Origin of the sequence: Rhodococcus sp. SGAir0479 (assembly GCF_005484805.1) — a bacterium.
In the GTDB taxonomy this organism is placed as follows: domain Bacteria; phylum Actinomycetota; class Actinomycetes; order Mycobacteriales; family Mycobacteriaceae; genus Prescottella.
This window is the reverse complement of the sequence record NZ_CP039432.1, coordinates 1,313,964-1,371,634: the sequence shown is the minus strand read 5'-3', so window position 1 is coordinate 1,371,634 and position 57,671 is coordinate 1,313,964. Positions and strand designations below refer to the sequence as shown.

The 57,671-nt window shown below is 70.3% G+C and carries 52 protein-coding genes and 6 tRNA genes (2 of these 58 cut by a window edge); 19 read left to right on the top strand and 39 right to left on the bottom strand.

The window, feature by feature from the left end; genetic code table 11:
* Window positions 1-63, bottom strand: the 5' end (the start) of a protein-coding gene (gene aspS, locus E7742_RS06430; protein ID WP_137798197.1) for an aspartate--tRNA ligase. It extends 1,719 nt beyond the left edge of the window; 63 of the gene's 1,782 nt are visible here — the first part of the coding sequence; the start codon lies at window positions 61-63; the stop codon falls past the left edge of the window.
* Between the two features lie 167 nt (window positions 64-230).
* On the opposite strand from aspS, the gene ypfJ reads away from it, so the two are divergent.
* Window positions 231-1,169, top strand: a complete 939-nt coding sequence (ypfJ, locus tag E7742_RS06425; protein ID WP_137801062.1) for a KPN_02809 family neutral zinc metallopeptidase — start codon at window positions 231-233, stop codon at window positions 1,167-1,169.
* Between the two features lie 59 nt (window positions 1,170-1,228).
* Window positions 1,229-2,848 (top strand): AMP-binding protein, encoded by a 1,620-nt coding sequence (locus E7742_RS06420; RefSeq protein WP_137798196.1) that lies wholly within the window; start codon window positions 1,229-1,231, stop codon window positions 2,846-2,848.
* Here the strand turns inward: E7742_RS06420 and E7742_RS06415 are convergent.
* Window positions 2,758-3,927 (bottom strand): AI-2E family transporter, encoded by a 1,170-nt coding sequence (locus E7742_RS06415; protein WP_137798195.1) that lies wholly within the window; start codon window positions 3,925-3,927, stop codon window positions 2,758-2,760. The genes E7742_RS06420 and E7742_RS06415 overlap by 91 nt on opposite strands.
* 167 nt (window positions 3,928-4,094) lie before the next feature.
* Between E7742_RS06415 and E7742_RS06410 the strand changes: the two genes are divergently transcribed.
* A complete protein-coding gene (locus tag E7742_RS06410; protein WP_137798194.1) occupies window positions 4,095-5,246 on the top strand; it encodes an acetyl-CoA C-acetyltransferase in 1,152 nt (383 codons plus the stop codon).
* 18 nt (window positions 5,247-5,264) lie between these two features.
* On the opposite strand, the gene E7742_RS06405 is transcribed toward E7742_RS06410, so the two are convergent.
* On the bottom strand, window positions 5,265-6,287 hold the full coding sequence (locus E7742_RS06405; RefSeq protein WP_137798193.1) for an Rv2578c family radical SAM protein: 1,023 nt from the start codon (window positions 6,285-6,287) through the stop codon (window positions 5,265-5,267).
* 107 nt (window positions 6,288-6,394) lie between these two features.
* Here E7742_RS06405 and E7742_RS06400 point away from each other — a divergent pair, with 107 nt between their 5' ends.
* Window positions 6,395-6,760 carry a RidA family protein gene (locus E7742_RS06400; protein WP_137798192.1) on the top strand — a complete coding sequence of 122 codons (366 nt, stop codon included), beginning with the start codon at window positions 6,395-6,397 and terminating at the stop codon, window positions 6,758-6,760.
* 75 nt (window positions 6,761-6,835) lie between these two features.
* On the opposite strand, the gene E7742_RS23855 is transcribed toward E7742_RS06400, so the two are convergent.
* From E7742_RS23855 to E7742_RS06365, 7 genes are all read right to left on the bottom strand, one after another.
* Complete coding sequence (locus E7742_RS23855; RefSeq protein WP_137798191.1) at window positions 6,836-7,483, bottom strand: M23 family metallopeptidase; 648 nt, start codon at window positions 7,481-7,483, stop codon at window positions 6,836-6,838.
* Between the two features lie 245 nt (window positions 7,484-7,728).
* Entirely contained in the window at window positions 7,729-8,286 is a 558-nt protein-coding gene (locus tag E7742_RS06390; protein WP_254699176.1) for a TetR/AcrR family transcriptional regulator, read from the bottom strand.
* Between the two features lie 14 nt (window positions 8,287-8,300).
* Window positions 8,301-9,785, bottom strand: coding sequence for an MFS transporter (locus tag E7742_RS06385; protein ID WP_254699175.1), 1,485 nt, complete (start codon window positions 9,783-9,785; stop codon window positions 8,301-8,303).
* Window positions 9,786-9,927: 142 nt separating this feature from the next.
* Complete coding sequence (locus E7742_RS06380) at window positions 9,928-11,913, bottom strand: 5-oxoprolinase/urea amidolyase family protein (RefSeq protein ID WP_137798189.1); 1,986 nt, start codon at window positions 11,911-11,913, stop codon at window positions 9,928-9,930.
* Complete coding sequence (locus E7742_RS06375; RefSeq protein WP_137798188.1) at window positions 11,910-12,575, bottom strand: urea amidolyase associated protein UAAP2; 666 nt, start codon at window positions 12,573-12,575, stop codon at window positions 11,910-11,912. The genes E7742_RS06380 and E7742_RS06375 overlap by 4 nt, the downstream gene beginning before the upstream one ends.
* Window positions 12,572-13,450: an urea amidolyase associated protein UAAP1 gene (locus tag E7742_RS06370; RefSeq protein ID WP_254699174.1), complete on the bottom strand. Its 879-nt coding sequence runs from the start codon at window positions 13,448-13,450 to the stop codon at window positions 12,572-12,574. Before E7742_RS06370 ends, E7742_RS06375 begins: the two co-directional genes overlap by 4 nt.
* 1 nt (window position 13,451) lies before the next feature.
* Window positions 13,452-14,978, bottom strand: coding sequence for an amino acid permease (locus E7742_RS06365; protein WP_137798187.1), 1,527 nt, complete (start codon window positions 14,976-14,978; stop codon window positions 13,452-13,454).
* A gap of 241 nt (window positions 14,979-15,219) precedes the next feature.
* Here E7742_RS06365 and E7742_RS06360 point away from each other — a divergent pair, with 241 nt between their 5' ends.
* The 3 genes from E7742_RS06360 (at window position 15,220) to E7742_RS06350 (ending at window position 17,609) form a co-directional block, all read left to right on the top strand.
* Window positions 15,220-15,918, top strand: coding sequence for a TetR/AcrR family transcriptional regulator (locus E7742_RS06360; protein WP_137798186.1), 699 nt, complete (start codon window positions 15,220-15,222; stop codon window positions 15,916-15,918).
* 78 nt (window positions 15,919-15,996) lie between these two features.
* Entirely contained in the window at window positions 15,997-16,326 is a 330-nt protein-coding gene (locus E7742_RS06355; protein ID WP_137798185.1) for a type VII secretion target, read from the top strand.
* The gene (locus tag E7742_RS06350) at window positions 16,323-17,609 is read left to right on the top strand and encodes a hypothetical protein (RefSeq protein ID WP_137798184.1); all 1,287 of its coding nucleotides are present in this window, start codon (window positions 16,323-16,325) and stop codon (window positions 17,607-17,609) included. Before E7742_RS06355 ends, E7742_RS06350 begins: the two co-directional genes overlap by 4 nt.
* Before the next feature lie 25 nt (window positions 17,610-17,634).
* Here the strand turns inward: E7742_RS06350 and E7742_RS06345 are convergent, their stop codons facing one another.
* From E7742_RS06345 to E7742_RS06325, 5 genes are all read right to left on the bottom strand, one after another.
* A complete protein-coding gene (locus E7742_RS06345) occupies window positions 17,635-18,639 on the bottom strand; it encodes a malate dehydrogenase (RefSeq protein ID WP_137798183.1) in 1,005 nt (334 codons plus the stop codon).
* A 100-nt stretch (window positions 18,640-18,739) separates the two neighbouring features.
* The gene (locus E7742_RS06340) at window positions 18,740-21,343 is read right to left on the bottom strand and encodes a helix-turn-helix transcriptional regulator (protein WP_137798182.1); all 2,604 of its coding nucleotides are present in this window, start codon (window positions 21,341-21,343) and stop codon (window positions 18,740-18,742) included.
* 95 nt (window positions 21,344-21,438) lie between these two features.
* On the bottom strand, window positions 21,439-22,020 hold the full coding sequence (locus E7742_RS06335) for a hypothetical protein (protein ID WP_137801059.1): 582 nt from the start codon (window positions 22,018-22,020) through the stop codon (window positions 21,439-21,441).
* A 46-nt stretch (window positions 22,021-22,066) separates the two neighbouring features.
* Complete coding sequence (gene hisS / locus E7742_RS06330) at window positions 22,067-23,347, bottom strand: histidine--tRNA ligase (RefSeq protein ID WP_137798181.1); 1,281 nt, start codon at window positions 23,345-23,347, stop codon at window positions 22,067-22,069.
* 15 nt (window positions 23,348-23,362) lie between these two features.
* Window positions 23,363-24,043 (bottom strand): MBL fold metallo-hydrolase, encoded by a 681-nt coding sequence (locus tag E7742_RS06325; protein ID WP_137798180.1) that lies wholly within the window; start codon window positions 24,041-24,043, stop codon window positions 23,363-23,365.
* Window positions 24,044-24,238: 195 nt separating this feature from the next.
* Here E7742_RS06325 and E7742_RS06320 point away from each other — a divergent pair, with 195 nt between their 5' ends.
* Both E7742_RS06320 and E7742_RS06315 read left to right on the top strand, forming a co-directional pair.
* The gene (locus E7742_RS06320) at window positions 24,239-25,093 is read left to right on the top strand and encodes a peptidylprolyl isomerase (protein WP_137798179.1); all 855 of its coding nucleotides are present in this window, start codon (window positions 24,239-24,241) and stop codon (window positions 25,091-25,093) included.
* Entirely contained in the window at window positions 25,093-25,881 is a 789-nt protein-coding gene (locus E7742_RS06315; protein WP_137798178.1) for a peptidylprolyl isomerase, read from the top strand. The genes E7742_RS06320 and E7742_RS06315 overlap by 1 nt, the downstream gene beginning before the upstream one ends.
* Before the next feature lie 199 nt (window positions 25,882-26,080).
* Here E7742_RS06315 and E7742_RS06305 read toward each other — a convergent pair whose 3' ends face one another.
* The 11 genes from E7742_RS06305 to E7742_RS06255 all read right to left on the bottom strand — a co-directional run bounded on the left by E7742_RS06305 (window position 26,081) and on the right by E7742_RS06255 (window position 39,442).
* Window positions 26,081-28,429 (bottom strand): RelA/SpoT family protein, encoded by a 2,349-nt coding sequence (locus tag E7742_RS06305; RefSeq protein ID WP_137798177.1) that lies wholly within the window; start codon window positions 28,427-28,429, stop codon window positions 26,081-26,083.
* Window positions 28,430-28,511: 82 nt separating this feature from the next.
* Entirely contained in the window at window positions 28,512-29,078 is a 567-nt protein-coding gene (locus tag E7742_RS06300; RefSeq protein ID WP_137801058.1) for an adenine phosphoribosyltransferase, read from the bottom strand.
* Between the two features lie 8 nt (window positions 29,079-29,086).
* Window positions 29,087-30,823 carry an ABC transporter substrate-binding protein gene (locus E7742_RS06295; protein ID WP_137798176.1) on the bottom strand — a complete coding sequence of 579 codons (1,737 nt, stop codon included), beginning with the start codon at window positions 30,821-30,823 and terminating at the stop codon, window positions 29,087-29,089.
* A gap of 3 nt (window positions 30,824-30,826) precedes the next feature.
* Window positions 30,827-32,014: a protein translocase subunit SecF gene (secF, locus tag E7742_RS06290; protein WP_137798175.1), complete on the bottom strand. Its 1,188-nt coding sequence runs from the start codon at window positions 32,012-32,014 to the stop codon at window positions 30,827-30,829.
* A gap of 4 nt (window positions 32,015-32,018) precedes the next feature.
* A complete protein-coding gene (gene secD / locus E7742_RS06285) occupies window positions 32,019-33,737 on the bottom strand; it encodes a protein translocase subunit SecD (RefSeq protein WP_137798174.1) in 1,719 nt (572 codons plus the stop codon).
* Between the two features lie 120 nt (window positions 33,738-33,857).
* On the bottom strand, window positions 33,858-34,184 hold the full coding sequence (gene yajC / locus E7742_RS06280) for a preprotein translocase subunit YajC (protein WP_137798173.1): 327 nt from the start codon (window positions 34,182-34,184) through the stop codon (window positions 33,858-33,860).
* A 170-nt stretch (window positions 34,185-34,354) separates the two neighbouring features.
* Window positions 34,355-35,485 carry a Holliday junction branch migration DNA helicase RuvB gene (ruvB, locus tag E7742_RS06275; RefSeq protein ID WP_137798172.1) on the bottom strand — a complete coding sequence of 377 codons (1,131 nt, stop codon included), beginning with the start codon at window positions 35,483-35,485 and terminating at the stop codon, window positions 34,355-34,357.
* Window positions 35,482-36,084: a Holliday junction branch migration protein RuvA gene (gene ruvA, locus E7742_RS06270; protein ID WP_137798171.1), complete on the bottom strand. Its 603-nt coding sequence runs from the start codon at window positions 36,082-36,084 to the stop codon at window positions 35,482-35,484. Before ruvA ends, ruvB begins: the two co-directional genes overlap by 4 nt.
* A complete protein-coding gene (gene ruvC / locus E7742_RS06265; RefSeq protein WP_137798170.1) occupies window positions 36,081-36,680 on the bottom strand; it encodes a crossover junction endodeoxyribonuclease RuvC in 600 nt (199 codons plus the stop codon). The genes ruvA and ruvC overlap by 4 nt, the downstream gene beginning before the upstream one ends.
* Window positions 36,681-36,780: 100 nt before the next feature.
* Window positions 36,781-38,481, bottom strand: a complete 1,701-nt coding sequence (locus E7742_RS06260; RefSeq protein ID WP_254699173.1) for a 3-ketosteroid-delta-1-dehydrogenase — start codon at window positions 38,479-38,481, stop codon at window positions 36,781-36,783.
* A gap of 208 nt (window positions 38,482-38,689) precedes the next feature.
* Window positions 38,690-39,442: a YebC/PmpR family DNA-binding transcriptional regulator gene (locus tag E7742_RS06255; protein ID WP_137798168.1), complete on the bottom strand. Its 753-nt coding sequence runs from the start codon at window positions 39,440-39,442 to the stop codon at window positions 38,690-38,692.
* Window positions 39,443-39,738: 296 nt separating this feature from the next.
* On the opposite strand from E7742_RS06255, the gene E7742_RS06250 reads away from it, so the two are divergent.
* Window positions 39,739-40,719, top strand: coding sequence for an alpha/beta hydrolase (locus E7742_RS06250; RefSeq protein ID WP_137798167.1), 981 nt, complete (start codon window positions 39,739-39,741; stop codon window positions 40,717-40,719).
* Between the two features lie 24 nt (window positions 40,720-40,743).
* Here the strand turns inward: E7742_RS06250 and pdxT are convergent, their stop codons facing one another.
* The 10 genes from pdxT to E7742_RS06200 all read right to left on the bottom strand — a co-directional run bounded on the left by pdxT (window position 40,744) and on the right by E7742_RS06200 (window position 50,565).
* Window positions 40,744-41,349 carry a pyridoxal 5'-phosphate synthase glutaminase subunit PdxT gene (gene pdxT / locus E7742_RS06245; RefSeq protein WP_137798166.1) on the bottom strand — a complete coding sequence of 202 codons (606 nt, stop codon included), beginning with the start codon at window positions 41,347-41,349 and terminating at the stop codon, window positions 40,744-40,746.
* 180 nt (window positions 41,350-41,529) lie between these two features.
* Entirely contained in the window at window positions 41,530-42,351 is an 822-nt protein-coding gene (locus E7742_RS06240) for an acyl-CoA thioesterase (RefSeq protein ID WP_137798165.1), read from the bottom strand.
* A 125-nt stretch (window positions 42,352-42,476) separates the two neighbouring features.
* Window positions 42,477-43,379 carry a pyridoxal 5'-phosphate synthase lyase subunit PdxS gene (gene pdxS / locus E7742_RS06235; protein WP_137797738.1) on the bottom strand — a complete coding sequence of 301 codons (903 nt, stop codon included), beginning with the start codon at window positions 43,377-43,379 and terminating at the stop codon, window positions 42,477-42,479.
* A gap of 147 nt (window positions 43,380-43,526) precedes the next feature.
* A complete protein-coding gene (locus E7742_RS06230; RefSeq protein WP_137798164.1) occupies window positions 43,527-44,546 on the bottom strand; it encodes an NUDIX hydrolase in 1,020 nt (339 codons plus the stop codon).
* Window positions 44,543-45,670 (bottom strand): glycosyltransferase family 4 protein, encoded by a 1,128-nt coding sequence (locus E7742_RS06225; protein ID WP_137798163.1) that lies wholly within the window; start codon window positions 45,668-45,670, stop codon window positions 44,543-44,545. The genes E7742_RS06230 and E7742_RS06225 overlap by 4 nt, the downstream gene beginning before the upstream one ends.
* Entirely contained in the window at window positions 45,667-46,572 is a 906-nt protein-coding gene (locus tag E7742_RS06220; protein WP_137798162.1) for a phosphatidylinositol mannoside acyltransferase, read from the bottom strand. The genes E7742_RS06225 and E7742_RS06220 overlap by 4 nt, the downstream gene beginning before the upstream one ends.
* Window positions 46,569-47,255, bottom strand: a complete 687-nt coding sequence (gene pgsA, locus E7742_RS06215; protein WP_137798161.1) for a phosphatidylinositol phosphate synthase — start codon at window positions 47,253-47,255, stop codon at window positions 46,569-46,571. The genes E7742_RS06220 and pgsA overlap by 4 nt, the downstream gene beginning before the upstream one ends.
* A gap of 91 nt (window positions 47,256-47,346) precedes the next feature.
* The gene (locus tag E7742_RS06210; protein ID WP_137798160.1) at window positions 47,347-47,907 is read right to left on the bottom strand and encodes an HIT family protein; all 561 of its coding nucleotides are present in this window, start codon (window positions 47,905-47,907) and stop codon (window positions 47,347-47,349) included.
* Window positions 47,904-49,964, bottom strand: coding sequence for a threonine--tRNA ligase (thrS, locus tag E7742_RS06205; protein WP_137798159.1), 2,061 nt, complete (start codon window positions 49,962-49,964; stop codon window positions 47,904-47,906). The genes E7742_RS06210 and thrS overlap by 4 nt, the downstream gene beginning before the upstream one ends.
* A 109-nt stretch (window positions 49,965-50,073) precedes the next feature.
* The gene (locus tag E7742_RS06200) at window positions 50,074-50,565 is read right to left on the bottom strand and encodes a TIGR02611 family protein (RefSeq protein WP_137798158.1); all 492 of its coding nucleotides are present in this window, start codon (window positions 50,563-50,565) and stop codon (window positions 50,074-50,076) included.
* Between the two features lie 315 nt (window positions 50,566-50,880).
* Here E7742_RS06200 and E7742_RS06195 point away from each other — a divergent pair, with 315 nt between their 5' ends.
* Complete coding sequence (locus tag E7742_RS06195) at window positions 50,881-51,732, top strand: hypothetical protein (protein WP_137798157.1); 852 nt, start codon at window positions 50,881-50,883, stop codon at window positions 51,730-51,732.
* Window positions 51,733-51,820: 88 nt separating this feature from the next.
* On the opposite strand, the gene E7742_RS06190 is transcribed toward E7742_RS06195, so the two are convergent.
* Window positions 51,821-51,892: transfer RNA gene (locus tag E7742_RS06190), tRNA-Val, on the bottom strand.
* Window positions 51,893-52,287: 395 nt separating this feature from the next.
* On the opposite strand from E7742_RS06190, the gene E7742_RS06185 reads away from it, so the two are divergent.
* The 5 genes from E7742_RS06185 to E7742_RS06165 all read left to right on the top strand — a co-directional run bounded on the left by E7742_RS06185 (window position 52,288) and on the right by E7742_RS06165 (window position 52,787).
* Window positions 52,288-52,360: transfer RNA gene (locus E7742_RS06185), tRNA-Gly, on the top strand.
* A gap of 25 nt (window positions 52,361-52,385) precedes the next feature.
* A tRNA-Cys gene (locus E7742_RS06180) sits at window positions 52,386-52,456 on the top strand.
* Between the two features lies 1 nt (window position 52,457).
* Window positions 52,458-52,532 (top strand) — tRNA-Val (locus E7742_RS06175).
* Between the two features lie 40 nt (window positions 52,533-52,572).
* A tRNA-Gly gene (locus E7742_RS06170) sits at window positions 52,573-52,648 on the top strand.
* Between the two features lie 64 nt (window positions 52,649-52,712).
* Window positions 52,713-52,787, top strand: a tRNA-Val gene (locus E7742_RS06165).
* A 163-nt stretch (window positions 52,788-52,950) separates the two neighbouring features.
* Here the strand turns inward: E7742_RS06165 and E7742_RS06160 are convergent.
* The gene (locus E7742_RS06160; RefSeq protein ID WP_137798156.1) at window positions 52,951-54,366 is read right to left on the bottom strand and encodes a GH1 family beta-glucosidase; all 1,416 of its coding nucleotides are present in this window, start codon (window positions 54,364-54,366) and stop codon (window positions 52,951-52,953) included.
* A 58-nt stretch (window positions 54,367-54,424) separates the two neighbouring features.
* Between E7742_RS06160 and E7742_RS06155 the strand changes: the two genes are divergently transcribed.
* Together E7742_RS06155 and E7742_RS06150 are read left to right on the top strand one after the other, a co-directional pair.
* On the top strand, window positions 54,425-55,627 hold the full coding sequence (locus E7742_RS06155; protein ID WP_254699172.1) for an MFS transporter: 1,203 nt from the start codon (window positions 54,425-54,427) through the stop codon (window positions 55,625-55,627).
* Window positions 55,628-55,692: 65 nt separating this feature from the next.
* Window positions 55,693-56,223 carry a GNAT family N-acetyltransferase gene (locus E7742_RS06150; protein WP_137798154.1) on the top strand — a complete coding sequence of 177 codons (531 nt, stop codon included), beginning with the start codon at window positions 55,693-55,695 and terminating at the stop codon, window positions 56,221-56,223.
* A 39-nt stretch (window positions 56,224-56,262) separates the two neighbouring features.
* Here the strand turns inward: E7742_RS06150 and zapE are convergent, their stop codons facing one another.
* Window positions 56,263-57,276, bottom strand: a complete 1,014-nt coding sequence (zapE, locus tag E7742_RS06145; RefSeq protein ID WP_137798153.1) for a cell division protein ZapE — start codon at window positions 57,274-57,276, stop codon at window positions 56,263-56,265.
* Window positions 57,277-57,310: 34 nt separating this feature from the next.
* Here zapE and E7742_RS06140 point away from each other — a divergent pair, with 34 nt between their 5' ends.
* On the top strand, window positions 57,311-57,671 hold the beginning of the coding sequence (locus E7742_RS06140) for a pyrimidine reductase family protein (protein WP_441346912.1). 425 nt of this gene lie beyond the right edge of the window; the window shows 361 of its 786 coding nt (coding positions 1-361); the start codon lies at window positions 57,311-57,313; the stop codon falls past the right edge of the window.

Here is a 57,671-nt window from a genome sequence, read left to right as displayed (position 1 = left end):
GAGGGTGACGGTCTGCTCAGCGTGCTCGGGTCGTAGCGAGCCTGCCAGGTGGGTGCGCAGCACGGGATTCCTTTCACAAACTTCCAGCACAAAGGTCGGTCCGTGCCTGCAGCACGGTGTTCTGTTGCTGCGATCCTACGGAGGCGCCCGGGGCAATCGGAAACGCACGCCCGGATTGCTGGAATGCTCATACGGGCAGTGCACGCCGTTTCGTACAGGGAGTGATCGACTTGACGTTCAACGACGACGTCCGCATCAACGCCGACCGCGTCACCGTCGGTGGCGGCGGGGGCGGTGGCGGCCGCGGCAAGTTCGTGCTCGGCGGCGGCGCCGGCGGCCTGATCGTCCTGGTGCTGGCCCTGCTGCTCGGCGGCGATCCCGGGTCGATCCACGGCGGTCTGGGCGGCGCGGACACGCAGTACGACCCCGGTTCCAGTGCGATCAGCGGCGCGCGGCTCGAGAACTGCGAGTTCGGTGTCGACGCGAACCGGGACGTCGGCTGCCGGATCGCCGGTACCGCCGAGAGCCTCGACGCCGTGTGGGGTGCCCAGCTGCCCGCTCAGGCGGGTGTCGACTATGCCGCGCCGCAGGTCAGTCTGTTCTCGGGCGCGGTGAGCACCGGTTGCGGCAACGCCACCAGCGACGTCGGGCCGTTCTACTGCCCGGCGGACTCGACGGCCTACTTCGACACCAGCTTCTTCCAGCTCCTCGTCGACCAGTTCGGCGCCAACGCCGGGCCGCTGGCGCAGGAGTACGTCGTCGCCCACGAGTTCGGGCACCACATCCAGAACCAGCTCGGCGACATCGGGCGTGCCCAGCAGGATCCCCGCGGCGCCACGTCGCAGGCGGTGCGCACGGAGCTGCAGGCCGACTGCTACGCCGGCCTGTGGGCGCACTACGCGTCGACCCAGCCGGGGCCCGGCGGCCCGCAGCCGTTCCTGAAGCCGCTCACCGGCGCGGACGTCGCCGACGCGCTGTCGGCCGCGTCCGCCGTCGGCGACGACCGGATCCAGCGGTCCGCGGGCGCCCGAGTGAACCCGGAGGGGTGGACGCACGGGTCGTCGGAGCAGCGACAGAACTGGTTCCGCGCGGGCTACGACACCGGCCGGGCCAGTGCGTGCGACACCTACTCGGCCCGCGACCTGAACGCACCGCCCGCGCTGCGGTGAGCCACGCCGCCTAGCCTGTCCGGGACCGCAGTCCGACGACCGTTCCAGGAGGCCCACCGGTGGCAACCGTGCATCGTGAGCGCGCGCTCGCAGCGCCCGGCGAGGTCGCGCTGCGCGACTCCCGCACCGAACTGTCGTGGACCGACGTCGATCGGGTGGTCAATCGGGTCGCGGACGGGTTGCACGGCCTCGATCTCGGTCCGGATCGCCGCGTCGCGGTGTTCGCGCGCAATTCGGTCGAGACGGTGCTGGCGCACGTGGGCATCGTTCACGCCGGCTGCTCCCCCGTGCCCACCAGCTTTCATCTCACGGCCCCGGAGCTGGCGTACATCCTCACGGACTCCCGGGCCGCGGCGCTGTTCGTCGGACCCGAGAACGCCGCCGTCGGGTACGAGGCGGCGCGCCGGGCCGGGGTGCCGGTGGTGGTCGGCTGGCGGTGCCCCGACGGGGACGGCGACGTCGTCCCGTGGGACCGCTGGCTCGCCGCCGCGTCCGACGACGACCCGCCCGCGGACGTGCCCGCGCTGCCGTTCCTGTCGTACACCTCCGGCACCACCGGCACCCCCAAGGGCGTCAACGCGCTCGCGGGCAGCCCGGTCCCGGGAACGACGGTGGACGAGTACGTGCGCTCGCTGCGCACGCTCCCGCTCGCGCAGTGGCCGGGCCATCTGGTCGTCGGCCCGCTGCACCACACCGGTCCCCTCGCCGGCGTGCGACTGGTGGCGTGCGGGCTCCCGGTGACCGTCCTCGAGAAGTTCGACGCCGAAGCCGTCCTCGCGACCGTCGCCCGGTACCGGATCGCGACGACGCTCATGGTGCCGACGCACTTCCACCGGCTGCTCGCGCTCCCCGGTGACGTCCGCGCGCGCTACGACGTCGGCTCGCTCCGCCTCGTGACGCACACCGGCGCGACGTGCCCGCCCGACGTCAAGCGCGCGATGATCGACTGGTTCGGCCCGGTGCTCTTCGACTCCTACGGCGGCAGCGAATCCGGTCCGCTGTGCGGGATCTCCACCGAGGACTGGCTCGAGCGGCCGGGCAGCGTCGGACGGGTGCGCCCGCCGTTCGTGCGGGCGGTCGCGGTGGCTGCCGACGGCACCGAACTGCCGCCCGGCGCCGTGGGGCGGCTGGCGTTCGAGGAACGCGACGGCCGCTCCGTCGCGTACCTGAACGCCGAGCAGAAGACCTCCGAGGCGCTGATCCGCCCGGGCCTGTTCACCCTCGGCGACATCGGGTACGTCGACGCCGACGGGTTCGTGTTCATCACCGATCGTGCGACCGACATGATCATCTCGGGTGGGGTGAACATCTATCCCGCCGAGATCGAGCACGTCCTGCTCGCCCATCCCGACGTCGCGGACGTGGCGGTGATCGGCGTACCGGACCCGGAGATGGGCGAATCGGTGCTGGCCGTCGTGGTTCCCCGCGGCGGGGCACCGACGGCCGCCGACCTCGTCGCGCACTGCCGCACCGCGCTGGCCGGGTACAAGGTGCCGCGCGCGTTCGAGTTCCGCGACGATCTCGGGCGTACTGCGATGGGCAAGCTCGCCAAACGGCTTCTGCGGGAGCCGTACTGGACGGCGCGGGCTCAGCCGTCGCCGTCGTCCCCGCCGCTCTCCTCGCCGGCGGACTCGCCCGCGACGGCCGTGCCCTCGTCGACCTCCTGGACGAGTTCGTAACGGCGACCGTAGGTTTCGACGATCGCCTGGATCACCGCGACCACCGGCACCGACACCAGCGCCCCGATCGCGCCGAACAGCGACGCCCCGACGATGACCGACCCGAACGCGACCGCGGGATGGATCGACACCGTACGGGAGGTGACGCGGGGGTGGAGGATGTAGTTCTCGATCTGCTGGTACACGGTGCCGAACAGCACCACCCACACCGCGTCGAGGGGTTGCGCGGCCGCCGCGATGATCGCGGGCAACCCGATCGCCAGATAGGTTCCGAGCGTGGGGATGAACTGCGAGACCACACCCGTCCAGATCGCGAGTGGCAGCCAGTACGGCACGCCGATCACCAGGAAGAACAGCCCGGTGGCGACCGCACTGAACGCGGCCAGGATCAGCCGCGACACCACGTAGCCGCCGGCCTTGTCGACCGAGATCTCCCACACCGACGCGATGACCTTCTGCTGACGGGCCGGGAACCAGCTCGCGATGGTGCGGCGCAGCTGCGGGCCCTGCGCCGACATGTAGAACACGAACAGCAGCACGGTGGCGGCCTGGAAGACCACGCCCACCAACGTGGAGACGATCCCCAGCACGCCGGGGGTGTACTTCTCGGCCAGGTCTCGCACCGTCTCCGGCGTGACGTTGATCAGGTCCTTGCCCGTCGCGAAGTCGGTGCCGAACGTGCGATTGGCCCACTCGGTGACCCGGGTGAGGGCGTCGGGCAGCGCCCCGAGCAGCTGCGCGAGCTGCTCCGCGAGCAGAGCACCGAAGATCGCGACGAACCCGATCCCGAAGAGAATGGTCCCGAACAGCACCAGCCCGGTCCCGGCCCCCCGCCGTAGCCCCAGGCGTTCGAGTCGATCGACGACCGGCTCGATCGTCACGCTCGCGAGCCATGCGAGGAAGAGCATCCCGAGGAAGCCCCGGACGTGGTGGAACAGCCAACCGGACATCTGATAGGCGGCGACGGCGAGCAGGATGTAGACGATCGCCACCCGCAGCGAACGCAGATTCGCCTTCCGGCCGTCGTCCCCGTCCGACGCCGGTCGGTCCGTGCCGGCCCGCGAGTCGTCGCCGCTCATCGCGCCCTCCGCCCGTGCCGTCTGCTGCCCTCCCGCCGGAACCTACCCGCCGCAGCGTGTTTCGGCGGCGCTTCCCGGGCCGGACACACCGCAGGCCCGGCCTGGACGTCCGACCGAGAAGAGCGTATAGATCAAATATCTAACTGTTTAGCGAAGGAGTATCGCTCATGAGCGAGGCGTACATCATCGACGCGGTCCGCACGTCGGTCGGCAGGAGGAACGGCGCCCTCGCGTCGATCCACCCGATCGATCTGGGCGCCACGCTGATCCGTTCCGCGATGGCCCGCACGGACCTCGACCCGGCGGCCGTGGACGACGTCGTCCTCGGGTGCGTCGACGCGATCGGCGGACAGGCCGGCAACATCGCGCGCAGCGCCTGGCTCGCGGCGGGGATGCCCGAGGAGGTGCCGGGGACGACCGTCGACCGGCAGTGCGGATCGAGCCAGCAGGCACTGCATTTCGCGGCCCAGGCGGTGATGAGCGGGACGGCCGACCTCATCCTGGCCGGCGGCGTGCAGAGCATGAGCAGGATTCCGATCTCGGCGGCGATGACGGCCGGGCGCGAATTCGGCTTCGAGGACCCGTTCTCGGGATCGATCGGGTGGCGCCGGCGCTACGGCGACGAGGAGGTGTCGCAGTTCCACGGCGCCGAACTGATCGCCGAGAAGTGGGGCATCAGCCGCGAGGACATGGAGCGATGGGCGCTGCGCAGCCACGAACGGGCCCACACCGCCGCCGCGGAGGGCCGGTTCGCCCGCGAGATCGTGGCGGTCGGCGACGTCACGACCGACGAGTGCCCCCGCGAGACGAGCCTCGACGCGATGGCCCGGCTGCAGCCACTCCGGCCGGGCGGCCGACTGACGGCCGCGCTCGCGAGCCAGATCTCCGACGGCGCCAGCGGGGTGCTCGTCGCCTCGGGAGCGGCGGTCCGGGCGCACGGGCTGGTCCCGCGGGCCCGCATCCATCACATGAGCGTGCGCGGCGCCGACCCGATCCTCATGCTCAGCGCGCCCATCCCGGCGACCGAGTACGCACTGCGCAAAACCGGTATGAGCATCGACGACTTCGACGCCGTCGAGATCAACGAGGCGTTCGCGTCCGTGGTGCTGTCGTGGCTCGCCGAGACGGGCGCCGACCCGGCGCGGGTCAACGTCAACGGCGGCGGCATCGCGCTCGGTCACCCTCTCGGCGCGACCGGCACCAAACTGTTCGCGACCCTGCTCAACGAACTCGAGCGCGTCGGCGGGCGGTACGGCCTGCAGACCATGTGCGAGGGCGGCGGGACCGCGAACGTGCTCATCGTCGAGCGTCTGGGCTGAACGCCGGCGGCAGCGGACTCAGAACAGCGTCGGGTCCGGGGCCGCCCCGGCCCCGACGAGTTCGCGCTCCCCCGCGGCCGTCCGCCGATGTTCCGATCGCCCGCCCAGGCCGTACTTCTCGACCATCGGGTCGACGCGGGCCTTCAGCCAGGTCTTGTACTCGGGGGTGACGTACGCGCCACGGCCGTAGAGCTGCCGGTAGCGGCGTACCAGCGCCGGATGCTCGGACGCCAGCCAGTTGAGGAACCACCCGCGGGTGCTGCCCCGCAGGTGCATCGGCATGATGGTCACACCGGTGGCGCCGGCGTCGGCGATCGCCGACAGCAGCCCGTCGAGGTGCGCCGTCGAATCGGTCAGGTACGGCATCACGGGCGCCACCATGACGTTGCACGGCAGCCCGGCGTCGGTGACCGCCCGGATGAGGTCCAGGCGGGCCCGGGGCGTCGGGGTCCCCGGCTCAACGGCCTTCTGCAGCTCGGCGTCGTGGATCGCGAGCGAGATCCCGATCCCGACGGGCACCCGCTCCGCGGCCTGCCGCAGGATCGGCAGGTCCCGGTGCAGCAGCGTGCCCTTGGTCAGGATCGAGAACGGCGTCCGCGACTCGGTGAGGGCGCCGATGATGGCCGGCATCAGCCGGTAGCGACCCTCGGCACGCTGATACGGGTCGGTGTTGGTGCCGAGCGCGACGTGCTCCCGCTTCCACGACCGGCGCGCGAGCTCCTTGCGCAGCACGGCGGCGACGTTCATCTTGACGACCACCTGGGTGTCGAAGTCCCGGCCCGAGTCGAGGTCCAGGTACTCGTGCGTGGGCCGGGCGAAACAGTACCGGCAGGCGTGGGTGCAGCCGCGGTACGCGTTCACGGTGAACCGGAACGGCATCGCCGATTCTTCCAGGACCTTGTTGAGGGCGCTCTTGCACAGCACCTCGTGGAACGTCACCCCGTCGAACTCGGGAGTCCGGACGCTGCGCATCAGCCCCGCCCGTTCGAGCCCGGGGAGCGCGCCGTCGTTGGCCTCGAGCGTCTGTCCCTGCCACCTCATGCAGGTCAGTCGAACACGCGTGCGAACGCATGTCAACAACTCGATCGAAATCGTGTTCGAACGGTGCGGCGGCGACTCCCCCGGATCCGCCTGACAGAATCTGCGGAATGACCCGAAAGAACATCTCGTCCGGCTCCGAGTGGGAGCCCCGGATCGGCTACTCGCGCGCCGTCCGGATCGGCAACCAGATCGCCGTGTCCGGCACCACCGCGCCCGGGGCGACCCTCGAGGAGCAGACGCGCGGCGCCCTGACGACGATCGCCGCGTCGCTGAGCGAGGCGGGCGCCTCCCTCTCCGACGTCATCCGCACGCGGATGTACCTGCGCGACATGTCGAAGTGGGAGGAGGCAGCCCTCGCTCACGGTGAGGTGTTCGGGGAGATCCGTCCCGCCACCACGATTCTCGAGGTGAGCGCGCTCATCGACTCCGAACTGTTGATCGAGATCGAGGCCGACGCCGTCGTCACCGACTGAGTACGCCGTGCCGCGGGCCGTTCCCCGAGCACCACTCGGGGCCGGCCCGCGCCGTGGACGGCGTGGTCGCCCGGATCAGAACATGAACACGCCGCGCGCGGCGAGCCACGGAATGGGGTCGGCCTTGATGCCGCCGGGCAGGTCCACCTCGAAGTGCAGGTGCGGGCCGGTGGAGTTGCCGCGGTTACCGACGTTGCCGATCCGCTGACCCACCGACACCCGCTGACCGACGGAGACGAAGTTGACGTCGTTGTGCCCGTAGGTGGTGACGGTGCCGTCGTTGTGCCGGATCCGGATCCACAACCCGAACCCGGATGCCGGCCCGGAGTTGATCACGACACCGTCGGCGGCGGCGAGGATCGGAGCGCCCATCGGTGCGGCGATGTCGATGCCGTAGTGGCCGCCCCCGAAGTGCTGCGACACCGGACCGGCCGCCGGCCGCCCGACACCGCCGAGGCCGAGGCTGCCGAGCGGCAGACCCGAGCTGGAGCCGAAGTCCATGCTCTGGAAGCTCTGGATCGCACCGGCGACGTTTCCGACGACCGAGGTCGCCTGGTTGAGGAAGTCCGTGACCTCGGCCGACCCGATCGGCAACGGCGGAAGCGCGGGCTGCGCCGACGCCGTCGGACCGGTCGCGATCGCCAGGCCGGCCGTCAACCCGGCCGCTGCCACGACGCCGGCCACCATGCGCCGAACACCGCCACGCCATCTCGAACCCGCCATCCCACACCCTCTCGTCAAACGTCAGATCAAAATCGGAAATAGCCGCGACCGATACAACTTCCACATTCCGGGCATGCGCGCAACTCGAACGCGACGTTCCGGCCTCTCCGGGTACCGGTCCGGCGGCCGGGGCAGGCCTTCGGGACGAACCCGACGTCGTGCCCTGGGAGAGGACGATATCGGCACACCCCGGTACTTGTTCGCAGTTTGGGCGAGCTGGGCGAGACGGGCGTGGAGCCGCGCGGCTACGGCGCGACCGCCCCGTCGATGATCGCCTGCACCACGGCGCCGTAGCGGCGGATCAGCTCCTCCGAGTCGATCGCGTCGGTCGGCAGCAATCCGACCGTGCGAATCCCGCCGGCGAGTCCGAGGAGTGCCGCCACCACCATCTGCGTGGGCAGCTTGTCCGCCGACGTGTCGCCGATCTTGGCGGAGATTCCGCGGATGTAGCGGTCGCGCGCGTCGGCCTCGGCGGACGCGCGGTCCGGCGCCTCGTGGATCAGCAGCGGCATCATCACCCACGGCTCGGACTCGTCGCCGTCGCGGCGCTGCACGATGTTGCGCACCAACCGGTATCCGGGCGCCTCGTCCTCGTGGAAGTGCGGGTCGTCCGCGGCCGACGGCAGTGTGGGCGCGGCCGCCTTGTAGAGCTCGGCCTTGCTGCCCATCATCTTCATCACCATCGCGGGCGAGCAGCCCGCCAGTTCGGCGACGTCCTTGATCGTGGTCGCCGTGTAACCCCGCTCGGCGAACAACCGGCGGGCCGCCGCGAGGACGTTGTCACGCGTGGACGTTCCACTCATCGATCCGGCTCCGCTCACGACGCCGTCTCGGCCTGCGCCCCGGCGGACGCCTCGACGACGGTGGCCGTCCGGACGGTCCGCGGCATGCGGGGAATGAACCACGCCACCGCCGCGGCGAGCAGCGCCATGCACCCGGCGACCGCGAACACCGCGCGGAACGCGTCGAGCGTCGGCAGGTGGACGCCGGCGATGTCCACCGTCATCGCGGTCAACAGCGCCGTGACCACCGCACTGGAGGTGGACGTGCCGATCGAGCGCAGGAGCGAGTTGAGCCCGTTGGAGGCCGCGGTCTCGGTGACGGGCACGGACTGCATGATGAGAATCGGCATGGCCGAGTACGTGATCGCGGTTCCGATGTTCACCACCATCGCACCCAGCACGATGAGCGCGATCGATCCGTTGAAGGTGAAGCGCACGACGTAGGCCACGGCGAGGATGAGCGCGCCGGTGATGAGCGTGACCCGCGCGCCGAAGCGCGTGGTGATCTTCGCGGAGAGCGGCGAGAAGACCACCATCGACAGGCCTGCCGGGACCATGCACAGCCCGGCGGTCAGCACGCTGAGCCCGAACCCGTAGCCCGTCCCCTCCGGCATCTGTAACTGCTGGGTGGTGGCGAGCATGTTCGCGAACATCGCGAAACCGACGATCATCGACGCCGTGTTGGTGAGCAGGACGGGGCGCCGCGCCGAGGTCCGCAGGTTGACCATGGGATCGGTCACGCGCAGCTGGTAGGGAACCCAGATCGCGAGCACCACCGCCGCGAGCACGAAGCAGCCGAGGGTGCGGCCGCTGCTCCACCCCCACGCGCCGCCCTTGGAGATGCCCAGGAGCAGGCCGGTCAGTGCGATCGACAGGATGAGCGCACCGAGGATGTCGAAGCGTCCCGGCGAGCGCACCTCGGATTCGGGCACCACCACCGCGACCGCGGTGAGCATGACGGCACCGGCGGCCGCCGAGATCCAGAACACCGCGTGCCATCCCAGGTGCGGATAGATGACGCCGGCGAGCGGCAGCCCCAACGCGCTGCCCATGCCGAGCGTCGCGCTCATCAGCGCCGTGGCCGCGGGCACCTTCTCCCGCGGCAACTCGTCCCGCAGGATTCCGATGCCGACCGCGATGAGCGACGACGCGAAGCCCTGCATGCCGCGCCCGACGAGCACCGTGACGAACGTGCCCCCCACCGCGGCCAGCAGCGAGCCGCTGACCATGGTCGTCATCGCCACGAGCATCATTCGCTTCTTGCCGACCATGTCGGCCAGGCGCGAGACGATCGGAGTGGCCACCGCGGCCGTCAGGAGCGTCACGGTGACCAGCCAGAACGCATTGTCGGCGCTCACGCCCAGGATGTGCCGCAGATCCGGGAGCAACGGCACCACGAGTGTCTGCTGCAGCGACACCAGGGTTCCGCAGAGACAGAGCACCGCGGTGATCAGCGCACTCGACCGGCGCGGCGTGGCCTGCGCCGGTCGAGGCGGAGCGGTGACGGGTCGTGCTGCCAATGGATCATCTCCGAACGGGCGGAAGCGTCGGCGGCCACGGGGACCACCGGGACAACCTCGGTGAATGGACGTTCACCACCGAGTGAACACCCATTCACCCCCGGCTGGCAAATCTCCCTCCCGGCCACAGGGAGGCCCGACGTCAGCGGCGCGCGAATTCGCCCGCGGCGGCCCACCGGTGGCGCTCGTCGGCGAACGCGACCGCCTGCGTCGCGCGGAAGGCCTCGATCGGCGCAGCGTTGTCGGCGAGGAAGCGCTGGTGCTGGGCCAGCGAGAAACTCCCGTCCACGATCTCGATGCCGCCCGGTCCCCGCCCGGCGGCCAGGTCGGCCCGCAGGTCCAGCAACTCGTCCGGATCCACGGGGTACCAGGAGATCCGGTCGAAGAAGCGCAGCAGCCACGGCGTCCCCTCCTCGAACGGGGCCGCCGAGCCCGGGTGCCGGTGGTTCCACACCTGCGTGGTGCGCCCGACGAACTGGTAACCGCCCGGGCCTTCCATGCCGTAGATGCACAGGTAGGCGCCGCCGATGCCGACCGCGTTCTCCGGAGTCCAGGTCCGGGCCGGGTTGTACTTGGTGGTGACCAGTCGGTGTCGCGGATCGAGCGGAGTCGCCACCGGCGCCCCGAGGTACACGTCGCCCAGCCCGAGCACCATGTACTCGGCGCCGAACACGGTGTCGAAGACGTCGTTCACCGAATCGAGGCCGTTCATCCGGCGGATGAACTCGATGTTCCACGGGCACCACGGCGCGTCCGCGCGCACGCCGTGCATGTACCGGGCGATGGCCTCGCGGGTGGCCGGGTCGTCCCACGACAACGGCATCCGCACGGTCCGGCTCGGCACCACCAGTTCGTTCGCGGCGGGGATCTGCTCCTCGGCCTCCGCGAGCAGCCCCAGCAGCGCCGGCACCGGCAGGACATCGGGGTCGACGCGGACCTGCAGCGACCGGATCCCCGGCGTGAGGTCCAGCAGCCCGGCGGGGCGGTGGGCGTCGAGGTGCTGGTGCAGCGCGTGCACCCGGGCGCGCAGACCCAGATCGAGGGTCATCTCGCCGTACTCGACCAGGACGTTGTCGTCACCCGAGCGGCGGTACGTCACCGCCGTGTCGCCGTCGCGCCGGGCCAGCACGCCGTCATCGCCGTCGCCGCCGGTCGAGAGCACGGCGGGCAGCGCTGCGCGTCGGCCCGGGCCCAGCTCCCGCCGGGACGCCGCGTGCGTGGATCGCACCGGCACGAACCGCACCGTGTTGCCGGGCGCGAGCTGTCCGAGCTTCCACCGGTCGGCCGCCACGACCGTCACCGGGCACACGAAGCCGCCCAGGCTGGGGCCGTCGGGGCCCAGCAGGATCGGGGTGTCACCGGTGAAGTCCAGGGCACCGATCGAATACGCGTTGTCGTGGATGTTCGACGGATGCAGGCCCGCCTCCCCGCCGTCCGGTCGCGCCCAGTCCGGCTGGGGGCCGATCAACCGCACGCCCGTCCGGTCGGAGTTGAAGTGCACCTCGTAGTCGGTGCGATACAGCGTGTCGATGTCTTCGCGGGTGAAGAACTCGGGGGCACCGTGCGGGCCCTCGGTGACCGCGAGCTCCCAGCGCTCCGACAGGGCCGGGACGGCGTCGGACGGGACGGCGACCGGCGCGGACGTCGGCGCGTCCCCGAGCGCCAGGACGTCGCCCTCGCGTAGCGTCCGCCCGTCCAGGCCGCCGAACCGGCCGAGCGTGAACGTCGCTGCGGCCCCGAGGAATTCGGGGACGTCGATCCCGCCGGCGATCAGGACGTAGACACGCAGCCCCGGCCCGGCGACAGTGCCGACGTCCAGCACTCCCCCGGCGGGCACGAGCACCGGCCGCCACTGCGGTACCACCGCGCCGTCGACCGTGACGCGTGTCGGAGCGCCGGTGACGCACACGTGGGTGGGCTCGTCGAACCGGAGTGCCGGCCCGCCCATCAGCGCCTCGAAACCGGGTGCGCCCTCCGAGTTTCCGACGGCGAGGTTGCCGAGCCGCAGCGACAGGTCGTCCATCGGGCCGGACGGCGGCACCCCGATCTGCCAGTAGCCCGTGCGGCCCGGGTAGTCCTGGACCGTGGTGGCCATCCCGGGCCGCAGCACCGTGCACTTGGCGGTCATGCGCGCACCTCCTGCGGCCGGGTCACGATCATGCGGACCGCGGTCGGGTCGAACCCGTTGCACGGGTTGTTGATCTGTGGGCAGTTGGAGACGAGGACGAGCGCGTCGACTTCGGCGCGCAGGGCCAGGCGCTTGCCGGGCGCGGACAGGCCGTCGACGATGCCGAGCGCACCGTCGGGGTCCACCGGGACGTTCATGAAGAAGTTGATGTTGGAGACCAGGTCGCGTTTGCCCAGCCCCCACCGGGCGCCCTCGACGAGGAAGTTCTCGACGCACGCGTGCTGGTGCTTGGTGTGGTGCCCGTAGCGCAGGGTGTTCGACTCCTGCGAGCACGCACCGCCGACGGTGTCGTGATTGCCGACCTCGTCGGCGACGATCGTCATCAGCGGGGTCCCGTCGTCGGCGCGCAGGACGCTGCCGGCGGTGAGGAAGAGGTTGCGCTGCGCGACGACCGTGGCCGCCGCCGAGTAGCGCCGGGAGTGGTCGGAGGCGGCGTAGATCAGGGTGTCGACCGCCTGGTTACCGTGCAGGTCGACGACGGTCAGGACGTCGCCGGCGGCCACGACTGCGGACCACGGTCCGCGGGGGGCGACGGTCTCGTCGAGCAGGATCTCTCCCGGGATCAGGGCGAGGTCGTGGGGTGCGGGCAGCAGGGCGGTCATCGTGCATCCTTTCCGTCGAGCGGTGCGGCGCCGCGGCGCGCGGTCCAGGCGTCCTCGGTGTTGAGTACGGCGCGGCGGTATTCGGGGTCGTCGTTCGGGAGGGCGTCGAGGTCCTCGGGGGCGGACCAGGCGAGGATCTCGAGCGCGGTCGTCGCGAACTCCGGGGACGGGTCGAGCGGGTGGGCGGTGTTGGCGATCGACACGATCACCGGCAGGTGCAGCAGCAGGTCGACGTACGTGTCCGCGCCGGCGGTCCCGGTGGAGACGAGCGCGCCGTCCGGAGCGACGCGCACGCCGTGGAAGAACGACAGCGACGGCGGTAGGTCGCGCGGCCCCAGCCCGTGTTTGGCCGCGGCGACCGTGAACAGCTCGCGCCCGGCGGGCGAGGACGAATGCAGCTCGCCCGCACCGTACTTCGCGCCGTTCATGGACGCGGAGGTGGTGCCGCACAGCGCGTCGTGGTGCCCGGAGGTGTCGGCGACGACGGTGGCGAGTACCCGCCCCGCATCCGACAGCAGCGGGTGACCCGCACCGACGTACGCCTGCCACGGGACCTTCACGGTGTCGGCGACGTTCAGCCGCTCCCACGGCGCGTCGGCGCGGTGCAACAGCACGTGTGCGCACGCGCGGCCATCGAGGTCACGCAGGCGCACGCGGGTTCCGCGGCCCAGCACCTTGGTCGCGTACCGCCCCCCGGGCACCGTCTCGGCCCACACGAGGCGATCGGCGGCGACGCCCTCGGGCGGAGCGGGCCAGGCGGCGGCGGGGACCACCGGCATCGCGGCGGCGATCGTCCCCTCCTGGGCCCGAGCGTGCGCGCGGGCGCTGGCCGTGGTGGACGTGGCGGTCGGACGGTCGTGGTCGATGGTGGTCACTTCAGGCTCCGATCGGGACGGGACGGGAAACGGTTGCGCGGGCGGCGCCGCGCGGGGAACAACAGGCGGCGCCGACGAGCACCACGGCGAGCACCGCGAGCGGCGCGGCCCACCGGAGGATCGGGTACTCCCCCGTGGGATCGAAGATCTCGGCGCGCGGCCAGGACAGGTTGACGACCATGAGCGCGCCGTAGGCGACCGCGGCCACGTTGACCGGTATCCCGAAGACGCCGAGCGAGAACAGCTTTCGGCCGTCGGTGTCCACCTCCGGGCCACCGAGCGGCCGGCCGGACAGGCGCCGGACGAGCATCGGGACGGTCACCATGAGGTACGCGAGGTAGATCAGCACGATGCATACGCTCGAGAGCGTCGCGAAGATCGCGGAGTTGCCGACGTTGACGGCCAGCACCGCGATGCACAGCACTCCGACGAGGACGCTGGGCGCGATCGGCGTGCCGGTGCGGGGGTTGACCCGGGCGAGCACGGCACTGGCCGGCAACCGGCCGTCACGCGCCATCGAGAACATCAGCCGCGACGCCGCGGTCTGGATCGCGAGCGTGCACACGAACACCGCGATCGCCACGTCGACCAGCAGCAACGTCCCCCACGGCGAGCTGAGGATCGAGGTCAGCACGTACGGCAGGCCCTCGGTGGCCAGTCGCCCGTCGGTGAGACTCGGGGCCGCCATGAGCGCTCCGACGATCATCAGTCCGCCGCCGAGCGCGGACACCGACAGCGCCAGTCGGATGGTGCGCGGTGCGACCCGGCGCGGGTTGTGCGTCTCCTCGGCCAGCTCACCGGCCGAACCGAAGCCGACCATGACGTACGCGGCCATCAGGCCCGACACGATCCAGGCCCAGCCGTACCCCGACTGCGCGCCGCCGGTGTCGAACACCACGTCCGGCCCGCGCTGCGCGTGGGTGAGGAACATGCCGATCACCGCGACGACACCGACGATCTCGCAGGTCACACCGATGCTGTTGAGCCGTGACATCCAGTTCACGCCGACGCAGTTGATGATCGTCGTCAGCACCAAAAGGATCGATCCGAGCAGGACCGCGTTGGCGGCACCGCTCGCCGACGTCAGGGCGGGATCGTCCCCGACCACCTGGCACCCGCTCCAGACCGCCGGTAGCACCACCTGCAGTGCGATCGCCGCGGCCGCCGCGGTGACGACCTGCGCGACGATCATGAACCAGCCGGCGAACCACCCGACGATCTCGCCGCCGAGCCGCCGGGACCACTGGTAGATCGCGCCCGAGATCGGGTAGCGGGCGGCCAGTTCCGCGAAACACAGCGCCACCATGAACTGACCGAGGAAGACGACGGGCCAGGTCCAGAAGAAGGCCGGGCCCGCGAATCCGAATCCCAGCCCGAACAATTGGAAGATCGTGGTGAGGATCGAGACGAACGAGAAGCCGGCCGCGAAGGACCCGAACTTGCCGAGGGAACGGTGCAGCTGCTGTTCGTAGCCGAACTCGGCCAGATCACCCCGGTCGTTCGACGCTGCGGCGACGGCGGCTGTCATGAACCCTCCTACGAGAGACGGGGCGTCACCTCCCCGGAAAGCTCCGGGTACCGGTTTCTGTCACTCGACAGTTTTCGGGGCGCGATGACGCGTGCGATGTCGCCGAGGTTGCGATCGTGGGTCCGAACGGCCGGATCCCGTTGCAGACTCGTGTCGACGGTTACGCACACGTGACCGGACGCTCACAGCCCAGGTCGCGACGTCGAAACATGCTGCGCCGCTTTCCTGTAAGGATGGAGGCATGACGACGACCGGCGCCGGCAGACCGCGCCTGAGAACCCGCACCCGGCCGGGGGCGACCGCGCGCGACGAGATTCTCGACGCCGCGGCCGAACTGTTCACCACCCGGGGATTCACCGGCACCTCGACGCGGATGATCGCGGACGCGGTCGGCATCCGGCAGGCATCGATGTACCACCACTTCTCCACCAAGGACGACATCCTGGCCGCACTGCTGCTCGGGACCGTCGCGGGCCCCGTGGAGCAGGCCGGACGGATCCGCGCGCACTGCGGCGATCCCGTCGTGCGGGTGTACGCGCTGGCCCTCTTCGACGCCGGCCAGCTCGCCGGGTCCCGATGGAACCTCGGTGCGCTCTACCTGTTGCCCGAGGTGACCACCGACCGGTTCGCCGAGTTCCGGTCCCTGCGGGACCGGCTGATGGCGACGTACACCGCATTCGCGCGCGATGCGCTGGCGGCGATCGGTGGCCGGGACTGCGGTCCCGGCACCGCCGACCTGCCGTTCCGGCTCGTCGAGGCGACCATCAGTGCGCGGTCCGACGCGGCGGCGCATCGGACCGGGTCCGCCGTCACGCCACACACGGTCGCGACCGCCGCCCTCCGCACCCTCGGGTGGGACGGTCCGGTCGACGCCGTCTCCGCTGCCGCAGACGCCCTCCTGGCCGGGCTCGCCGAGAGTTGTCCACAGGCCGACGACTGAGCCGTGCTCGCCGCGCCGCCCGTCGGTTACAGTGACTCCCGAAATCGGGCATCCGACTTCGACGACTGGGGGGTCATCTTGAACGGGTTTTCTGCTGTACCCGACGAAATTCGGGCATACGGCGACGTCGCGTCCGGGGCCGCGGCGCATATCGCCGCCACCGAGGGGGCGGACATCGCGGCGAACGCCGCCGCGCTGGCGCCGGTGTTCGGCGTGATCGGCGCCGACTTCCTGGCGACGTACGCCACCACGCAGGCCACGCACGCCGCTTCGGTCGCCGCACTGGCGAACGTCTTCGCCGGAACCGGCACCGTCGCGCACGCGATCGCCGCGGCGTACGAGCACGCCGACCAGACCACCGGAACGGTGCTCGGCGCCGCCGGGACGACACTGGGAGACGACGCGTGACGACGGCGAACACGCAGCCCGAGCAGCCGACCGTGCTGGACGTACTGCAGGCGTCCCCGGCGGGCCCGGTCCTGGACATGCCGGTTCCTCGCACTCCGCTGGAGGCGCTCGAGGCGTCGCCGCTGGGCCCGTGGCTGGACACACCGTTCACCGACATGGCCGCCGGTGCCCTGCCGGCGCTGCCGCAGTTGCCCCCTCTGCCCGGGGTGGACGACCTGCTGCGCCCCATCTCGGATCTGGCGGCCGCGTTCGGCACCGGAACGTTCGGGAGTCTCGACCCGACCGCGCTGCTGCGGCAGTCGTCCTCCGTCCTCGACACCGCCCTGTCGATGGGCGCGTCCGGATTGCGCGCGCTCGACGGCGTGTGGGACGGCGGAGCCGCGACCGCTGCCCAGGAGCAGGGTGGCCGGACACAGGCCGCAGGCGAGCAACTCAGCGTGCGCGGCAACGAGATCGCCGCGGTAACGCAGGAGGCCGCCGGCACGGTGGCCCGCGGCAACGCCGAGCTCGTCGCGGTCGCCGAGTCGTTCGTGGCGACCGCGGCCGCGGCCGCACCGGTGGCGCTGACGCCGCCCGGACAGACGATGATCATCGCCGCGGCCGCCGATCACCTGCAGCGCGCACTGTCGGTGGTGGCCGAGACGCGCGCCGAACTCGCGGGGCACCAGGCCGCGATGGCCACACTCGGGACCGCGATCCCGGTGCCCCCGGCCCCGGTGCCGGCGCCGGGTCTGGCTGCCGGCGGCGGCCCGTCACCGATCACGATCGCAGCGTCGCTGCTCGAGGCCGTGGGCCGGCCGTTCACCGAGCCCGGAGCCGGGGACGCGCCCGCCCAGACGCACACCGCCGGGGTGGCGGCGGGACCCGGCAGCGAGTGGTCCACCCGCCCGGCCGCCGCCGGTGCGTCGCCCACGGCGGCATCTGCGGCATCTGCGGCGTCCGCCGGTACCGGCTGGCTCGGCGCGGTCGGCGGTCCCCCCGCGGGCACCCGTGGCACGGGCCCGTCCGCTGCGCAGCTGTCGGCCGACGCGGCCGGGCCCGGGACACAGGGCTCCCGGTCCGCGGGGGGTACCGCCGCGGCGACCCCACCGGGCGGTGGACTCGGGGGGCCCGGGATGATGTCGCCGACGGCCCGGCCCGGCTACGACGACACCGTCGATCGCTCGGCGCCGAGTTTCCTGGTCGACGCCGGGCCGCACAACACGGTGGTCGGCGAACTCCCCCTGGTCGCGCCCGCCGTCCTCGGTGGCGTCGACCCGGACGATCTCGCGTTCGAGGACTGACGCCCGTTCGGGCGCGGGGGCTCGGTCAGATCAGGCCGAGCGCCCGCACCGCCTCACGTTCCTCCGCGAGCTCCGCGACCGACCGGTCGATGCGCGCGCGGGAGAACGCGTCGATGTCGAGATCCGGGACGATGCGGTAGCCCCCGTCGCCGCACGTGACGGGGAACGAGCTGATCAGTCCTTCCGGAACGCCGTAGGAGCCGTCGGAACACACGGCCATCGACACCCAGTCGTTCGCGGGGGTACCACGGACCCAGTCGCGCACGTGGTCGATTGCCGCGCTCGCCGCGGAGGCCGCCGACGACGAGCCGCGGGCCGCGATGATCGCGGTCCCTCGCTGCTGGACAGTGGGAATGAAGTCGGTTTCGATCCACTCCCGATCCGACACCGCGTCCTCGGCCGACTTGTTGCCCACGACCGCGTGGCTCAGATCGGGATATTGCGTGGCGGAGTGGTTGCCCCAGATGGTCATTCGGCTGATGTCGGCGGCGGGCTCGCCGGTCTTGTGGGCGAGCTGCGCGATCGCCCGGTTGTGATCGAGCCGGGTGAGCGCCGAGAACGCCGTCCGCGGGACATCGGGCGCGTTGTTCATCGCGATCAGCGCGTTGGTGTTGGCCGGATTGCCGACGACCAGCACCTTGACGCTCTCCGCGGCACCGGACTGCAGGGCGCGGCCCTGCTCGGAGAAGATGGCGCCGTTCGCCGCCAGCAGGTCCGAGCGTTCCATGCCCTGCGTGCGCGGGCGCGCTCCGACGAGGATCGCGATCTCCGAGCCGGCGAAGCCCACCGCCGGATCGTCGCTGATCTCGATGCCGTCCAGCAGCGGGAACGCACCGTCGTCGAGCTCCATGGCGACTCCCTCCGCGGACCGGACCGCGGACGGAATCTCCAACAGCCGTAACCGAATCGGCGTGTCGGGGCCGAGCATGTCACCCGCCGCGATCCGGAAGAGCAGACCGTAGGCGATCTGACCCGAAGCTCCCGTCACGGTGACCGTGACCGGCGCTCTGTCGACAGCTGCAGTACCCATACCGCCTCCTCGCATCGGGAGTACCCACGGTAGTCACGAAACTCGCGGTGGGAGAAGGAGGTACGTCACACCGCATCCGGACACTTCGACGTGTCGCGCGTCACACCTGCACGAGTTTGGCCAGGTCGCTGCGGTGACTGAGCGCGAGTTTCTCGCACGCCCGGTAGATGTGTCCCTCGACGGTACGCACCGACAGCACGAGCCGGCGGGCGATGTCCTTGTTCGACAGGCCGCGTCCCACCAGCACCGCGACCTCCCGCTCCCGGTCGGTGAGCGGGAGCGGCCGGGCGGCCTTCGCGAGGGCCGGAGTGGTGGCGCCGTCGCACCGCGAGGCCAGCCAGTGCGCGTTCCCGGCCGCCGCGAGCTCGCCGCGCCGGTCGTTGGCGCGGGAGTAGGCGGTCGCGGCCTGCGCGTACATGTCGGCGGCCGCGAGCAGTGCGCCCACGCGTTCGAAGTCGCCGGCCAGTGCCTCGAGCGCCGGACCGTCCGCCTTGGCCAGTGCCCGCGCCCGGGCGGCCGCGACCTTCCCGAACGGGCCGTCGACCACGCTCGCCAGTTCACCGAGCCGGGCGACGGTCGAGTAGTCGCCGAACGTCGTCGCGACATCCAGGGCGAGAACCTCGATCGCGAACTGTCCGGACGCTGCCGCCGCCTCGGCGCCGCGCCGGGCGGCGTGCGCTGCCGCCGACACCTCCCCCTCCGCGCCCGCGACCCAGGCGCGAGCGATGTCGATCAGCGGGTCGAAGAAGGCGAGTTCCGGCCCGGCGTGCCGCTCCGCGATCCCGAGCGCCGCGGCCGCGTCCTCCGGTCGTCCCTGCGCCGCCCGCACCTGGCACAGGCTGACCGCCGCCAACAGCATCCACTCCGACCGCGTCGCACGGTCGAGAACGGCCAGCGCTTCGGTGAGATGCGCGGCGGCCTCGTCGAGCCGCCCGCTCGTCAGTTCCACCACCCCGGAGGCGACGTCCGCGAGGGCCGCGCTGTTGGGTTGTCCGGCAGCGAGTTCCCGGTACCGTGCCGCGGTGGCCCGGGCGGCACCGAGGCGGCCCACCAGCGTGAGCGCCTGCACCTCGAAGTAGCCGATGTGGAAGCGGAGCAGGCCGTCCCCGTGCGAGATCGCCTCCCACGCGGACGAGGCGAGCGCCCCGACCTCGAACCCGCGCCCGGACACGGTGAGGGCCGCGACGCCGGCGAAGACACCGCTCGCCCGCGCCCACGGGTGCGCCTCGGGCGCCGCCTCCACCTCGCGGGCCAGCGCGATCGCCCGTTCGGGCCGGCAGTCGTACAGGTGCAGCACCGCGTCCAGCGCGACCACCGACACCTTCAGGACCGGATCGGTGATGCGACCGCGTTCCTTCTCGAACAACTCGACCGCGTCGCTCGGACGCCCCGCCTCGAGGTACAGACTGGCCACCCGGGTCAGCAACCACCGGGCGACGTCGTACTCGCACAACCGATCGGGGTCGACGGCCGCGAACACCTCCTCGGCCTCGTTTCCCATGCCCTGCCACATCAGCGCCCGACCGAGCGCGAAGGAGGCGTCGAAGCCGGCACCGAGCCGCACCGCCGCAGTCGCGAGCCGGGCGCCCTGCTCGAGGCTGCACATCGCGATCGCATCCTCGGCGCCGCGCACCAGCAACTCCGGGTCCGGCTGGACCCCCGATTCCATCGCCAGTTCCGCGATCCGCATCGACGTCACCACACCCGGATCCGGCGATTCGCGCAGCACCTCGACGAGGCGGCGTTTGATCCGCTGCGCGGCCAGGACGCCGGCGCGGTCGCGGATCACCTCACCGAAGAGCGGATGCGCCAGCCGAACGACGTGGGCGTGCCCCACGTCGCGGACCCGCACCAGGTCCATACGCTCGGCCTCCTCGATGGAGCGGCGGCCCACGAGTTCGCTGAGCACCTCGAGCTCGAGCGGCTCGCAGAAGGCCAGGTAGTCGACGACGTCGAGCGCGTCCTGAGGGGTGCGGGCGAAGCGGGACTCCAGCAACGACGCGAGCGCCGGGGAGACACCGGGCCGACCCCGCAGCTGCCACACGCCACCGGACTTCCGCAGTGTGCCGCCGTCGAGCGCGCTCTCCACCAGGTGCCGCAGGAACAACGGGTTCCCTTCCGACTCCTCCCAGATCGCGTCGGCGCTGAACCGCTCGACGGGAGCACCCAGCACCGTCGCCAGTTCCTGGTCCATCTCCTCGCGCGTGAAGGGCGGGACGACGAACGGCGTGAGCAGGCCGTCCTTCCACAGGGCCTCGATCGCCCCCGGCACCGGGGCGCCGCTGCGCACAGTCACCACCAGTCGGGCGTCGCGCCCGACCGCCAGCTGGTGCACGAGGCCCGCCGAGAACTCGTCGAGCAGGTGCGCGTCGTCGACACCGACGATCCCCACCCCGCCGTCGGGGGCCAGACCGTCCTCGGCGAGCACGTCCCGCACCGCCCGCAGCGCGACGACCGGATCACGCGACGTCGTACGGGCCAGGTGCGGCGCGAAAGCACCGAGCGGGATGTTCTGCGTGGATTCGGTCCCGACGATCCAGCGGGCGTCGCCGGTGAGCGAACCCACCAATTCGCGTGCCGTCGTCGTCTTGCCCACCCCGGCGGTGCCGACCAGCACCACCCCGCACGAGGTGCCGTCGCGGAGCAGTTCCTCTGCGCCCCGGACCACCGAGCGGCGATCGAGGACGGGCCAGAGACCGACCATGCTTCGAACGATAATCCTCTGCGCCGACAGTGCGAAGCGATCAGCCGAACCCGCAGGCCGCGACCGCGCACCACCGACGATCGGGACCGTCGCCGTCAGTCGGCGAGCGTCGCGACCTCCTGGTCGGTGAGCGTGGTCTGCGGAACCCGCCCCGCGTCCCGGATCAGTCCGACAGCCCGGTACAGCGGGCGTTCCTCGAGCCCGGCCCCGCGGGCCTCGGCCCGCAACTGGCCGATCAGCACCGACGCCGCCGCGGCCGCGGGCGCCAGTTCGCTCGACGACAGTGCGTCGGCGAGCTTGCGCAGGGCCAGGACGTCGAGTTCGCGGCCGCCGTCCGCCGCGTAGAGCGCCAGCGGGACGGTCTGCGACGCACGGCCGTCCCCGATCCGGACGGCGACCTGACTGATCCGCGCGTACCGCACGAAGAACTCCACCGTCACCGCCTGCGCCACCTCGACGCGGCGATGGCGCACCCCATTGGAGGCGTGAAGAACGTTGCCGTCCAGCCAGATCCGCCGACGCGTCGCCAACAACGCGGACACCGCGGTGGGCAGGCCGACGACGGCGCCGACCGCCAGGGCGACCAGCGGCGACGCGAACAACGCCACCACGACACCGGCCACGACCCCGATCAGGATCGAGACGACCGCTACTCGCCGCATGCGCGGCGCCAGCATCGACGCCGGGATCAGGTCGAGGGCATACTCCTGGCCGCCCCCGCCGTCAGGCGTCGGCAAGAAGCGAACCCGTCTGCGCGACAACGTCGTCCAGCGACACCGACACCTGGTCGCCGGTACCCAGATTCTTCACGCCGATGGTCCCGGCCTCGAGATCCTGATCGCCCAGCACGAGCGCGAGTCGCGCCCCGGAGCGGTCGGCCGCCTTCATCGAACCCTTGATGCCGCGGTCGCCGTAGACCATGTCGACGCGGATCCCCGCCGCCCGCAGATCGTGCGCGATCTTCACCATTCGGGCCTTCGCCGCGCCGCCGAGCGGAACTCCGAACACCTCGCAGCGAGCGGGCGTGCCGGCGGACTTGCCCTCGGCGGCGAGCGCCAGGATCGTCCGGTCGACACCGAGACCGAATCCGATGCCCGACAGCGGCTGTCCCCCGAGCTGCGCCATGAGGCCGTCGTAGCGACCACCGCCGCCGATGCCGGACTGCGCGCCCAGTCCGTCGTGCACGAACTCGAACGTCGTCTTGGTGTAGTAGTCGAGGCCGCGCACCATGCGCGGATTGATCACGTACGGGACGCCGAGCGCGTCCAGGTGGGCGAGCACCTGGTCGAAGTGCGCCTTCGCGCTCTCGGAGAGGTGATCGAGCATCAGCGGGGCGCCGGCCGTCTTCTCGCGAACGTCCGGCCGCTTGTCGTCGAGCACCCGCAGCGGGTTGATCTCGGCGCGGCGGCGGGTCTCCTCGTCCAGGTCCAGGCCGAACAGGAACTCCTGCAGCCGTTCCCGGTACTGCGGTCGGCAGGTGTCGTCGCCGAGCGAAGTGATCTCGAGGCGGAAGCCGTCGAGACCGAGGCCGCGGAAACCGGCGTCGGCGATCGCGATCACCTCGGCGTCGAGTGCAGGATCGTCCACGCCGATCGCCTCGACACCCACCTGCTGCAGCTGCCGGTAGCGGCCCGCCTGCGGACGTTCGTAGCGGAAGAACGGTCCGGCGTAGCTCAGCTTCACCGGCAGCTGGCCGCGATCGAGCCCGTGCTCGATGACCGCGCGCATCACCCCGGCCGTCCCCTCGGGACGCAGCGTCACCGAACGGTCGCCCCGGTCGGCGAACGTGTACATCTCCTTCGAGACGACGTCGGTGGACTCGCCGACCCCGCGGGCGAACAGTCCGGTGTCCTCGAAGATCGGCAGCTCGATGTGGCCGTAACCCGCCAGCCGCGCCGCCCGGGTCAGTCCGTCGCGCACGGCGACGAACTCCGCGGACTGCGGCGGAACGTAGTCGGGAATGCCCTTGGGGGCCGAGAAGGTACTGGCGCCTGACTTGGTCACGGTGCTTACTTTTCCTTACTGGGAGGCGGTCAGTCCAACGAGGAACGGATTGGCGGCACGCTCCTGGCCGATCGAGCTCGACCCGCCGTGCCCGGGCAGGATCGCGGTGCCGTCGTCCAGCACGAGCAGTTTGCGCGCGATCGACTCCAGCAACTGCTCGTGGTTGCCGCCGGGCAGGTCGCTGCGCCCGATCGACCCCTGGAACAGCGTGTCGCCGGTGAGCGCGACCTGCAACGGTCCACCGTCGGTGGTGATCTCGGTGCGCAGCACCACCGACCCCTGCGTGTGGCCCGGCGTGTGGTCGACGACGAAATCGATTCCGGCAGCGGTGAACTCGTCTCCGTCCGCCAGCTCGATGACCTCGGCGGGCTCACGGAACTCCACGCCCGCGATGAACTGGTTCATACTCGGCCCGATACCGCGGCCCGGATCGGTGAGCATGTAGCGGTCCTCGGGGTGGATGTACGCGGGAATCCCGTAGCGTTCGCACACCGGCGCCACCGACCAGGTGTGGTCCAGGTGGCCGTGCGTGAGCAGCACCGCCTCCGGCGTCAGGTCCTGCTGCTCGAGGAAGCGGAACAACGGCTCGGCGGCATCCTGCCCGGGGTCGACGACGACGCACCTCTTCGCGTCGTCCTGGGCGAGGATGTAACAGTTGGTCTGGAACATCCCGGCCGGGAATCCGGTGACGAGCACGGTGTCAGCTCCTAGAGTACGGGTCGATCGAGGGACCGAAGTCGAATCGTCTACAGCGTAGGCGCTCGCCCCTCCAGGATCTTCTCAGGTTGAGGTGGCAGACTCTGTGCGGCCCGTCGACGGTGGCGCGGGCCACGCGAAGCAACGCCGGAATGTGCACAACACACCGGGACGACGTACGGGAGGACGACTGCAGTGCCGAGCAATCAGCAGCGCCGGGAGGCGGCGAAACGGAAGCTGGAACGCCAGCTCGAACGGCGCGCGGCGCGTGCGCGCAAGCGGAAGCAGCTGACCGTCGCCGGCGCCGTCGTCGGCGCGGTCGTCGTCGTCGCCGTCGGCGCGGTGGTCGTGACGCTGTCGGGCCGGGACGACGACGCGTCGGAGACCACCGCCGCATCCGAGACGTCGAGTGCCGCCGCGATGCCGGCCGGCCGCGCCCAGCCGCTGCCCAACCTCGTGAACTGCGCCTACACCCCCAGCGGTGCTCCCGCGAAGCCGAACAACCCGCCCCGCGCGGAGGGCATCGACACCACCGTCGCGACCGTCAGTGCCAGCATGGAGACCACCCAGGGCAACATCGGGCTCACGCTCGACAACGCCACGTCCCCGTGCACCGTGAACAGCTTCGCGAGCCTCGCGTCGCAGGGGTACTTCGACGCCACCACCTGCCACCGGCTCACCACGAGCGATTCGTTGAAGGTGCTGCAGTGCGGCGACCCCTCCGCGACCGGCGCCGGCGGCCCCGGCTACCAGTTCGCCAACGAGTTCCCCACCGACCAGTACGCCGCCGACGACATCAACGCGCAGATGCCGGTGACGTACTCGCGCGGCACGGTCGCGATGGCCAACGCGGGTCCCGGCACCAACGGCAGCCAGTTCTTCCTCGTCTACGGCGACTCGACGTTGCCGCCGCAGTACACGGTGTTCGGCACCATCGACGAGACCGGACTGGCGACCCTCGACAAGATCGCGGCCGCGGGGGTCGAGGGCGGCGCCGCCGACGGCAAGCCCGCCACCCCCGTCGACATCACGAGCGTGAGGTTGGACTGATGAAGCGCACAGCATTCGTAGCGGCCGGCATCGGCCTGGCCCTGGCCCTGGCGGGGTGTTCCTCGGACGACGACGGCGGTTCCTCCACCGCGGCGAGCTCGTCGAACACCTGGACCACGCCGGCGGCCCCGAGCATCGACATGTCCCGGTTCGCCGCCCTGCCCGCAGTGCCGGCTCCGACGGCGCCCACCGTCGACTGCAGCTACCCGGCCGGCGGCCCCGCCGCCAAGGCCGTCCAGCCGCCGAACGCCACGGGCGTCTCGGACGAGGGCACGGTCTCCGTCGCCCTCACCACGAACGAGGGCCCGATCGGGCTCTCGCTCGACCGCGCGGCCGCCCCGTGCACGGTGAACAGCTTCACCAGCCTCACCGAACAGGGATACTTCGACGACACCCCCTGCCATCGGCTGTCCACGACTCCGGGCCTGCAGATCCTGCAGTGCGGTGACCCCACGGGTAAGGGCACCGGTGGACCCGGATACCAGTTCGCCAACGAGTACCCCACGACCGCGTACGCGGCGAACGATCCGGCCGCCGCGGAAGCGTTGGTGTACCCGCGGGGCACGATCGCGATGGCCAACGCCGGTCCCGACACCAACGGCAGCCAGTTCTTCCTCGTCTACGCCGATTCGCTCCTGCCGCCGCAGTACACGGCGTTCGGCACCATCTCCGACGAGGGACTCGCGACCATCGAGAAGATCGCCGGCGCCGGCGACGACGGCTCGATGTCGGCCGGCGGCGGCGCCCCCAACACGCCCGTCACCATCGAGACCGCCAAGGTCGCCTAGTCAGTCCGCCCCCGCACGAGCCGAAGGGTCCCTTCACGCGCTGTCAGCGTGTGAAGGGACCCTTCGGCCGTTGCGGGACGGAGTACGGCTACCGCCGCGAGCTACGCCGCTGACCCCACGGCGGCTCCGCGAGCTACGCCGCTGACCCCCACGGCGGCTCCGCGAGCTACGCCGCTGACCCCCACGGCGGCTCCGCGAGCTACGCCGCTGAGGTGACGCGGTAGACGTCGTAGACGCCCTCGACGTTGCGGACCACGTTGAGCACGTGCCCCAGATGCTTGGGGTCGCCCATCTCGAACGTGAACTTGCTGACCGCGACCCGGTCGCCCGACGTCGTCACCGACGCCGACAGGATGTTGACCTTCTCGTCGGCCAGGGCCTTCGTGACGTCCGACAGCAGCCGGTGCCGGTCCAGGGCCTCGATCTGGATCGCGACCAGGAACACCGACGAGGGCGACGGCGCCCACTCGACGTCGATGATCCGTTCGGACTGCTGGCGCAGCGACGTCGCGTTGGTGCAGTCGGTGCGGTGCACGCTCACCGCGCCGCCGCGGGTCACGAAGCCCATGATCTCGTCACCCGGCACGGGGGTGCAGCACTTCGCGAGCTTGGCGACCGTGCCCGGTGCGCCCGGCACCAGCACACCCACGTCCCCGGTTCCGGGACGGTTGGTGGGGATGGTCGACGGCGTGGCCCGCTCGGCCAGTTCCTCCTCGACCGCGCCCACCCCGCCGAGGTGCGCGACCAGCCGCTGCACCACGTGCTGCGCGGAGACGTTGTGCTCACCGACCGCGGTGTACAGCGCCGAGACGTCGGTGTAACGCAACTCGTGGGCGATGGCCGCCATGGATTCGGCATTCATCAAGCGCTGCAACGGAAGTCCGCCGCGGCGCACCTCCTTGGCGATCGCGTCCTTGCCGGCCTCGAGCGCCTCCTCGCGGCGTTCCTTGGCGAACCACTGCCGGATCTTGGCCTTCGCGCGCGGCGAGACCACGAATGACTGCCAGTCCCGGCTGGGGCCGGCGTTGGGGGCCTTGGAGGTGAAGACCTCCACCACCTCGCCGTTCTCGAGCGTACGTTCGAGCGCGACGAGACGACCGTTGACGCGGGCACCGATACAGCGGTGCCCCACCTCGGTGTGGACCGCGTAGGCGAAGTCGACGGGCGTCGACCCCGACGGCAAGGTGATCACGTCGCCCTTCGGGGTGAACACGAAGATCTCCTTGACCGCGAGGTCGTAGCGCAGCGACTCGAGGAACTCCCCCGGGTCCGCCGCCTCCCGCTGCCAATCGAGCAACTGGCGCATCCACGCCATGTCGTCGACCTCGGCGACGTCGCCGGAGTGCCGGCCCTTGGTCTCCTTGTACCGCCAGTGCGCCGCGATGCCGAACTCGGCGGTCCGATGCATGTCGCGCGTCCGGATCTGCACCTCGAGCGGCTTGCCCTCGGGACCGATCACGGTGGTGTGCAGCGACTGGTACACCCCGTACCGCGGCTGCGCGATGTAGTCCTTGAACCGCCCGGCCATCGGCTGCCACAGCGAGTGCACGACGCCGACCGCGGCGTAACAGTCGCGGATCTCGTCGCACAGGATCCGCACGCCCACCAGGTCGTGGATGTCGTCGAAGTCGCGGCCCTTGACGATCATCTTCTGGTAGATCGACCAGTAGTGCTTGGGCCGGCCCTCGACGGTCGCGTTGATCCGGGACGTCGAGAGCGTCGCGTTGATCTCCGCGCGCACCTTCGCCAGGTAGGTGTCGCGAGACGGCGCCCGGTCGGCGACCAGACGCACGATCTCCTCGTACTTCTTGGGGTGCAGGATCGCGAACGCGAGGTCCTCGAGCTCCCACTTGACGGTTGCCATACCCAGTCGATGCGCGAGCGGTGCAATGACTTCCAGCGTCTCGCGAGCCTTGCGGGCCTGCTTCTCGGGGGGCAGGAAGCGCATGGTGCGCATGTTGTGCAGCCGGTCGGCCACCTTGATCACCAGTACGCGGGGATCGCGCGCCATCGCGATGATCATCTTGCGGATCGTCTCGCCCTCGGCGGCCGAGCCGAGCACCACCTTGTCGAGCTTGGTGACGCCGTCGACCAGGTGGGCGACCTCGTCGCCGAACTCGGCGGTGAGCTCGTCGAGTGAGTACCCGGTGTCCTCGACGGTGTCGTGCAGCAGTGCGGCCACCAGCGTCGTGGTGTCCATGCCCAGCTCGGCGAGGATGTTCGCGACGGCCAGCGGGTGCGTGATGTACGGGTCGCCGGACTTGCGGAACTGCGTGGCGTGCCGCTGCTCGGCGACGTCGTAGGCGCGCTGGAGCAGTGAGAAGTCCGCCTTGGGATACAGCTCCCGGTGGACGGCGACCAACGGTTCGAGTACCGGACGGACCGGGGCGTTGCGCTGCCCGGTGATCCTGCGGGCCAGACGCGCGCGGACCCGGCGCGACGCGGACGTCGGCACCGGCGCGGCGGATTTGTCGGCCTTCTCGGCAGGCGCCGACGACCCTGTGGACGTCGCACCTGTGTTCTGGGACCGATCAAGATGCTGAGTCATGCCGTCACCTCCTGCCACCGCGCTGCGGGTGGTCCCTCGGGACCCGGCGACGCTGCTACACCGCCAGGCACAACTGTAGTCCTCAGACCCGGACGAGTGAGGTCAGCGGGTACCGGTCGAACCGCGCCCGGCCGCCCAGCTCCGCGAGTTCGAGCACCACGGCGACTCCGACGACGTCCGCCCCGGCGCGGGTGAGCAGATCGGCCGCCGCAAGCAGCGTGCCGCCCGTCGCGAGCACGTCGTCGATGACGAACACCCGACGCCCCGTCAGGTCGGGCGCATCGCACGGGATCTCCAGGGTGGCGGCCCCGTATTCGAGCGAGTAGCTCTCGGCGTACACCGGCGGCGGCAACTTGCCGGCCTTGCGGACCGCGAGCACCCCGCACCCCAACTGCATCGCGACGCCGCCGCCGAGCAGGAACCCGCGTGCGTCGACGCCGGCGACGATGTCGGCGCCGGCACCTGCGGCCGCCAGCCCCTCGACCACCGCGCGGTACCCGGGCCCGTCCGCGAACACGGGCGTGAGGTCGGCGAACCGGACGCCCGGGCTCGGAAAGTCGTCACACCACCGGGTCAGCTGCGTCACCGCGGTCTCGGCGCGCTCGAGAGCGGCGGCCAGGCCGGGAGTGGCGGTGTCGGGGGCGTCCATCGCAGAAATCACCTGAGCAGTATCCACCTGTCCATGTTCCAGCCCGCACCGGACCTCGTCGGGTTCGGCACCACGCCGTGCATTCCGCTCGAATGCGCCGTGGTCCGGGGCTGGTCGAACAGCGGCACGGACGGCATCTCGTCCCACAGGATCGCCTCGGCCTCGCCGGAGAGCGACATCCGGCCCGCGAGTGAACCGTCCACCGCCAGTTGATCGACGATCTCGTCGTACCGCCGGTTGGAGAACCCGCCGGCGTTGTCGCCGTTGCCGGACCGCAACGCGAACGACGCGTCCGTCGGCACACTCGACCCGGCCGCACCGGCCGCCGCCGCGGTACCGGCCAGCACGGCGTCGACATCCCCGGCGCCCAGCGCACCGGGGCGGAAGTCCGGGGAGCCGGCGTCCTCGACGGTGATGCCCGCCGCCTCGCACGACGCCGCGATTTCGCGCACCGTCCGGGCCCGGCGGTCGTCCGGCGCGAGATATCCGACGCGCACGGTCATGCTCGACTCGCCCGCATCCTCCCGGGCGGCCTTCGCGCCGGGGATGTCGGGATCGGTGTAGATCCCGCCCTCGGCGGCCACCGCCGACGGATGGAACAGGGTGTCCGGCGCGGTGATCCGGGAGTCGACGACACCCGAGCCGAGCCCGTCGGTGCGGTCGAACCCGGGGTGCCCCAGCTGGTCGTACAGCGCCTGCCGGGGCAGGCACAGCGCGAACGCCCGGCGGGCGTCGGCCGAGGCGAACACGCCCCGGGTGCCGAGGACCAGTTGCTCGACGCTGCGCGACGGCTCGTCCACGACCTCGAACCCGCCGAGATCGAGCCCGGCCATCGACCCGGACCCGATGTCGACGACCTCGACGTCCCCGTCCGCGAGCTGCGATTGCACGTCCGACCCCTTGGGCCACACCACGATTCGTGACGTCGCGGGTTTGTTGCCCCACCACCGGTCGTTCTCGACCAGCACCAGCCCGCCGTCCTCGGTGTACGAGTCGATCTTGTAGGGCCCCGAGGACGGGAACTTCGCGGTGTCCAGGTCACCGGGGGCCAGTGCCCAGCCGGTGTTCCAGAAGTCCGCGATGCGCCCGACCGCGTCGGCGTCGCCGGAACCGATCGCCCCGACGACGTCCGGCACACCGGCCGCCTGCCCCGCGACGTGGGCCGGCATCAGTTCGGTGGCCCCGAACAGCGACCGCCAGTCCAGGTACGAGCGGCCCCGCTTGAACACCACCAGGGCGTCCTTGGAGCCCGGCTGGCAGTCGATGCGGTCGATGTCCGCGTACCCGGCGCGGGACGTGGCGTCGAACATCGGTTCCGGGCCGCCCTCGCCGGGGCGCGTGAAGCGTCCGCTGCCGGCCGCCCACGCGAGCACGAGGTCGTCGCACGAGACGGGGACGCCGTCCGAGTACACCGACGCCGGATTGAGCCGGTACTGGACGGTGAGCGCATCGCCGGGCAGCACACTGGCCGTCCCGAAGTCGGTGTCCGCCACCGGCGCACCCGACGGCCCGACGTAGTTCATGCCGGTCAGGACCCGGCCGAGCGCAGCGACCGCACCGGTCGCCGCGCCCTCCACCGTGTTGGCGTTGTAGGTCGTCACGACGTTGTCGATCGCGAATCCGAGCGAAGGAACCTGGTCCGCGGGCTCGGAACACGCGGCGACGGACGCCCCCACGGTCGCCGCCGTGGCCAGGACACCGAGCGCCCTGACCACGCGACGACGGGATCGGCGTGGGGTGTTCATGTGTCAGTGCCTCTTCTTGTTGCGCTTCCCCGTGGGCCGGGATCCCGGTCGCGGGGCGGGACCGGCTGCCGGCCGCACCCGCGGCTGCATGGCTGCCGCCTCCGCCGGCTTCCCGCCCGCAGCGCCCGCACGCTTGGCGAGCACCTTCTTGGTGTGCGCGGCCACCGGACCCCAGCGTTCCTTGATCGAGACGAGCAGCGGGGTCGCGTAGAAGATCGACGAGTACGCACCGACGATGATGCCGACGAGCTGCACCAGCGCCAGGTCCTTGAGCGTGCCGACACCGAGCAGCCAGACCGCGACCACCATCAGGCCCAGCACCGGCAGGATCGAGATGACCGTCGTGTTGATCGACCGCATGAGGGTCTGGTTCACCGCGAGGTTGGCCTGCTCGGCGTACGTGCGACGGTTGAGGTGCAGCACGCCGCGCGTGTTCTCCTCCACCTTGTCGTACACGACGACAGTGTCGTACAGCGAGAAGCCGAGAATCGTGAGCAGACCGATGACCGTCGCCGGCGTCACCTCGAAGCCGATCAGCGAGTACACACCGGCGGTGACGATCATGTCGAAGAACAGCGACACGATCGCGGCGATCGCCATGTCCCGCTCGAACCGGATCGCGATGTAGATGCTGACGATCACGAGGAAGACCACCAGCGCGATGAGCGCCTTCTTGGTGATCTGGCCGCCCCACGTCTCGCTGACGTCTGCGACGCTGATCGCGGTCTTGGACACGTTGCCGTTGCTGTCCTTCGGCTGGAAGGTGTCGTACAGCGCGTTCTGCAGCGTGTTGACCTGGCCCGCGTCGAGCGCCTCGGAACGGATCTCCACCGACGAGCTCGACCCGGATCCGACCGTCTGCACCGACACCGGTTCGTCGCCGAGAGCGTCCGAGTACACGGTCTCGACCTGCTCGGTGGTCACCCCCGCAGGTGCGGGGAACTGGATTCGGGTGCCGCCCTCGAACTCGATGCCGAGCGTGAACCCGCGGACGACGATGCTGAGCAACGACAGCGCGACGACCGTGCCGGTGATCCAGTAGTAGAACTTGCGCCGTCCGACGACCTCGAAGCCGCCGGTACCGGTGTACAACCGCTGCAGCCAGCTGTGGTGCGGCAGCAGCGCCTGATCGACGCCGGCGTCGGTCATCGCCCGGTCCTGGTTGGCGGTGGAGGTGTTCGACTCACTCATTGGCTCATGCCTCCTTGTCCGAGGACGCCTGCGGGCCGGGAGCCGACGCCGCGACCATCTTGCGTTCGCGGGCGACCTGCTGGACGGCGCCGAGGCCGTTGATGCTCGGCTTGGACCAGAAACGCGACTTCGACGCCATGTACACCAGCGGCCAGGTCACCAGGAACACCACGACCACGTCGAGGATGGTCGTCAGGCCCAGGGTGAATGCGAAACCGCGGACCTGGCCGACCGCGAGAACGTACAGCACGGCGGCGGCGATGAAGCTCACCGCGTTGCCGGACAGGATCGTGCGACGGGCACGGGTCCAACCGCGGGGCACCGCGGACCGGAAACTGCGGCCCTCGCGCATCTCGTCCTTGATGCGCTCGAAGAACACCACGAACGAGTCCGCCGTCATGCCGATACCGATGATGAGGCCGGCGATGCCTGCGAGGTCGAGGGTGAAGCCGATGTAGCGGCCCAGCAGCACCAGCACCGCGTACACCATCACGCCCGAGAGCAGCAGCGACAGCGCGGTGAGCAGGCCCAGCATGCGGTAGTAGACGAGGCAGTAGAGCAGCACCAGCACGAGACCGACCGCACCGGCGATGAGGCCGGCCTGCAGGGAGGCCAGGCCCAGCGTGGCGGAGACCGTCTCGGCCTCGGACGCCTGGAACGACAGCGGCAGCGAACCGTACTTCAGGGTGTTCGCGAGCTCGCGGGCCTGGGTCTGGGTGAACTGGCCGGAGATCGAGGTCGAGCTACCGACCGGGGTGGCGCCCTGCACGACGGGGGCGCTGACCACCTGCGAGTCGAGCGTGAACGCGGCCTGCTTGCCGATGTTCGACGACGTGAACTGCGCCCACGTCGAGCTGCCGCCCGACTTGAAGCTCAGGCTCACCTCGTACCGCGACTGCTGGCTGTTGAACCCCGACGATGCGTCGGAGATCTCCTGGCCGTCGATGATGCTCGGCGCGAGCACATAGACGGTCGTGCCGTCGCTCGAGCACGCGACCAGCGGCAGCGCCGGGTCGTCGTTGCCCTGCAGCGGGTCCGGCGCCGAGCAGTCGAGCGCGGCCATGGCCTGCTGCTGGACCGCCGGGTCCGAGCTCTGCCGGGTCTCCTTGGCCTTCTGGATCTCCGCCGCGGCGGCCTCGGGCGAACCGGCTGCGGGCGCTTCGGTCGCCGGCGCGGGCGCCTCCGTGGTCGGTGCCGGCGTGTCGGTGGGCTGCGCGGGCTCGGTGGGATTCTGCGCCGGGAAGGGGCGTTCCTGCGGGGTCGGGGCCACCTCGGGGGCGGCAGGCGGCGGGGTCGATGCCGTGGGCGCCTGGGTAGGGGCCGGCTGCGCGCCGGGGGCCGACGCGGCCTGCGAACCGAGGACCGGACGGATGTACAGCCGCGCGGTCTGTCCGAGCGACCGCGCCTGCGAGCTGTCGTCACCGGGAACCGTGATCACGAGGTTGTCGCCGTCGATCACGACCTCCGACCCCGAGACGCCGAGCCCGTTGACGCGGGTCTCGATGATCTGTTGGGCCTGGCGGAGGCTGTCCTGGCTGGGGGTGCTGCCGTCCGGAGTCCGGGCGGTGAGGGTGACGCGTGTCCCACCTTGCAGGTCGATCCCCAACTCCGGGGTCGGGGACTTGTCTCCGGTGAAGAAGACCAGCGCATACAGCGCCGCGACGATCACCGCGAAAACGGTGAGCGCGCGCACTGGGTGCACCGATCCTGTCGAAGGTGCCACGGTCTGTCTGTCTCCTCGATACGTGCGGTTCGGGTATTGGGCGCGATGACGCCCGGATCGAGCGCGAACGCGCCCCCGTCGGCAGGTCCGGGGAGCCTGTCGACGAGGGCGGCTACCGCACTACTCGCCGTCGAGACGACGCTGGGTCTCGTCCGGGGTCTCGTCGAGGGAGTCGAGCGAATCCTCGTCCGAGTGGTCGGTCAGCACTTCACGGACGACCATCCGCGACCACGTGGTGATCACGCCGGGCGCGATCTCGAGGTCGACGGTGTCGTCTCCGATCTGCGCGACGGTGGCGTGCAGCCCGGCCGTCGTCATCACACGGTCACCGACCTGCAGGGAATCCTGGAGGGCGGTCGTCTTCTGCATCTCTTTCTTCTGACGGCGGATGCCGAGGAACATCGGCACGAGCAGAGCAAGGATGAGAAGCGGAAAGAGCAAATCCATCTGGGAGTCAGTCCTCGGGTTTCGTCACGCTGGGCGTTACACACGGCTCTGCACGGCACCGAAGGGTGCCGCGCGCCTCCCAGTGTGCCACTTGCAGGTCGGCAGATCGGTATATCCTCGCCGATCCCGTTCCGCTCATATCGAACACGCGCCGCGCCGGAAGCGGTCGATCACCGCTCCGGGTCGGGGCCGTCCGGCACGCCGTCGGCCGCGTCGAACAGGTCGAGTTGTGGTTCGCGGGCCCGCACATCGATGCCGCCGATCGCGGCGTCCGGCGGCGGGGTGAGTCCGAGCTGTGCCCACGCGGCGGCGGTCGCCACCCGGCCGCGCGGGGTGCGCGCGATCATCCCGGCACGGACCAGGAAGGGCTCGCAGACCTCCTCGACGGTGTTCGGTTCCTCCCCCACCGCGACGGCGAGCGTCGAGACCCCCACCGGGCCGCCGCCGAAGCTGCGCACCAGCGCGCCCAGGACCGCGCGGTCGAGGCGGTCGAGGCCCAGCGGATCCACGTCGTAGACCGCCAGCGCGGCCCGCGCGATGTCGCGGGTCACCACACCGTCGGCCCGGACCTCCGCGTAGTCGCGCACACGGCGCAGCAACCGGTTCGCGATACGCGGGGTGCCGCGGGAGCGGCCGGCGATCTCCGCACTCGCCTCCTCCCCGAGCTCGACCCCGAGGATTCCCGCGGAGCGCAGCAGGATCCGCTGCAACTCGGCCGGCTCGTAGAAGTCCATGTGCGCCGTGAACCCGAACCGGTCCCGCAGGGGCCCGGTGAGCGCGCCGGAACGGGTGGTCGCGCCGACGAGGGTGAACGGCGCGATGTCGAGCGGGATCGACGTCGCACCCGGCCCCTTGCCGACGACGACGTCCACCCGGAAGTCCTCCATGGCCAGGTACAGCATCTCCTCGGCGGGACGCGCCATGCGGTGGATCTCGTCGATGAACAGCACGTCGCCCTCGACCAGGTTGCTCAGCATCGCCGCCAGGTCCCCGGCGCGTTCGAGCGCCGGCCCGGAGGTGAGCCGCAGTGACGTTCCCAGTTCGGTCGCGACGATCATCGCCATGCTGGTCTTGCCGAGTCCGGGCGGACCCGACAGCAGGATGTGGTCGGGCGTGCCGCCGCGCTGCTTCGCGCCGGCGAGCACCAGTTGGAGTTGCTCGAGCACGCGCGGCTGCCCGATGAAGTCGTCGAGGCTCTTCGGCCGCAGGCTCGCCTCGATCTCGCCGTCGGACGGCACGTACTCGGCCGTCACCGCCGACTCGTCGTACGCGCCCTCGTCGGTGGGATCCGTGTCGTTCATCGCGTCTTACCGAGTGTCGCCAGCGCCGATCGGAGGACCGTCGACGTCACGGCATCGGGGTCCTTCGCGAGGACCGAGTCGGTGGCCTTCTCGGCCTGGTCGAGCCGGAACCCGAGACCGGTCAGCGCCTCGACCACCTGCTCGCGGACCGCGCCCGCGGCGCCCGGCACGACACCCGGGACGTCGCCGCTGGTCGCGACCGCTTCGACCTTGTCACGCAGCTCGACGACCATGCGTTCGGCGCCGCGTTTGCCGATGCCCGGCACCCGGGTCAGTGCGGTGACGTTGCCCTCCGCGAGCGCCTTGCGCAGCGCTTCCGGTTCGAGCACCGCCAGGATCGCCATCGCCAGCCGGGGACCGACCCCGGACACGGTCTGCAGCAGCCCGAACAGGTCCCGCGACTCGGTGTCGGCGAACCCGTACAGCGTCATGGAGTCCTCGCGGACGATCATCGCGGTGAGCAGCCGTGACTCCTCGCCCCGGCGGAGCGTCGCGAGTGTTGCCGGCGTGGTGTTGAGGCGGTAGCCCACACCCGTGGCCTCGATCACCGCGTGGTCCAGCCCGATCTCGAGCACCTCACCTCGCACCGAAGCGATCACCGTGTCCCTGCCTTCCCGGCCGGCGTGCCGTTGCGCCGCGCCGCCGCGCTTTCCTTCAGCCGCAACTCGTACCGTCGCTTCTGCTCGACCGCGGCCGCCTCGGCGGCGGCCATCCGGTCGAGCATCGGCGCGCGCCAACAATGGCAGATGGCCAGCGCGAGCGCGTCCGCCGCATCGGCCGGTTTCGGGGCCGTGTCGAGCCCGAGGATTCGGGTCACCATCGCGGTGACCTGCTTCTTGTCGGCGGTGCCGCTGCCGGTCACGGCGGCCTTGACCTGGCTGGGGGTGTGGAAGCACACAGGAATTCCGCGCCGGGCCGCGGCGAGCGCGACGACGCCACCCGCCTGCGCGGTGCCCATCGCGGTCCGCACGTTGTGTTGCGAGAACACCCGCTCGACCGCGACCACGGTCGGCCGGTGGCGGTCGAGCCAGTCATCGGCGGCCTCCGAGATCCGCAGCAGCCGGGAGGCCAGTTCCATGTCCGGCGGGGTCCGCACGACATCGACCGCCACCGGCTTCACCTCACGCCCGCGCCCGGCGTCGACCACGCCGAATCCGCATCGCGTCAGGCCGGGGTCGACACCCAGAACACGCACGCGCCCACCTCTCGCAACACTTTCCGAACAGCTGTTCGAGCATAGCGGGAGGTGGGCGCGGGTGGGCGCACCAACACGCGCGAGGCGCGTGGCCGGGGTGTCAGACGGTGCGCTCGGCGGCGTCGTGTGCCGCGATGTACCCGTACACGAGGCCCTGACCGATCGTCGCGCCGGCGCCCGGGTAGGTGTTACCGAAGGCGTTGGCGGCGGTGTTGCCGATCGCGTACAGGCCGGTGACGGTGCTTCCGTCCTCGCGGAGCACCCGCGCCCGGTCGTCCGCCCGGACACCACCGCACGTGCCGAGATCGCTGAGTGTCATCTTCACCGCGTAGAACGGGCCCTTCGCCAACGGCCGCAGATTGGGGTTGGGCGTGATGGTCGGATCACCGTAGTAACGGTCGTAGGCACTGGCGCCGCGCCCGAACTCGGAGTCGACGCCGGCCGCAGCGGTCTCGTTGAACCGGCGGAACGTCTCCGCGAACGCGTCCTCGGGCAGACCGGCCGAGCGAGCGAGCGCGACGGGATCGGACGACTGGTGCGCGATCCCGGCGTCGTACCACGACTGCGGCAGCGGCTGGCGGGGGAACAAGCCCGCCGCGAAGATGTAGCTGTTGCGGTACGCCTGATCGAAGACGATCCACATGGACTCGACCGGGTCACCGGCCCGCTCGCGTTCGAGGATCCGCTGCCCGAACGACATGTAGTCGGTGGACTCGTTGACGAAGCGTCGACCGGTGTGGTCGACGATGAACGACCCGGGCAGTGACCGCTCGGCCAGCATCACGAGGGGGTCGCGACCGGGCAGTCCGGCGACGGCCGGGAACCACCAGGCCTGGTCCATGAGGTCGATGTCCGCGCCCACCTGCTGCGCGATCCGGATGCCGTCGCCCGTGTTGCCCTCGGCTCCGAAGCTCTCGTGCTCGGCCAGGTTCTCCGACTGGAACTTGTGGCGCATGTCCATGTCGTGGTCGAAGCCGCCGGCGGCGAGCACGACGCCCCGCCGCGCGGTGACGGTGACCTCGCGGCCGTTCTGGACGACGACCGCGCCCGTGACGGCGTCACCGTCGGTGACCAGTTCGACGAGCGACGTCTCGGTCCACACCGGAATCTTGGCGTCGAGCACACCGGCGAAGAGCCCGGCGGCGAGAGCCTGTCCACCGGCCATGTATTCGCGCTTGAGCGCGAGCCCGCCGATGCCCTGGGCCACTCGCTTGAGGATGCGCGGCACGCCCTTGGCGGGCACCCGCGCGACGAGGTTCATCCACTTGTAGTCCGCGCCCGTCGTCGGCATCGGGACCGGTGCCTCCATCACGCCGGGGCGCAGGCGGGGCCGCTCGGCGCCGAGCACCGAGGCGTCGAAGGGAAGGCACTCACAGGTCCGGCCGCGCGCCGAGCCGCCGGGCAGCTCGGGATGGTAGTCGGAGTACTCCTCGGCCCAGAAGAACCGCATCGGCGTGGTTCGGCGCAGCATCTCGACGGTGGCGGCGCCGTGGTCGAGGAACGCGGAACCACGTTCGGCGGGTGCGGAGCCGTCGACCACAGAGCTGACGTAGGTCCGGGCGCGCTCGAGCGTGTCCGCGGCCCCGGATTCCTGCAGCACCGGATTGGCCGGAATCCAGAACGCCCCGCCGGAGCGTGCGGTCGACCCGCCGACGTACTGCGTCTTCTCGACCACCAGCGTCGACAGCCCCAACTCGTCGGCGGCCAGGGCGGCGGCCAAGCCCGTCCCGGCGCCGACGACGAGGAGGTCGACGGTGATGTCACGTGCGGGGGTCGGGGCCAAGGCTCGGGTGTTGCTCACGGGCACTCTCCTGTTCATCGGAATAGTGCCTGAACGCTAGAGCCGGGGCGGCGCGTCGGCCACCGAAGTTCCCGCGAGGCGGGACCGGATGTGATTCCGCGCACGCATGCCGATCCGGCGCGGCGGTGGCCGGAAAGCGGAACTCCCGCCCCGGATACGACCGGCCGACGGCCGGGATCCGGGGCGGGAGTTCGTCGCCCGCGTTCGGTTACGCGTCCAGCTCGGCGAGCACCTCGTCCGAGACGTCGACGTTGGTGTAGACGTTCTGCACGTCGTCCGAGTCCTCGAGGGCGTCGACCAACTTGAAGACCTTGCGCGCGCCCTCGGCGTCCACTGGAACCTCGACCGAGGCGCGGAAGTCCGGGTCGGCCGACTCGTACTCCACGCCGGCGTCGACCAGCGCGGTGCGGACCGGGATGAGGTCACCGGCCTCGCAGACGATTTCGAAGGTGTCGCCGAGGTCGTTGATCTCCTCGGCGCCGGCCTCGAGCACGATCTCCAGCAGATCGTCCTCGGTGCGGCCGTTCTTCTCGAGCACGACGACGCCCTTGCGGGTGAAGAGGTAGGACACCGAGCCCGGGTCGGCCATGTTGCCGCCGTTACGGGTCATCGCGGTGCGCACCTCGCCGGCCGCCCGGTTGCGGTTGTCGGTGAGGCACTCGATCAGCACCGCGACACCGTTGGGACCGTAGCCCTCGTACATGATGGTCTGCCAGTCCGCGCCGCCGGCTTCCTCGCCGCCACCACGCTTGCGTGCCCGCTCGATGTTGTCGTTGGGGACCGAGCTCTTCTTGGCCTTCTGGATCGCATCGAAGAGGGTGGGGTTACCCGACGGATCGCCGCCACCCGTACGAGCTGCCACCTCGATGTTCTTGATCAGCTTCGCGAACATCTTGCCGCGCTTGGCGTCGATCACGGCCTTCTTGTGCTTGGTGGTGGCCCATTTGGAGTGGCCGCTCATTCGTGGGAGCCCCTTCCTGCAGCATGCCGCGGCGGATACGACATATCCCACGGCAATCGACTGCACACTTGTCGGAGGTTCGATGCTACCTGCACATGGAGCCGAGCCGGATACACCGCCTCCCGGTAAGGTCACGATCCGGTAGATGTTGACAATGTTCCGAGGACAGTCGGTCCCCGGCAATGGACCCTTCCAAAGACATCCATGATGTGACATCGAGAACGACGAACGGCGTCTCACGCGCGGGGGCGCGGACGACTGAAGATGCCGACATCGTTGGGGGAAAGGCGAACGAAATGCGCATTCACAGACCGGCTGCGGCCGGCCGACTGAAGAAGCGATTGATCGGGATGGCGGCAGCGGTCCTCATGCTCCCCGCGTTGGCGGCGGTCACCACGACGTCGACCGCGAATGCGGCCCCCCGGGGCGGTTACGAGGAAGTCTTCGTCAACTCCGCGATGGGGCCGATCAAGGTCCAGATCCAGTGGGCGGCACGCGGTGGTAACGCCGCGCTGTACCTGCTCGACGGCCTACGTGCCCGCAACGACCGCAACGCGTGGTCGTTCGAGACGAATGCGCGGGAGCAGTTCCGGAACGACAACATCACGCTCGTGATGCCGGTCGGCGGTGAGTCCAGTTTCTACTCGGACTGGTACGCACCGAGCAACTTCAACGGGCAGAAGGTCACGTACAAGTGGGAGACCTTCCTGACCCAGGATCTGCCCGCCTACCTCGAGACCCGTGGCGTCTCCCGGAGCAACAACGCCGTCACGGGACTGTCGATGGGTGGGTCGGCCGCGCTGACGCTGGCCGCGTACCACCGCGACCAGTTCAAGCACGCGGGCTCGTTCTCCGGGTACCTGAACATCTCGGCGCCGGGCATGCGGGAGGGCATCCGTCTCGCGATGCTCGACGCGGGCGGCTTCAACGTCGACTCGATGTGGGGTCCGCCGTGGAGCCCGGCATGGCTGCGCAACGACCCGTTCGTGTTCGCTCCGCAGCTGCGCGGACTGTCGCTCTACATCTCGTCCGGCAACGGCCTGATCGGCGAGTTCGACCGCCCGGTCGGCTCCGTCGGCTCGTTCAACACCTCCAACGCGATGGGACTCGAGGCACTGGCGCTGGCCAACAGCCGAGCGTTCCAGCTCCGGTTGAACTCCCTCGGGATCCCGGCGACGTTCGATTTCACGACCACCGGGACCCACTCGTGGGCCTACTGGTCCGAGGAGCTGTGGAAGTCCCGCGCGCAGATTCTGGACACCCTCAACGCGTGGTGATCGCGCAGTGACGTGGTGCGGGGGTCAGTTCCCCCGCACCATGTCCACGAACAGTCCGTGCACGCGGCGGTCGCCGGTGACCTCCGGATGGAACGACGTCGCCAGCACGCTCCCCTGCCGGACCGCCACGATGTGGTCGGCCGCGGGGCCCTCCGGCACCCGCGCCAGCACGTCGACGCCGGCGCCCACGCGTTCGACCCACGGCGCCCGAATGAACACGGCCCGCACCGGATCGCCCGCGATCTCGGCGAAGTCGAGGTCGGCCTCGAAGGAGTCGACCTGCCGGCCGAACGCGTTGCGCCGCACCGTGATGTCCAGACCGTTGAGGTGCTCGGCATCCGGACGCGTGTCGAGGATCTCGCTCGCCAGCAGGATCATGCCGGCGCAGGAACCGAACGCCGGCATTCCCGCCTTCAGGCGCGCACGCAGCGGTTCGAGCAACTCGAAGACGGTGAGGAGCCGGCTCATCGTCGTCGACTCACCGCCCGGGATGATCAGCCCGTCCACGGATTCGAGTTCCGAGAGTCGGCGGACGCCGATACCACGCGCCCCACAGGATTCGAGTGCCGCGAGGTGCTCGCGCACGTCGCCCTGCAACGCGAGCACGCCGATGGTCGGTTGATTTGCCACGAGTGAAAGTCCTGCACTGTTCGACGCTGTTGACCCCGAAAACGCTATCAGCCGCGCCCCGGAGCCCGGCCTGCGCACCGCCCCGAACTCCGGCGCCGCACCGGGGTCCGACGTCCGACCGCGCCCCGGACGCGGCCGTGGCGGAATCCGCGAACGAAAGTCCGCTTCCCGCAGGGTCTTTCAGTCGCGACGCAGGAGCCGGGTGAGACCTTCCTGCACCACGGCCGCGACGAGATTGCCGCTGCGGTCGAAGATCCGGCCCTGAGTGAGGGCACGGCCGAAACCCGCGGACGGCGACGTCTGGTCGTAGAGGAGCCAGTCGTCGGCCCGGAACGGCCGCAGGAACCACAGCGCGTGGTCCAGCGACGCGCTCTGGACGGGGGTGTCGGGATGGATCGTGCTGGCCGACGCCAGCAACGTCATGTCGCTCATGTAGGCGAGCGTGCAGATGTGGAACATCGGATCGTCGGGCAGTTCTTCGCGCGAGCGGAACCAGACCTGCTGCTGGACCGGCACCCCGGGCTTGCGGCGAATCCGGTCGGCCGGCACGAACCGCAGGTCCCAGTCGGCCCACTCGCGGAACTCCCAGGACATCTCCTCCGACGTCAGCGACGCCGCGTCGGGCAGTTCGTCCGGGTCCGGCACCGACGGCATCACGTCCTGGTGCTCGATGCCTTCGTCGAGGACGTGGAACGACGCCGACATCGTGAAGATCGCCTGACCGTCCTGCACGGCGGTCACTCGGCGGGTGGTGAACGACCGCCCGTCCCGGATCCGGTCGACGAGGTAGACGATCGGCATCACGGGGTTGCCCGGACGCAGGAAGTAGCCGTGCAGCGAGTGCACGTGGAGATGGTCGTCGACCGTGCGCACCGCGGACACCAGCGCCTGACCGGCGACCTGCCCGCCGAACGTGCGCGGCAAAATCGTCTCGGTGGCAATGCCCCGGAAGATGTCCTTCTCGAGCCGCTCGAGCTCCAGGATCTGCTCGATCTTCGCCATGGCCGGCTTCCTTCCGCTGGGTGCCCGCTCAGGCTAGCAACGCACACACGCGAACGCGGTGGGGACCTCCGGGGTCCCCACCGCGTTCACGACGTTCTTTCGGCTCCGAGTGATCGGGGCTCAGGTCACCAGCCGCGCTCGGCGAGGCGGTGCGGCTGGGGGATCTCGTCGACGTTGATGCCGACCATGGCCTCGCCCAGGCCGCGGGAGACCTTGGCCAGGACGTCCGGATCGTCGTGGAAGGTGGTGGCCTTGACGATCGCGGCGGCCCGCTCGGCCGGGTTGCCGGACTTGAAGATACCCGAGCCGACGAACACACCCTCGGCGCCGAGCTGCATCATCATCGCCGCGTCGGCCGGGGTGGCGATACCGCCGGCGGTGAACAGGGTGACCGGCAGCTTGCCGGCCTTCGCGACCTCGACGACCAGATCGTACGGCGCCTGCAGCTCCTTCGCCGCGACGTACAGCTCGTCCTCCGGCAGGGAGGTCAGGCGGCGGATCTCCTGACGGATCCGGCGCATGTGGGTGGTGGCGTTGGAGACGTCTCCGGTGCCGGCCTCACCCTTGGAGCGGATCATCGCCGCACCCTCGTTGATCCGGCGCAAAGCCTCACCGAGGTTGGTGGCACCACACACGAACGGGACCGTGAACGCGAACTTGTCGATGTGGTTCTCGTAGTCCGCGGGAGTCAGGACCTCGGACTCGTCGACGTAGTCGACACCCAACGACTGCAGGATCTGGGCCTCGACGAAGTGACCGATACGGGCCTTGGCCATCACCGGGATCGACACCGCGGAGATGATGCCGTCGATCATGTCCGGATCCGACATGCGCGAGACGCCGCCCTGGGCGCGGATGTCGGCGGGCACCCGCTCGAGCGCCATGACCGCGACGGCACCGGCATCCTCGGCGATCTTGGCCTGCTCGGCGGTGACCACGTCCATGATGACGCCGCCCTTGAGCATCTCGGCCATGCCCCGCTTCACGCGCGCCGTGCCGGTAGTGGGGGTGGTGTCGGGGGTGCTCACAGCAAACTCCTGGGTTCTCGCCGGCTTCGGATGATCTGACACATACGGCCCCGGGGGGCACCGCAGCGCATCCGCAATTCTAGGACGACGGCGCCCGGGCCCCGATAGCCAGTGCCCGATAGCTGGCCTGCTGTGGCCCGCGTCATATCAGCGGATCGCGCGGACCGCCGGCTCGTCGGCCCGCACGACGGCCATGTTCGCCTCGTCCAACAGGGCCGCCAGGTCCTGCGGATACACCGGCTCCCCGCCCTGTTGGATGGTCCGGATGTCCGCCGCCGTACACCACCGGTGCTCGGTGATGGTGCGCTGTTCGAGTTCGGTGAAACCCCCGGAATGCGGAACGAATTCGTCGGTCCGCAGGGCGAAGAACAGCTCCTCGGAGCGGATCAGTTCACCGGCGAACGGGAAGATCGCCACCCGCCGCCACAGCGGTCCCCGCAGCGCGTCCGGATCCGCCGTGAGGCCCGTCTCCTCGGAGATCTCCCGGACCGCCGCCGCACGCAGCGTCTCCCCGCTCTCGACGGCGCCGCCCACGGTGAACCAGAACGACGACTCGGGGGTCGCGGGATCGTGCCCACGCATGAGCAGCACCCGTCCGCGGTCGTCGAGCAGCACGACCCGCGCGGACGTGCGGACGTCGTCGAGTTGCAACGCCGACGACGATTCCGGCCGCTCCGCGATCTCGAAGTACGTGGGCAGCGGCGCCGTGCCACCCAGATGCAGCCAGCGGACCGGCCGTCGGGTGCGCAGCGCGAGGGTGTCGCGCACCGCGTCGTTGTGGAACCGCCGGGCGATGAGCACCCGGGCCTCGGCATCGGCGAGCTCGGCGACCAACTGCGGTGGGAGAGAATGGGTGTCGAGGGTGGCCAGCGCTCCCGAGAGCGCGTTCTCGGCGGGCTCGCGCTGCGCACGCTCGGCGCGCTCGGCCTGACCGGCGAGCATCGACAGCCGCCGGCCCTCCCCCGACGTGGCCGGCATCGCCGCGGCGATGGCACGGACGACGACGGCCCTGCGCGCCAGCGCCGCGTCGAGTGCCTGCCAGGACAGGTCCGAGCGCACGTGCAACCGGTCGAGCCGGTTCGCGGTGCCGTACGCCCAGGCGCCCACCACCGCGATCACGGCAGCGATGAGCGCGACGATCAGGATCGTCAGGGCGGAGAAGGTCACGAACGCACCTCACGCACACCGGTGGAGCCCACCGTGACGGTCTCGTACACCCGCAGGATCTGCTCCGCGACGACCGGCCAGTCGTACTCCCCGACCACGACGCGCGCCGCGTCGGTCAGCGCCCTGCGGCGGTCGTCGTCGCCGAGCACGGAGTCGATCGCCGCCGCGAGAGCGGCCGAGTCCCCGACCGGGACCAGCAATCCCGCGGTGCCGTCCCGCAGCACCCGCCGGAACGCGTCGAGCTCGCTCGCGACGACGGGGGCCCCGGCCGCCATCGCCTCGACGAGCACGATGCCGAAGCTCTCGCCCCCGAGGTTGGGGGCGCAGTACACGTCGGCGCTGCGCAGTGCCGACGCCTTCTCGGCGTCACTGACCTGTCCGAGCAGACGCAGGTGCCGGGCGAACGGACCCGCCTCCTTGCGCAGCTTCTCCTCGTCGCCGCGGCCCACCACGAGGATCTCGAGGTCGGGGTACTTCTCGGCCAGGGCGGGCAGGGCGCCGAGGAGCACTGCCATGCCCTTGCGCGGCTCGTCGTAGCGGCCCAGGAACAGCACCGTCCTGCCCGGACGCGGATACCCCGGCAGGAGCGGGGCATCGGCGAAGGCCGGGACGTCGACGCCGTTGGGGATCTCGACGGCGTCGGATCCGAGCGACTCGACCTGCCAGCGCCGGGCCAGTTCGGACACCGCGATCCGGCCACTGATCTTCTCGAGGTACGGCTGCAGCACCCCCTGGAACGTGCTCAGCACCAGCGACTTCGTGGTCGAGGTGTGGAACGTCGCGACGATCGGCCCCTCGGCGATCTTCATCGCGAGCATCGACAGGCTCGGCGCGTTGGGTTCGTGGATGTGCAGCACGTCGAAGTCGTTCTCGGCGATCCAGCGGCGCGTGCGGGCGTACGACACCGGTCCGAACGTCAGCCGCGCCACCGATCCGTTGTAGGGGATGGCCACCGCGCGTCCCGCCGACACCACGAAGTCGGGCAACTCGGTGCCGTCCGATGCCGGCGCGAGAACGCTGACCTTGTGCCCGCGCTCGATCAGCACCTCCGCGAGCTCGGCGACGTGCGCCTGCACACCGCCCGGTACGTCGAAGGAGTACGGGCAGACCATGCCGATCTTCATCGCGACTCCATGCGAGCGCGACGCGCCTCCGAGAGGTCGTCGAGCCACAGCGGCTGGAGCATGTGCCAGTCGGCCGGGTGCGCGGCGATGTTCGCGGCGTAGCGGTCGGCCAACGCCTGCGTGGCACCGTCGACCCCGACCGAGACGTCCACCGGCGGATCGATCGAGAATCCCCAGCCGCCGTCGACGAACCAGCAGTGGACGGGCAGCAACGCCGCCCCGGTCTCGATCGCGAGCTTGGCCGGGCCGGCCGGCATGCGCGTGGGCTCGCCGAAGAACGTCACCGGCACGCCCTTGGCGGCCAGATCGCGTTCACCGAGCAGGCACACGACCTTGTTCTCGCGCAACCGCTTCGCCAGCTCACCGAACGGGGGCTGCTCGCCGCCGCTGAGGGGGAAGATCTCCATGCCGAGGCTCTCCCGGTACGCGACGAACCGCCGGTACAGCGACTCCGGCTTCAGGCGCTCGGCGACGGTGGACAACCCACCCCACGTCTGAGTGCACCACACTCCGGCCATGTCCCAGTTCCCGCTGTGCGGCAGGGCGAGGACCGCACCCTTGCCCTCGGCCATCGCCTTCTCGAGGTGCTCGGTTCCGACCACCGTCCGGTCGACCTTCGCGCGGGTCTCCGCCAGGTCCATCGACGGCAGCCGAAAAGCCTCGCGCCAGTACCGGGCGTAGGAGCGCAGCGAGTCCCGCAGCAACTCGTCGGGGACCTGCTCGGGTGGTACGCCCAGCACGCGGGCGAGGTTGCGACGCAACTGCTGTGGGCCGCCTCCGCGGCGCGCCGCGAAGTCCGCGCCCGCGTCGAACAGCGCGGTGGCCATCCGCTCGGGCAGCGCCCGCACGACGCGCCAGCCGGCCGCGTAGCCGAGGTCGGTCGCCCGCTCCGAGAACGTCACGACGATTCCTCCGCACCGTGGTTCGCGTCGGCCCGTGGCGGCGCGATCGGCAACAGGTCCCGCGCGCCCGCCGAGTTCCGGACGGCCAGTACCCGCTGGAACACCGTGACGATGCTCGCGACGGCGAGGATCCACATCGCCACGTACACCGCCCAGTGCAGCCAGGCGATGTCGAAATGCCCTGCGATTCCGGTGAATCCGGCACCGACGAGCACGATGATCAACCGGTCGGGGCGCTCGATGAGACCACCGTCGGCGGACAGCCCGCTGGCCTCCGCGCGCGCCTTGGCGTACGAGATCACCTGCGAGCTCACGAGGCAGATCAGCGTCGCGATCAGCAAGCTCTTGCTGTTCTCGTGGTACACCGCCCACCACGCCAGGCCCGCGAAGATCGCACCGTCCGCGATCCGGTCGCACGTCGCGTCGAGCACCGCCCCGTACCGCGTGCCGCCGCCCCGGGCGCGGGCCATCGCACCGTCGAGCATGTCGAACATCACGAAGAACCAGATGAGGATGGTTCCCCAGAACAAGTGACCGGACGGGAAGAGTGTCAGCGCCCCCGCGATGCTCGCGACGGTCCCGAACACCGTGACGGCGTCGGGGGTCAGCCCGGTCTTCACCAGGGCCCGACCCATCGGTGCCGTCACCTTGGACACCGATGCGCGCCCGAAGAAGCTCAGCATTCCACTCCCCCCTCCCACCTACGGTCACCCGTCCGGATCTTCGCGAACCCGGACCCCGATCCTGCCATGCCGTGCCCCGGACCTCGGTGAATCACTCGTTCCAGGCCCCCGCGAGCAAGGCCCGCGTCTCGCGGAGCAGCTGCGGCATCACCTTGGCGCCACCGAGGATGGTGATGAAGTTCGCGTCACCGCCCCACCGCGGCACGATGTGCTGGTGCAGGTGCTCGGCGAGCGACCCGCCGGCGGCGCCACCCAGGTTGAGGCCCACGTTGAAACCGTCCGGCCGCGAGACCCGCTTGATGACGCGGATCGCTCGCTGCGTGAACGCCATCAGCTCGGCGCTCTCCTCGGCCGTGAGGTCCTCGAGCGCGGCGACCCGCCGGTACGGCACCACCATCATGTGCCCCGGGTTGTAGGGGTAGAGGTTGAGCACGGCGTACACGGATTCGCCGCGCGCCACGATCAGTCCGTCCTCGTCGCTGAGCTTGGGGATCTCGCTGAACGGGCCCTCGCTCGAGCTCGACGTCTTGGGCGCCTCGGCGATGTACGACATGCGATGCGGTGACCACAGTCGCTGCAGGTGGTCCGCGTCGCCCGCGCCGACGTCGACGAGCACGCCGTTCTCGGTGTTCTCCTCGGGCTGGTCGCTCACTGGGCACCACCGACGAGTTCGGCTGTGGGCGAGGCATTCTCACGACGCCCGATCCACTCGCCGATCATCTGGACCGCCTTCTGGACGGGCACGCCGTTGACCTGCGTGCCGTCGCGGAAGCGGAAGCTCACCGCTCCGGCCTCGACGTCCCGCTCACCCGCGAGCAGCATGAACGGCACCTTCTGCGTGGTGTGATTGCGGATCTTCTTCTGCATGCGGTCGTCGCTGACGTCCACCTCGGCCCGCACGCCGGCAGCCTTGAGCTGCCTGACGACGTCGAACAGGTGATCCTCGAACGCCTCGGCCACCGGAATGGCGACCACCTGAACGGGGGCCAGCCACGCCGGGAACGCGCCCGCGTAGTGCTCGGTGAGGACACCGAAGAACCGCTCGATCGAACCGAACAGCGCGCGGTGGATCATCACCGGACGCTGCTTGGTGCCGTCGCTACCGGTGTACTCGAGGTCGAAACGCTCGGGCAGGTTGAAGTCGAGCTGGATCGTCGACATCTGCCAGCTGCGGCCCAGCGCGTCCTGCACCTGGACCGAGATCTTCGGGCCGTAGAACGCGGCTCCACCCGGATCCGGCACCAGGTTCAGGCCCGACGCCTCACCGACCTCGCGCAGCGTCTCGGTGGCCTCTTCCCACAGCGCGTCGTCGCCGACGAACTTCTCCGGGTTCTTGGTCGACAGCTCGAGGTAGAAGTCGTCGAGGCCGTAGTCCTTCAGCAGTCCCAGCACGAACTGCAGCGTGGTGGTCAGCTCGTCGCGCATCTGCTCCTTGGTGCAGTAGATGTGCGCGTCGTCCTGCGTCATGCCGCGGACCCGGGTCAGTCCGTGTACGACGCCGGACTTCTCGTAGCGGTACACCGAGCCGAACTCGAACAGGCGCAGCGGCAACTCCCGGTAGGAGCGACCCCGCGACCCGAACACGAGGTTGTGCATCGGGCAGTTCATCGGCTTGAGGTAGTAGTCCTGACCGGGCTTGCGGACGGTGCCGTCCTCATTGAGTTCCTCGTCGATGTGCATCGCCGGGAACATGCCGTCCTTGTACCAGTCGAGGTGACCGGAGACCTCGTACAGATGTCCCTTGGTGATGTGCGGCGAGTAGACGAACTCGTAACCCTCCTCGACGTGCCGCTTGCGGGAGTAGTTCTCCATCTCCTGGCGGATGATGCCGCCCTTGGGATGGAACACCGGCAGGCCCGAGCCCAGCTCGTCCGGGAACGAGAACAGATCGAGTTCGGCACCGAGCTTGCGGTGGTCGCGGCGCTCCGCCTCGGCCAGCAGCTCGAGGTGCTTGTCGAGCGCCTCCGTCGACTCCCACGCGGTGCCGTAGATGCGCTGGAGGTCCTCGCGGCTCTGGTCGCCGCGCCAGTAGGCCGCCGAGCTGCGGGTGATCTTGAAGGCCGGGATGTACTTGGTGGTCGGGATGTGCGGACCGCGGCACAGGTCCTTCCAGATCACCTCACCGGTGCGCGGGTTGAGGTTGTCGTAGATCGTCAGCTCGCCGCCACCGACCTCCATGACCTCGGGGTCGTCAGATAGCGACTCGTCTGCTTTGTCGCTGATCAGCTCGAGCTTGAACGGCTCGCTCGCCAGTTCGGTGCGGGCGTCCTCGAGATCCTCGACCACCCGCCGGGAGAAGCGCTGCGCGTCCTTGACGATCTTCTTCATGCGCTTCTCGAGCTTGGCGAGATCCTCGGGCGTGAACGGGCGCTCCACCTGGAAGTCGTAGTAGAAGCCGTCCTTGATCGGCGGGCCGATACCGAGCTTGGCCTCGGGGAACTCCTGCTGGACGGCCTGCGCGAGCACGTGCGCGGCCGAGTGTCGGATGACGCTGCGCCCGTCCTCGGTGTCCGCGGCGACGGCCTCGACCTCGACGTCCACGTCCGGCGCCCACGACAGGTCCTTGAGGTTGCCCTCGGCGTCGCGGACCACGACGACCGCGTCGGGGCCCTTGCCGGGCAGGCCCGCCTCGCGAACCGCCGTGCCCGCAGTGGTCCCGGCGGGCACTCGGACGCGTGCGGCTGGGGTAACGGATGCGGGCGTGGTCACGGCGATGCGCTCCTAGGTATGAGGTGTGCCCCGGGATGAGGGGCGATCCCATGTTATCGGCACCGCATCGTGATCAGTGGAGCCGTACCACCGTCGCGCCGACCGCGCGTTACAGCGGGCTCTCCAACCACGGCTGCTCGAGTCCCACCCACGTTCCGAGCAGATGGAAGGTGCCGAGCACCCACAGTGTCGCGACGACGACGATCGTCGTGAACAGCACCCCGAGCGCCTTGACGACGGCGGACTGGTGGGAGAACCACTCCATGAAACGGTCGTAACGGGCGCGCACCCAGTGCAGCAGCCGGTGCGCCCACGCGAACTCGGAGGCGAGGATGCCCAGTCCGGCGAACACGATCAGCCACCCCGGACCGGGATACGGAATCGCCACGATGCCCGCGGCCAGGACGAGCGTGCCGACGACCCCCACGCCGATGCGATAGGCGAGGTTGAGCGACGTGTTCGCGGCGATTCGCCGGCGACGGCGTCGCCACTTGTTCTCGATCTCCTCGAGCGCCTGACCCGGACGGAAACCGGACTCTTCCGGGCCCGCCGACCCGTGGTCGCGTTCGGCGGCCTTCTCCCCGGTCACCGGATCACCCATCGTCCACACCTACCGTCGCGCTCGAGGCCCCGTCGGCGGGGACGACCCTCCGACCGTCCCAGACTACCGAGGACCCCGGAGCCGGCTCGTGGCAAAACCCGGCAGCGCGGCCCGCAGGCTGCCGGCGGCGGGCGTGGCCGCTCCCTCGGAGCGCAGCGGATCCGCCGCCCCCGTCCTACGATTGGACTTGGAACAGCGAGAGCGGTTCGTCGACGAATGTCTGTAGGTACACAAGGGTTTTCGGGCGGCGCGACAGCCGGTCGAACATCCCGATGCGCGCATGTCCGGATATTCGACGACGAAGGGCGGACCCTCGTGAAATACCGCATCACTCCACTGGGACTCGGGGCCGCTGCGGCCATTGCAGTGTTCCCCGGCACGGCAGGCCAGGCGCCGGCCGCTCCCATCGTCCCCGGCGACCTGGGATCCGTCCCGGACCGCACCGCGCTCACGTTCACCGACTCGAACACGGGGTGGAGCGTCGGGACGGCGAATCAGTTCGCGGCGCGACCCGGGCTGTCCACCGTCAAGCTGTACATCGCCGATTTCGCCCTCCAGCACGGCGACGGTTCCACCACCGACCGCGAGCTCGCCGAGCGGATGATCCGCTTCTCCGACGACGGCGCGGCGTCCCGGCTCTATGCGAAGTATCCGAATTCCATCGACGGACCGGCCGCGCAGTACGGGTTGACCGCGACTTCGGGCGCGGCGTTCTGGGGCAATTCCTACACCTCCACCGCCGACACCGTCCGGTTCCTCGAGGTCAAGAAGGCCCAGGACCCGCGGTCGCCGATCCTCGGGTGGATGCGCGACGCCGCCCCGGCGGCTGCGGACGGGACGTACCAGAACTGGGGAACCGCCCGCCTCCCCGGCGCGGAAGGCACGAAATGGGGATGGTCCGACTACGGTCCGCCGGTGGTGAACTCGGCCACCATCGGGAACGGCTACTCGGTGGCGGCGGCAACCAACGGCACCGCCGCCGACCAGACGACCGACGTGCTGCGTGCGTTCGGCCCGGCCCCGCAACCGTCGCCCACGGTTCCGTTGCGTGATGTGGTCGCCGACGTCGTGGCGACCCAGTTCCCGGGCGACCCCCTCGGCGGATGGGTCGTCGACGCCGTCCCGTCCGACATCCTCGTCGTATCCGCGCCGATCGAGGGGCCCTGACCGCTGCCCGGCACGACGGTCCTCCCGGCCGGAGATACGAAGAAAGCCGCCCCTCCTGCTGGAGGGGCGGCTTCTCGAATATCGTGCGTGGTCCCGGCTGGGATCGAACCAGCGACCTCCCCGGTGTGAACGGGACGCTCTTCCACTGAGCCACGGGACCGAACCGCGACGAACTGTCGCGGTCGAACGAGACGAAACACTAACACGCACCTGCGCCGAACACGAATCCCCTGGTCGGTGGCTTTTCGGCTCCGGAAGACGGTGCCGGCCGACCGCGGCACCGGCCCGACTCGGCGGCGGTCGGCCCGCGTGGACGAGCCCTCTCGCGCGCACAGGCGCGTGGCCGCACGCGCGCGTGGGTCGCGGAACCCCCAGGCGGAACCCACGGCGGGAACGAGATCCCACACAGACCCGCCGCGGCGGGGTCGACGGAGGTCGCATACAAGTCTCGATGCCCGCTATTCATGTTCTGACCAGGAGATTTGTGCCTTTCTCAAATGGTCCGCTAATGTTCTCACCGCACCGGGGAAGCGGAAACGCCCCGCCGGAGCAAATGCGGATGTAGCGCAGCTGGTAGCGCATCACCTTGCCAAGGTGAGGGTCGCGGGTTCGAATCCCGTCATCCGCTCGAGAGGTTGGACTCGACCTTTTATGGTGGAGTGGCCGAGTGGTGAGGCAACGGCCTGCAAAGCCGTGCACACGGGTTCGATTCCCGTCTCCACCTCGCGCGATTAGCTCAGCGGGAGAGCGCTTCCCTGACACGGAAGAGGTCACTGGTTCAATCCCAGTATCGCGCACCAAGTTCGACGCAGTATGCTGCTGAGATCTTGAGTGTCACACGCGGATGTAGCGCAGCTGGTAGCGCATCACCTTGCCAAGGTGAGGGTCGCGGGTTCGAATCCCGTCATCCGCTCCATGATCGGCCGTCAGGTCGGTCCGAAGACCCCGGGGAAACTCGGGGTTTTCGACCCGAAAGACCCGCGCGATTAGCTCAGCGGGAGAGCGCTTCCCTGACACGGAAGAGGTCACTGGTTCAATCCCAGTATCGCGCACCACCGAGAAGGGGCACTTCCACACGGAAGTGCCCCTTCTCGCGTTCCGGGGTGGGCCGCCCGTGCGCCGGGGAGGACATGAGGGATCCCTCAGGTACCGTGAGTCACGCCATCCCCCCGATGGTGCGGAGCCCCAGTCATGCCCCCATCCACGGCTGGGGCTCGTTCAACTTCCGGGCAGCCTGGTGTCCCCGTTTCGGTCGGTCCGGCGCGCGGTCAGCATCGCCTGGAACCACCGATACGAGTCCTTGGGCGTCCGGTCCAGGGTGTCGTAGTCGACATGGACCAGCCCGAACCGTTCGCGATACCCGGCGGCCCACTCGAAGTTGTCGAGGATCGACCACACGAAGTAGCCCCGTACGTCGACACCGGCATCCATCGCGGCACGGACGGCGGCCAGATGGTCGGCGTGGTAGTCGATCCGCCGAGTGTCGCGCACCCGGCCGTCCGCGTCCGGATCCGGGTCGTGGAACGAGCAGCCGCTCTCGGTGATGTACACCGGTGGCAGCGCGGAACCGAAGCGGTCCCGAAAGAGCGTGAGGATCTCCCGCAGCCCGTCCGGCACGATCGGCCAACCGAAGTCGGTTGTCGGGTAACCCTGCAGCGGCACGGGCGCGAACGGCAGGCCCGGCGGGAGATCCACCTCCAGCACGCCGACGGTGCCCGCGCCGTCACCCGGGGCTGCGATCACGGTCGGCTCGTAGTAGTTGACCCCGTACCAGTCCAGCGGCTGGGCGATGGTCGCGAGATCGTCGTCCACCGGGCCCGTGAGCAGCGCCGCCAACTCGTCCGCCGGATACTTGCCCAGCAGAACCGGGTCGGCGAACGTCCAGTTGACGATGTGGTCGTAGACGTCGGCGGCCTCGATGTCCGCGGGTCCGTCCGTCGCGGGGTGCACGGGCGCGTGGTTCGACGCGATACCGATGTTGCCGCACCCCGCCGACCGCAGCGCCTGCACCGACAATCCGTGACCGAGGAGCTGGTGGTGCGCCGCCTGCAGCGCACCGAACCCGAGTGCGAGGCCGGGGGCGTGCACGCCCAGCGCATGGCCGTACAGGGTGTGGACGACCGGCTCGTTGAGCGGCATCCACATCCCGACGCGATCGCCCAGCCGCTTCCCCACGACGGTCGCGAGTTCCGCGAGCCGCTCGGCCGTCGCCCGGTTCATCCACCCGCCGTCGTCCTGCAGCGCCTGCGGGAGGTCCCAGTGGAACAGTGTCACCGCGGGAGTGACGCCGGCCGCACACAATTCGTCGACCAGCCGGTCGTAGAAGTCGAGGCCGGCCGCGTTGACGGGCCCCGTGCCGTCGGGGCGGATCCGCGGCCAGGACACCGACAACCGGTAGGCGTCGACGCCCAGGTCCCGCATGAGGGCGACGTCCTCGCGGTAGCGGTGATAGTGGTCGGTCGCGACCGCGCCGGACTCACCGCGCGCGACGGCGCCCGGGACGGCACAGAATTCGTCCCAGATCGAGCGTCCGCGCCCACCCTCGGTCACGGCGCCCTCGATCTGGTACGCCGCGGCCGCGACACCGAACACGAAATCGTCGGGAAAACCCGGAATCGGATGCTGTGCCGCCATGATGAGCAGTGAAGCAGAGAACCCGAGGAAACGGAGCCGAACCTTGGACACTCGTCCAGTGACGCGAGACCCGAACGCCCAGGCCACCGCCCGCGTCGCCGCCGCCGTCGCGTTCGGATTGCAGGGCTTCGTGCTGGCGGTTCTGCTCACCCAACTCCCCCAGTTCAAGGACGATCTCGGGTTCACCGAGAGTCTCGTGGTGGGGGCGGTCGTGGGGGTGTCCGTCGTGGCCGGGGTCGGCAGTGTCGTCGCCGAACAACTCGCGAAGGCCACCTCCAGCCGCACCACGCTGCGGGTGGGGCTGTTCGCGATCGCGCTCGCCGCGGTGGCCATCGCGCTCGCATCGTCGACCGCGGCGTTCCTCGTGGCGTTCGCGTTCTACGGCATCGGCCTGGGCATGGTCGACGCCACCGCCAACATGCAGGCTGTGTCGATCCAGCATCTCTACGGCCGGGTGATCCTCTCCTCCTTCCACGCAGCATGGAGCGTCGGTGCGATCGCCGGAGCGCTGTTCGTCTCGGCATGTTCCGCGCTCGATCTGTCGGTCACCGCGTGCGTACTGATCGCCGCGGCCGTCGCCGCGATCGGCTGCGCGGCGATCGGACCGCGTCTTCTGCGCACCGGCCACCAGCACACCGCGGACACGTCCACCGCTCCCCTGGCCCTCCCGCTGTGGCCGTTCCTGGCGCTCGGCATCGCGATGGTGCTCTTCTATGCCATCGACTTCGGGATCGGAAACTGGTCGGCGCTGTATCTGAAGGAGGTGCTGCTGTCCGACGCGGGCACCGCGGCCCTCGCCATGGCCGCGTACCAGATCACCGCGCTGATCTCCCGGCTCACCGGCGACCACTGGGTGCGACGGTTCGGCGAGATTGCGGTGGTTCGGGTGGGCGCCGCGGTCAGCGTCATCGGCCTGCTGGTGGTCGTCCTGGCACAGGCCCCGGCCGTGGCCATCGCCGGCTTCTTCGTCGTCGGACTCGGTGCGCCGGTGGTCGCCCCCCTGTGCTTCAGCGCGGCCGGTCGACTCGCGCCGGCGGGCCGCACCGACACCGTCATCGCCCGCCTCAATCTCTTCAACTACGCCGGCACGGTGCTCGGCGGCGCCGTCATCGGCGGCATCGCGTGGACGTCGGACCTGCGTCTCGGTTTCGTGGCGCCGCTGCTCTTCGCGGCCGCACTGTTCCTGCTGGCACCGGCGTTCGCGCCCCGTCCGGCCCGGCCGGACACCGCCGACACGGAGGGTGCCCGCACCGGCGCGTGACCGCCCCCGCCCGCCAAGTGGTGTACTTACCGGGACGGACCCGATGCACGCGACGAGGTGAAGCAGTGACGATTTCCGTGGACCGCGCCGGGATCTGGGACGCCGAGGCACTGGCCGACGTGGCCGCGGTGACCTTCCCGCTGGCCTGTCCGCCGCACGCGACCAGGGAGGACATCGCGGCGTTCATCGACGATGTGCTCTCGGCGGAGAAGTTCAGCGAGTACCTCACCGACCCCACCCGCACGGTGCTCAAGGCCACCTCCGGCGGGGAGATCGTCGGCTACGTCATGCTCGTCGACGGAACCCCCGACGACCACGACATCCAGTCCGCGGTCTCACTGCGCCCGACCACCGAGATCAGCAAGCTGTACGTGTTGCCCGACAGGCACGGCTCGGGGGTCTCGGCCGCACTGATGGAGGCCGCCGTGACCCACGCACGCAACGAGAACTGCGCGGGCGTGTGGCTCGGGGTCAATCAGGAGAACGAACGCGCCCAACGCTTCTACGTCAAGAACGGGTTCGAGAAGGTGGGCACCAAGACGTTCCGGGTGGGTACGCAGACCCACCACGACTACGTGATGCAGCGCAGCCTCTGACGGCTGCGCCGCATCATCGGCAGGACCGGGCGGTCCCGATCAGGCCGCGACCTCGAAGCGCGACAGCGCGAGCAGCCGCGAGGTGGCGCGCAGGTACTTCTTGCGGTAGCCGCCGGCGAGCATCTCCGGGGTGAAGATCTCGTCGAGCTTGGCGCCCGACACCGTCACCGGGATGCTGGCGTCGTACAGGCGGTCGGCGAGGACCACCAGGCGCAGTGCCACGGATTGGTCCTGCGCGGGGTGGACACCCTGGATGAACACGGCCGGGACACCCTCGACGAGCTTGCCGTAGCGCGACGGGTGGAGGGTGCTCAGGTGCGCGCACAGCTCGTCGAAGTCGTCGAGCGTGGCGCCCTCGATTGCGTCGGCGCGCTCCTGGAGATCGGCGTCGTCGGTCGGCTCGGGTGCCGGTGGGAGGTCGCGGTGGCGGTAGTCCGGACCGTCGACCCGGATGGTCTCGAAGATGGAGCCGAGCTTCTTGATCTCGCGCAGGAAGTCCTGGGCGGCGAAGCGGCCCTCACCTAGCTGACCCGGCAGCGTGTTCGACGTCGCGACGATCGACACACCGCGCGCCGACAGCTCGGTCAGCAGGCGCGAGACCAGCATGGTGTCGCCCGGATCGTCGAGCTCGAACTCGTCGATGCACAGCACGCTGTGGTTCGACAGTTCCTCCACCGCGCGGTTGAAGCCGAGCGCGCCGACCACGTGCGTCAGCTCGACGAACGTGCCGAAGGCCTTGGGTGACGGCGAGCTGTGGAAGATCGAGGCGAGCAGGTGCGTCTTGCCGACACCGAAACCACCGTCGAGGTAGAGCCCCGCACCGGTGGCGGGCGTCTTCTTGCCGAACAGACCGCGCCGACCGCCGCTGCGGATCTTGGCGACCCGCTGGGAGAACTCCTCGGCCTTGCGGACCGCCGCCGCCTGGCTGGGTTCCTTCGGGTCGGGAATGTAGGACGCGAAGCTGACGTCGTCGAACATCGCCGGCGGCACCATCTGAGCAACCAATTGATCGGCCGGCACCACCGGATTGCGATCGACAAGACGTGCATGCATGCATAGAGGGTATCGACGTGCTGTGATCGAACACGTGCACCGTCTGGATATTGCGACCTACTTCACACGGCCCGAGGGCAGCGGCGACCGGCCGGATCGGCTGACCGATGACGACCTGCGTTCACTGTACGGATATCCGGTCGGGCTCGACAGGCCGTGGGTTCGCGTCAACTTCGTGTCGAGCCTCGACGGGGCCGTGACCGTCGACGGCGCCAGCGCCGGTCTCGGCACACCCGCCGACAAGCGCGTGTTCGGGCTGCTACGCGAGCTGGCGGACGCGATCGTCGTCGGCGCCGGCACCGCCCGTGGCGAGAACTACGGCGGCGCCCGCACCAGCGATGCGCGCGCCGCCCGACGCCGCAGCGCCGGACTGGCGGCCGTCCCCCCGATCGTCG

Bases quoted from the DNA above. Each gene is read 5' to 3' on its own strand.
- E7742_RS06160 (WP_137798156.1), bottom strand. From the start codon at position 54,366: ATGGCGGCACAGCATCCGATTCCGGGTTTTCCCGACGATTTCGTGTTC.
- E7742_RS06400 (WP_137798192.1), top strand. From the start codon at position 6,395: ATGACCCGAAAGAACATCTCGTCCGGCTCCGAGTGGGAGCCCCGGATC.
- secF (WP_137798175.1), bottom strand. From the start codon at position 32,014: ATGAGTGAGTCGAACACCTCCACCGCCAACCAGGACCGGGCGATGACC.
- E7742_RS06295 (WP_137798176.1), bottom strand. From the start codon at position 30,823: ATGAACACCCCACGCCGATCCCGTCGTCGCGTGGTCAGGGCGCTCGGT.
- E7742_RS06375 (WP_137798188.1), bottom strand. From the start codon at position 12,575: ATGACCGCCCTGCTGCCCGCACCCCACGACCTCGCCCTGATCCCGGGA.
- E7742_RS06240 (WP_137798165.1), bottom strand. From the start codon at position 42,351: ATGGCGAAGATCGAGCAGATCCTGGAGCTCGAGCGGCTCGAGAAGGAC.
- E7742_RS06390 (WP_254699176.1), bottom strand. From the start codon at position 8,286: ATGAGTGGAACGTCCACGCGTGACAACGTCCTCGCGGCGGCCCGCCGG.
- E7742_RS06250 (WP_137798167.1), top strand. From the start codon at position 39,739: ATGCGCATTCACAGACCGGCTGCGGCCGGCCGACTGAAGAAGCGATTG.
- E7742_RS06410 (WP_137798194.1), top strand. From the start codon at position 4,095: ATGAGCGAGGCGTACATCATCGACGCGGTCCGCACGTCGGTCGGCAGG.
- E7742_RS06360 (WP_137798186.1), top strand. From the start codon at position 15,220: ATGACGACGACCGGCGCCGGCAGACCGCGCCTGAGAACCCGCACCCGG.
- zapE (WP_137798153.1), bottom strand. From the start codon at position 57,276: ATGCATGCACGTCTTGTCGATCGCAATCCGGTGGTGCCGGCCGATCAA.
- E7742_RS06255 (WP_137798168.1), bottom strand. From the start codon at position 39,442: ATGAGCGGCCACTCCAAATGGGCCACCACCAAGCACAAGAAGGCCGTG.
- E7742_RS06405 (WP_137798193.1), bottom strand. From the start codon at position 6,287: ATGAGGTGGCAGGGACAGACGCTCGAGGCCAACGACGGCGCGCTCCCC.
- E7742_RS06340 (WP_137798182.1), bottom strand. From the start codon at position 21,343: ATGGTCGGTCTCTGGCCCGTCCTCGATCGCCGCTCGGTGGTCCGGGGC.
- E7742_RS06300 (WP_137801058.1), bottom strand. From the start codon at position 29,078: ATGGACGCCCCCGACACCGCCACTCCCGGCCTGGCCGCCGCTCTCGAG.
- E7742_RS06315 (WP_137798178.1), top strand. From the start codon at position 25,093: ATGAAGCGCACAGCATTCGTAGCGGCCGGCATCGGCCTGGCCCTGGCC.
- E7742_RS06415 (WP_137798195.1), bottom strand. From the start codon at position 3,927: ATGAGCGGCGACGACTCGCGGGCCGGCACGGACCGACCGGCGTCGGAC.
- E7742_RS06225 (WP_137798163.1), bottom strand. From the start codon at position 45,670: ATGAAGATCGGCATGGTCTGCCCGTACTCCTTCGACGTACCGGGCGGT.
- ruvB (WP_137798172.1), bottom strand. From the start codon at position 35,485: ATGAACGACACGGATCCCACCGACGAGGGCGCGTACGACGAGTCGGCG.
- E7742_RS23855 (WP_137798191.1), bottom strand. From the start codon at position 7,483: ATGGCGGGTTCGAGATGGCGTGGCGGTGTTCGGCGCATGGTGGCCGGC.
- E7742_RS06380 (WP_137798189.1), bottom strand. From the start codon at position 11,913: ATGACCGCCAAGTGCACGGTGCTGCGGCCCGGGATGGCCACCACGGTC.
- pgsA (WP_137798161.1), bottom strand. From the start codon at position 47,255: ATGCTGAGCTTCTTCGGGCGCGCATCGGTGTCCAAGGTGACGGCACCG.
- yajC (WP_137798173.1), bottom strand. From the start codon at position 34,184: ATGGATTTGCTCTTTCCGCTTCTCATCCTTGCTCTGCTCGTGCCGATG.
- E7742_RS06200 (WP_137798158.1), bottom strand. From the start codon at position 50,565: ATGGGTGATCCGGTGACCGGGGAGAAGGCCGCCGAACGCGACCACGGG.
- E7742_RS06335 (WP_137801059.1), bottom strand. From the start codon at position 22,020: ATGCTGGCGCCGCGCATGCGGCGAGTAGCGGTCGTCTCGATCCTGATC.
- E7742_RS06305 (WP_137798177.1), bottom strand. From the start codon at position 28,429: ATGACTCAGCATCTTGATCGGTCCCAGAACACAGGTGCGACGTCCACA.
- E7742_RS06345 (WP_137798183.1), bottom strand. From the start codon at position 18,639: ATGGGTACTGCAGCTGTCGACAGAGCGCCGGTCACGGTCACCGTGACG.
- E7742_RS06365 (WP_137798187.1), bottom strand. From the start codon at position 14,978: ATGACAGCCGCCGTCGCCGCAGCGTCGAACGACCGGGGTGATCTGGCC.